This window comes from Butyrivibrio sp. AE2005, assembly GCF_000686965.1.
GTDB lineage: Bacteria > Bacillota > Clostridia > Lachnospirales > Lachnospiraceae > Butyrivibrio > Butyrivibrio hungatei_A.
The window spans coordinates 1-57671 of sequence record NZ_JMMD01000010.1; the positions used below are offsets into that span (position 1 = coordinate 1).

The following is a 57671-nucleotide window of genomic DNA, read 5'->3' on the forward strand; positions in this document are numbered from 1 at the left end:
AGACATTTCTGGTGCAGAGGCTATTACGTAGATACTGTAGGTAAGAATGCAAAGAAAATCGAGGAGTACATAAAGAATCAGTTAAAAGAGGATTTAGAGTACGACCAAATGACACTAAAAGAGTATATTGACCCGTTCACGGGTGAGCCGGTAAAGCAAAACAAATAAAAATGAGCCCAGGGGGCTCTGTAGGAAAATGATGTTGCGGCTGGCGAACCATTCGGCGAGTCTTTAGACTCAGCGCCGGCAACAGGCCCTTATAGGGCCAGAACAAACCACCGGCTAAGCCGGTGGTTCTGATTGTTTTTCAGGTTCATTTCAGGTTGGGAATTTATTATGGCTTCAAGACGATAAGGAAGGGAGAAAAAGGATAGTGGAAAAGCATTACAGACATGAGCTCAAGTACAGTATTTCTTATTCTGAGTACATAGCGATGCGAAAACGTCTCAGAAATATAATGATCTCCGATCCGCATACGGATTCAACAGGCCTTTATCAGATAAGGAGCATTTATTTTGATAACAGCGATGACAAAGCGCTGCGGGAGAAGATAGACGGCATACAGAAACGTGAGAAATTTCGTATCAGGTATTACAATGATGATTTTTCTTTTATAACACTTGAAAAGAAAATGAAGATTAATGACCTGTGCCTTAAATATGATGCAAGGATTACCGAAAGCGAGTGCAGGAAGATACTTGAAGGAAATCCGGAATTTATGAAAGACAGCCCACATGAGCTGGTAAAAGAACTATATGCAAAGATGCGATATCAAAGGCTCGTTCCGAGGGTTCTGGTGACATATGTACGTGAACCGTATATATACAAGGCAGGAAATGTCAGGGTTACATTTGATTCGAAGATAAGAACATCTCTATATAATCGAGAATTTCTTATAAAGGATGTCAAAGACATAAGTGCGACGGATAACCCGGAGGATATGATACTGGAAGTAAAATACGATGCGTTCTTGCCGTCGGTGATACAAGACCTGATACAGGTTAATAACATGACCAGACAGGCATTTTCAAAATACGGCGTATGCCGGAGATTCGGATAAAAAATTGAGATACAATAATCTGTTCATTTGAAGGAGGAAGAAATAATGTCATTTAACGATATTTTTAAATCAAACTTTTTGGAGAGCGTAACACAGTTTTCCGTTGTAGATACATTGATGGGAATGGCCTTTGCACTGGCGATTGGATTGTTCATCTTTTTAATCTATAAAAAGACATTTAGCGGAGTTATGTATTCCACGAGCTTTGCAATGACTCTTGTAGGACTTGCGCTTGTGACCAACCTTGTGATCATGGCGGTTACATCAAATGTTGTTCTTTCACTCGGAATGGTCGGAGCACTTTCAATCGTGCGTTTCCGTACAGCGATAAAAGAGCCTATGGAAATAGTATTTTTGTTCTGGGCGCTTGCGGCAGGTATCGTAGTCGGAGCGGGAATGATCCCTCTTGCAGTGATCGGATCCGCGATAATCGGGATAATCCTTGTTTTGTTTGCAAATAAGAAAGTTTCAAACGTGCCATATATTCTTATTGTTGATTGTTACGATGAGAGAGCAGAGGAGATGGCATGCGGCATTATAAAAAAAGAAGTTGAAAAGTATATCGTTAAATCCAAGACTGTTACTGATGATGGAATCGAGTTTACGGTGGAGATACGTACCAAAAATGCGGCAACAGGTTTTGTTAATCATATAAATGATGTTGATGGTGTTTCAAGTGCTACACTTGTTGCATTTAACGGCGAGTACATGAGCTAAGGTTTAATAGGAGGATCTTGATATGGTTACAAACAAGCATATTAATAAGATTGTGGTGATCATCATGGCCATGGCTGTAATGATATGTGTGCTTGCCGGAATAGTCATGGGACGAAGTGATAAATATACTGCAAATGCAAACATTTTAATGGAATACCCAAGCAAGCTTTTTGATACAAATGAAGTTATAAGCGTAAATATCAAGATGGACGAAGAAGAATGGAATGAGATGTTGGAAAATGCAATGTCCGAGGAATATTACTCCTGTGATGTCGAGATATGCGGCGAGACATTTAAGAATGTTGCTATACGTCCAAAAGGAAATACATCTCTTTCATCGGTAGCAAGGGATCCTGATACCGACAGATACAGTTTTAAGCTGGAATTTGGTCATTTTATGGAAGGGCAGACATGCTTTGGACTTGATAAGCTTATTCTCAATAATAACTACGCTGACGCCACCAATATGAAAGAGGCGATCGTATATGACATGTTCAACTTTATCGGAGCAGCATCACCGCTGTACAATTACGCATTGATATCACTAAACGGTGAGTACAAGGGTGTATATCTTGCATTGGAAGCTGTTGAAGAAAGCTTCTTGCTCCGAAACTACGGAACCCGTAACGGAGAGCTATATAAGCCCGAAAGTATGGGAATGGGCGGCGGAAGCGATAATAAACCCAAATCTGAACAGGGAGCAAAATCGCAGCAAGGTTCGGGAGGCGGAAAGCCACCGTTTGGTGTAGACGGCAAGCCGGATCATGGCGATTTTAATCCGCAGGATAAGCCGGACATGGAGGGCGATACCCCCGGAGCACCTCCACAAATGCCTGACATGGAAGGCTTTGATCCTGCCAATATGCCATCACCTCCCGGTATGGAAGGTGATAATTCCGACAATCATCCAACACCACCTGACGGTATGGAAGGTGGCGGTCCTATGATGGGCAATGGCGGCGCTAATCTGAATTATATTGATGACGATCTTGACAGTTATTCTACAATATGGGACGGCGAGATAACAGATACGGCAGACAACGATCACAGAAGAGTGGTTAAGGCACTTAAGAATATAAGCGAAGGAAATGACATAGAGAAATATCTTGATGTAGACAATATCCTTAAATATATGGCTGTGCACACTTTTGTGGTAAATATGGACAGTCTGTCAGGAAATATGGCGCATAACTATTATCTTTATGAGCATGACGGAAAGCTTAATCTTTTCCCGTGGGATTATAATCTATCATTTGGCGGTATGTCATCCATGGGAAGATACGGAGAAGACAGCGATAAAGGAACTGAGATGGTAAATGATGCGATAGATACTCCATTTTCGGGAACCGACTTTTTTGATACATTATTGGAAAATGAGGAATATCTTGAAAAGTATCACGAGTATCTGAGAAAACTAACAGAAGAATATGTTGACGGAGGAAGATTCGAAGAAACCTATAACAGGATAGGAAGCCAAATAGATGCACTTGTTAAAGAAGATCCGACAGCGTTTTACAGCTATGATGAGTATAAGACGGCATGTGAAACATTGTATAAAGCGGTGAAGCTAAGAGCTGAAAGTATCAATGGACAGCTTGACGGAACGATACCGTCTACCGATGAAGAGCAGAAGCAAGATTCAGCTGCACTTATCGACGGTTCTGAAATTGATGTCAGCGCTATGGGAGCTCATAGCGGGGGTAAAAAAGAAGGCAATTCGGAATTTCAGGATAACAATTCCGTGAAGCATTCAAAGAAAAAAAGTGGATAATAAAAAGGGAAACGTTTCAAAACGGCGTTTCCCTTTTTACAGCATTGAGCCTTTTTTTAATAATAATCGTCTCTGTTAAGATGATATCCGATGATGGCACCGATGACACCACCTATGATATGTGACAAGTTTGATATATCGTCCTGAAGAAACAATCCGTCATGAATCTGTTGCCCGAGGAAAACGACAGTAACCAGTATAAATGTCAGCGGAATGTCTCCTTGTCTGAAATTTGTAAATGACGTAAGGAGGATAAAGGCAAATACAACTCCGCTGGCGCCGCACAAAGCTACATTTTCAAATAGGATGTAGTTTACTATTCCTGTAAAGAGTGCGGTTATTACAATTATCTGAAGTATTGGCTTAGATCCGTATTTTTCCTCAAGCAAGGGACCGAGCAATAATAGATAGGAGGCGTTACTGATGTAATGTTCCCAACCGCTGTGTCCAAGTACGTGTGTAAAAAATCTGATGTAAGTAAGCGGATCGGTAAGTGGTGACCTGTAGGTCATAAACAGGAGCTGGTCAGAAAAGCCGTTTGTAAAGGCGCTCAGCTCCAATACGCCAAAACTTAGCAACATAAATCCCAAAACTACCGGGGAATTAAATGTAATTCTTAATCTTCGCATAGAAACCTCACTTTTTTTCTAATGCCTCTATAATAGCACATTTCCTTAATAACTTTGACCTTTTTAATTTCGCATTTTATTATTGATATATACGTTTTTGGGGGAAGAGCATTCTACAGGTGCATCTTCCGGAGAGGAGCAGAAATGGCAGAACTTAAGTGCCCGCATTGCGGACAGGCTTTTACGGTTGACGATACGGAACTTGGTTCCATTATGAAGCAGATAAGAGATAAAGAATTTGAAAAAGATCTTTCGAGCCGTGTTTCCGAGCTTGAAAGACATTATAGAGAGAAGCATGAGCTTGAGCTTGCGGCAAAAGAGAACGAGATCATCTTAAAGAGCAAAGCTCAGTATGAGAAGGAAAAAGAGGATCATCAAAAGGAACTTGATGACCTTAGAGTGCAGCTTAATAAGGCTCTTGAAGAGAAGAGTCTTCTTTCCATGGAAGTTAAAGGCGCTGAGGACAAGACAAAACTTGCCGTTCTCGAAGCCGTAAGAAAAGTGGAAACAGAGAAGAACGAGCTTGCCAATGCTCTTAACGATGAGAAACATGAACTTGAAAATGCCCTTAATCAGGAAAAAGAAAAGGGCAAGATCCTTCTTGAGCAGAAAGAGAAAGAAGTTGAGTTCTATAAAGATTTAAAGACCAAGATGTCAACAAAGATGGTCGGCGAGACGCTCGAGCAGCACTGCGAGATACAGTTTAACCAGCTTCGTGCGACTGCTTTCAGAAATGCATATTTTGAAAAAGATAATGATGCAAGAAGCGGAAGTAAGGGCGACTATATCTACAGAGAGTGCGATGAGAACGGTGTTGAGATAATCTCAATAATGTTCGAGATGAAAAACGAGATGGATGAGACCGCGACAAAGCACAAGAATGAGGACTTTTTTAAGGAACTTGATAAAGACCGCAAGGAGAAAAACTGTGAATATGCCGTGCTTGTCTCACTTCTTGAGAGCGACAGTGAACTCTACAATGCAGGAATTGTCGATGTTTCCTATAAATTTGATAAGATGTATGTTGTGAGGCCGCAGTGCTTTATTCCTATAATCACGCTTCTTAGGAATGCTGCGTTCACCGCGCTTGAATACAAGCAGGAACTGCAGCTTGTACGCAATCAGGATATTGATATCTCAAACTTTGAAGACAGTCTGATGAAGTTCAAGAATGATTTTTCAAGGAATTATGAGATAGCGCACAATCACTTTGACAAGGCTATCGATGAGATAGACAAGACTATTCAGCACCTTGAGAAGGTGAAAAAAGAACTGCTCGGTTCCGACAATCAGCTCAGGATTGCAAACAGCAAGGTTGATGATGTCAGCGTAAAGAAGCTTACGCGAGGCAATCCGACCATGAAGGCGAAGTTCGAAGAAGCAAAAGGTGTGCTATAATGTTTTTTGCTGCACTTATTGCAGGAAATAATTTATATCGGAGCTAATTTAAATGTCTACTCAAAACAGAAGAGAATACTTTACCACAACACCTATACCGAAGCTTATTATGACATTATCTTTTCCAACCATAATAAGCATGCTGGTTACGGGAATTTATAACACGGCTGATACGTTCTTTGTATCGAGAGTTTCAAGTAATCCGGAAGTAAATACCGCAGCTACCGCGTCTGTAGGACTTGTTTTTACCGTTATGGCGATTATTCAGGCAGCAGGATTCTTTTGCGGACACGGATCGGGAAACTATCTGTCAAGAATGCTTGGCGCCGAGAAGTATGAAGAAGCAGATGAGATGGCATCTACAGGTTTTGCACTGTCGATCATTCTCGGAATTGCTTTTGCTCTTATCGGAAATATTTTTCTGACCGATATTGCCGGTGCGCTTGGTGCAAAGAGTGCGCAGACTTTGACATTTACAAAGCAGTATATGAGGATTATATTGCTTGGCGCTCCGTTTATGATGGCGCAGTTTGTTATAAACAATCAGCTCAGATTCCAGGGAAGCGCATATTACGCAATGATCGGTCTTATGAGCGGTGCTGCGATGAATATGATACTCGATCCGCTTCTTATCATGGTATTTCACATGGAAGTTACGGGAGCTGCGATCGCAACGGTTATGGGACAGATTACAAGCTTTTTTGTCCTTCTAATCGGAACGACCAAGGGTGAAAATATAAAGCTTAATATTAAGAAGGTCAGACTTAACGGGCATTACCTCTTTGAGATAGCAAACGGAGGCGGACCTTCACTTGCAAGACAGGGACTTGCGGCTATAGCAACTCTCGTTCTTAACAGAACTGCGGGAAGCATAGGTGCTGATGCGGCAATTGCCGGAATGTCTGTTGCAACAAGAATCCTCATGCTTATGGTTTCGGCACTTATAGGATTTGGCCAGGGATATCAGCCCGTATGCTCGTTTAACTACGGCGCAGGACTTACGTCAAGGGTAAAAGAGGGATTCTTTTTCTGCCTTAAATATGCATCAATCTTCCTTTTGGGACTCGGAGCGGTATGTTTCTATTTTGCACCGAATCTGATAGCTCTTTTCTCCAAGGACGCAGCTGCCGTGGAGGTTGGTGTAAAGGCGCTCAGATTCCAGTGCGCGACGCTGTTCTTATCAGGCCCTATTGTAATGAGTAATATGATGCTTCAGTCTATAGGAAAGGGAGTTAAGGCTTCAATTACGGCATCTGCGAGAAACGGTATCTGTTTCCTTCCAATGATACTGCTTCTTCCAAGGTTCTTTGGAATCACAGGAGTAGAGATTGCGCAGCCATGTGCCGATGTACTTTCTACGCTTATTGCGGTTCCGTTTGCATATTCGGAACTTAGAAAGTTTAAGTGATATAATATAAGGGTATATAAAGGCAAAAATTCAAAACGCCTATATCATAACAATTTCATAGAAGGAGGTATTTTCATGGGTAAACTGTTACTTACAGGTGTTGATGGAAATCTTGGCGCTGAGGCAGCGAGAGTGCTGCTGACATTGGAAGATAAGAGTAATCTTATATTCTGCGGCTACAGTGAAGATTCACTTAAGGGATTTGCAGCTCAGGGAGTTGAGACACATGTGACGGACTTTAACTATCCGGACGGGCTTGCGGAAGCATTTAAGGGTGCCGATGTTCTTGCTCTTATCTCTATGCCTTTTGTCGGTGAGAAGAGGCAGAGCGCTCATAAAAATGCTGTCGATGCGGCGAAAAAAGCGGGTGTAAAAAAGATTATCTACACATCCCTTGTAAATGCCGGTGATGAGACCAATCCTTCGATTGAAAAGCTTGATCATATCTACACTGAGAACTACATTAAGGGCGAAGGCCTTGATTATATCTTCCTTCGTAATTCCCAGTACGCAGAGGCTATGATCACCAATTACTTTACATATGTGCATGCGAATGCACCTCTTACAAACAGCCAGGGCGACGGACTTATGGCATACATTTCAAGAAAAGACTGTGCTAAAGCCGTTGCATACGCACTTCATCGTGCATCCGAATATGACCACGCAACTCTTAACATCAACGGAAAAGAGCTTATGACTATTACCAAGTTTGTCGAGATCGGTAACAAAGAGACCGGCAACAATATAAGCTACAAGGCGGTTACCGATGAAGAGAATTACAAGATTTTTGATGCTATGGGAGTTCCGAGAACTACAGACGGTCTTTTCAAAAAAGGAAGCGAAGCGCCGTTCTCAAGTGACGGTATGGTAACTTTCGCACAGGCGATAAGAGAAGGCAAGATGGCCGTTCATACCGATGACTTCAAGAAACTTACAGGGGACGATCCCATCACCGTAGATTTCATGTTCGCTCACAGTGATGACTTCCAGATCGGTGAGAGACATTCGAAAGATAAGAAATAATTGAAAAAAGAGAGTACTTCTTGATTATGCGATATATTCAAGAAGTACTCTTTGTTTTTGGGAAACTTAGTTTTCTACTGTCTGATAAACATCTTTCATTTTACTGTCTCTGATGAGGTAAAGTCCAAGCAATACCGATACGATCAGAATCAGAATTGACTTAAGGATGATTCCGTTACCAAGCCATTCTCCGATGAGCACATCCATATCTTCTCTGTTAGCGTAGATCATAGGGTATACCATTAAACTGATGTCGAAGAGGTAGTGCAATACTATATTTCCCCATAGATTTCCTGTTCTTAAATAAAGTGCCGCTAAATAGAAACCGATTCCTACAGCATAAATGATCTGAGCGTATATAGGTGTCGGATTTGTTGCGCCGTCAAGGTTTGAAATATGAATTGCGCCGAAGACAAGTGATGACAATGACATTGCAGCCAGGCATGATGCTTTGCTGTTACCAAATGCTTTTTTAAAGAATGAGAGCAACAATCCTCTGGTAAGTAATTCTTCACGAATACCGGCGCCTAAAAAGACTGAGATTAAAAACAGTACAACAGATTTTGTGTCCATGGCCGGTGTGCCGTAGTCTTTGATTGCCTTATACATATTTGTTATCAAATAGAAAGCAGTAACGGCTGACATGACGCTGCCAATTATAAAAGTATCTTTAAAGCTTTTAAATGAAAAATAAAAAACCTTTTTTTCTCCGAAACCAATTATAACTGCTGCAAGAATAGCAATGATCAATAGTAGATAAATTGCGTCCACAAACGGCAGATTGGAAAGATTTGCATATTGAACGATCATCGCCGGAAGAGTCAGCATCAATGCAAAAGCCAGTACAATACCACCTAAATACTTTATCAATCTTAAACTTGTTTTCATATTATTATTTCTCCGTTAGTATTTTCTTTTTTAAAAATCTAATGAATGCTTCGATTATCAAATAGCTCAGAACACCGCATAGAGCACCTGAAAGAATTCCACCCAGAATATCCGTCGGCCAGTGAACAAAAAGATACATACGGCTGAAAGCACCGAGAGAAGCAAAGACAAGAGCCGGAATTCCCAATTTCTTATTACTTAAGAATACTGTTGTCGCTAATGTAAAGAACCCGGTTGTATGTCCTGACGGAAAAGAATAACTGTTTGGGCTGTCAACTAATAATTTCACGCCCGGTTCCAGCCAGCATGGCCTGCATCTTGTGATAAGATGCTTTAATTCATGGTTTATGAGTATTTGTGAAAGTAAATAAGCAAGAATCAGTTGAATTCCGATTCGTCTTGTTTTTGGATAGACAATCGATATAAGTATCAAAATCATAATTATGTTGCCTGAATTAGTGAAAAATAGCATAATTGAATCTAATATCGGATTATGAATGCTTTGCAAAAAGTGTAGGAACTTAAGTTCCCAATCAAAATAAAAAATTGTACCCAGATCTTGTGGCATATTAGGTCTCCTCTCTATATACTATGACTATCATACTATTATAAACGTACTATGTTAGTCGTAGTTTTGGTTCAGATAACAATATACTATGACAGTCGGAGTATGTCAACAGCTATTTTAATCAGTCGCATCCATAGCGGAGCGTTTTTATATCATAGGAAAGCAATTTGATATAAAAAAAGCAAAGGAGCATGGTTGCAGCCTTTGCTTTCTTTGAGAAAATGGAAATTACAAATTATCTTCTTTTTTTCTTTTTAAATAATCCTGCGAAAGGATTAGTGATCTTATAGCCTATCTTAGCGCTGAGAACACCTGTGATCATTCCGCCGATGACATCTGTCGGCCAGTGAACGAACAGGTATAAGCGGCTGAAAGCTACCAGTGCAGCTATTACAAGAGCCGGAGCTCCGAGTTTCTTATTCTTTAAGTGAACTGCCGTTGCCATTGCAAAAAAAGCATTTGTATGACCGGACGGAAAAGAATAGTCATGTGGAACAGGTATGAGCAGTGGTACGCTTTGATCTAACCAACAAGGTCTGCATCTCATAACAGATGGCTTTATTGCTACATTTACTATCAGTACAGATATAACTACGGCAATTGCCATTGGAATGCCATATTTTCTGGTCTTTGGAATAATGATAAGAGCAAGTAAAAATAATGCGATAAGTATGGCTTTATCACCCAAACCGGTGAAAAAAAGCATTTTTTTGTCCAATTCAGGTGTGTGGATAGTTTGTAAATGGTGCAGGAATTCCAATTCCCAATCCATATAAAAAATTTTGCCTAAATTTTCCGGCATAGTCTGTCTTCCTTTCTAAATGCCATTACAGACATTGTATATAAAACATCTTACTTTAATCGTTAAGTGGGTCAACGGTTATCGGATATTTATAGCATGGTATTTGTTAATAAAAATGTAATAACAGATGTGATGTGTTATCCTCCCATATTTGTGAAAAAGAAATTGAGCAATATGATAAAGAAACAGTATAGTTTTTTCCTTGTCAGTACAAATAACGTGCGCCTATCATTAAGTTAATATATTCTTGTTTTTCCGTCATTTTAAGGGACTATCGAATGTTTGGAAAAGAAAATTATTAAGATGATGAGAGGTATAATTAGGCACTATGGGCATGGCAGAAAAGAGCAAGGAAATTATTCACGACACAAGGATTGAAGGGAAGGAGATTCAGACAGACAGTGGAAATAAGATAACGTTTAACGGCAATTATTTCTGGACAAAGACAAGCGGATTTATTGAACAGCTAAATGTTTACTTTTTTGTGGACATCGATGGACAGAATCAGGTGATAGAGTGGAATAACGGAGATGCCGGAAAAGGCTGGTTTTTGCGTCGCTGGAAGGAAAGAGGAGATGAGACTTTTTCAGCACGTGACGCCTATGTTTACAAGATGATCTTTTCCAAAATGCCGGAGAGAGAAGGGCAGATATCAAAGCCTGAATGGTTATTTTTGGACAGCGAGTCTGAAGAGAGCAGAACCTTCATTGATATGTTGGAAAATTTGAAATAAATTTAAGATAGTTAAAGCCGGAAATCGTGATGATTTCCGGCTTTAATTGGTTTTGGGAACAGATATTTCATAGATATGTTCGCGAAAAGGTATATGTTCTGTATCGCTCTGACTTGGAGTAAGGTATTTAGCCAATGCTTTTGCTTTAAGATTGATTTCATCATAACAAGCGGTGCAAAATCTCGCGGGTAATCCGGCATCTGATCCGATTTTTACGATATCTTTTTTGGATATATCTCGTCCTTTTCCGTTTACAGATGTCGTATGCTCACCCCAATAAGTATCGCTGTATATAAGGTCATATGCTGGGGCTAAATTCCAGCCTTGTAAATCTGTATGTATAAATGAAAAGTTTTTTGTGTGGTCATCTCTATTATGTGTGGCAACATTAAAGCACATAATTCTATATAGTTGTTCTTTATCAAGTTCAGCATCTTTTGTAAGTGCTCTTGCTAATTTGAAATAGGTTTCATAATCGCAAGATGGAGCACGGAAATCCGCTTCCAAGAGGGCTGCAAATGTTATGATGAATACTTTTTCGTTATCTTTTCTATCAAATCTTTCTGTTTTAAAATATCCATCACATACCGAGGAAGGAATAAGATCCGTTTCAGTCATAGATATTCCGCAATCTTTTGCACATAGAGAGTAATCATATTCACATTTGCCGCTTGTGTCGGGATCGTTTTTTGAAGGAAATTTCACTATCCATTCCCTGTTGTCTTCGGAAAGAAGTATTTTTGGGCGGGTTCCTCCGCTTGATCCCCCCATTTTATACAGAATATCTAATTGGTCGGAATTTTTGGACGATAGAATATTTGCACATTCCTTTGCTATTGTATCGAAGTCTAAACCTGCATTCTTGTAATCAAAATCGGCCTCTTTTGACGGCATATATTCAAGGGCGCCCATACCACTTTTTCCGACATATGCAAGTCTTTCCAACGTGGTTATTTCGCCTCTTTTTATGCCAATTGATTCCAGGTACCTATCTAAAAGTAAGTGCCCCCAACTATCGGGGAGACTGTCAGCAAAGACACCGAACAGTCCACCAAAACGATCCAGTGATCTTTCATTGGGTACAAAGACATCATTTCGAAGCGGAAGCGAAAAAGGACTGATGGAAAAGCCATTTTTTTGCCATTCGCTGTCATACTGGAATGCAATTCTTTTATCGGGAGTTTCGGCAAGAGTGCCAACATGTTGACTATGATAATAAACATCCAGAGTCTTATTTACTTGCATTTATTACCTCCTCAATGCTGGTGTAAACAGGTTCGGAAAATAAATTGTTTATTTCTTGTATCAGTCCAAGCTCCATAGTCAGTTTTATAAAAGATTCAAGCGAAATCTGTCCGGTTTTCTCAAACTTGCGCAAAGTGGCATAACTTACATTGCTTCTTCCGGCAAGTTGTTTTTGTGTAATCTTTTTCCTTTTTCTAACGCTTTTGATCTTATTTGCCAATCTAAGGGCAACATCAGACGGCGTATCCCATAAATAATTTGTATAATCCATAATGGTATCCTCGTTTTATATGACCACACTTTTTTGCTATTATTATAGCATTTTATAGCGAAAATCTCAATAAATTGACATTATAGTAGCAATAATAAATCACACACTCATCATACGCCTCATCATACGCATATAATGGCAGAGAAGTAGAATGGAACTGCAGTGAAGATTCTATTGTAGAAACTATGAATGAATCTAAGTCTAAGCCCGGAGTGGGTACGTTTATTGTGGCATGCGTCGGCATACTTTCAACGCTCACAGGCTGCGGTATATATACAATAAAGAAAGTAAGGGAATAAGATTAAAGCCGGAAATCGCGATGATTTCCGGCTTTATAAGCATTACTTATTATTCGTTTACAATATCCTTCAGAGCTTTACCTGCTTTGAATTTAGGTGCTGTAGAAGCAGGGATATCAATCTTTTCACCTGTCTGGGGGTTCTGTCCAACTCTTGCAGCTCTTTCTGTTGTCTCAAATGTTCCAAATCCAACGATCTGAACTTTACCTTTGTTTGCAAGCTCATTTGAAACTACTTCGATAAAAGCTTTAACTGCCTTCTCTGATGCTACTTTTGTAAGATCGGCCTCCGTAGAGATTGCCTCAATAAGTTCTTCTCTGTTCATACTTTTGAACCTCCTTAATGCTTTTTCCATCACTAAAATCACTTAAGAAACGTCGTGACTAAGGAATAATAATACAATTGGCGGGCGTTGTCAATTTTTTTATAACGAGAAACGGCATAAATACTGGGGTTTAAACCATTAAGCCAAGATATGTTAATGAAAAAATAAACATGTATACAAATAGACAAAATGCTCACATCAGTATCCATGCGCATCTTGGCTGTTTTTCAATTAGATTATGTATTGTAATAAGCAAAGTTTATACTCCGCTATAAGTATTCCTTAATTTTCACCTAAGTACCCTTATGCTATGATTCAATCATCAAAACAAACACGAACCAAAATAAAAATGAAATATAAAGGAGAAATGAATCATGGCAGACATCAAAGAAAGCGCATTGGAACTTATCGGAGGAACACCTCTTCTTAAACTTAACGGATATAGCAAGAAGGTTGGAGCAACAAATGCAAATATCCTTGCAAAGCTTGAGTACTTGAATCCCGCAGGATCTGTAAAAGACAGAGTAGCACTTAGCATGATCGAAGATGCTGAGAAGAGCGGAAAGATCAAGCCCGGAGCAACAATCATCGAGCCTACAAGCGGAAATACAGGTATCGGACTTGCAGCAGTAGCAGCAGCTAAGGGATATAAAGCAATCCTTACACTTCCCGACACGATGAGTGTTGAGAGAAGAAATCTTCTTAAGGCATACGGCGCTGAGATCGTTCTTACAGAAGGCGCAAAGGGTATGAAGGGAGCGATTGCCAAGGCAGAAGAACTTGAAAAAGAGATTGAAGGTTCAGTAATTCTCGGACAGTTCGTTAACCCTGCAAACCCTGCAATCCACAAAGCAACAACAGGTCCTGAGATCTGGGATCAGACAGACGGAAAGGTTGACATCTTCATCGCAGGTATCGGTACAGGCGGAACAATTACAGGTGTAGGCGAGTATCTCAAAGAGCAGAATCCTAACGTTAAGGTTATTGCAGTTGAGCCCGCTACAAGCCCCGTTCTTTCAAAGGGTGAAGCAGGACCTCACAAGATTCAAGGAATCGGTGCAGGTTTCGTTCCTGAGACACTTAATACAAAAGTTTATGATGAAGTTATCGCAATTGAGAACGATGATGCATTTGCAGAAGGCAAGAACTTCGCAGTATCAGAGGGTATCCTTGTAGGTATCTCATCAGGTGCAGCTCTTAAGGCAGCTACAATCGTTGCGGCAAGAGAAGAGAACAAGGGAAAGAACATTGTTGTACTTCTTCCCGATTCAGGTGACAGATATCTTTCAACACCTCTTTTTGCGAACTGAATGATATAGGCGTCATAAGTCAATAATGCGTACATGCTTGCATGTTAAGCATTCATTGACTTCGTATATCATTCACATTATAAAAACAACTACACTAGCAGACCGCCGGTGGTCATTTCCACAAAGCGATCAACATACAATTATATTATTGAACTGACTAATATGAGACCGCTTGTCATCATACATGATGAGCGGTCTCAATTTAAAAAGAGGTACTTATCGTGAGTAAATACGATTTTGATAAAGTGACGGACAGGCGCGGAACAAGCAGTCTTAAATATGATTTTGGAATGGAAAGAAGGAGGCGCGACGATCTGCTTCCGCTCTGGGTTGCGGACATGGACTTCAGGCTCCCCGACGAAATTCTTGATGATATAAAGGCGAGAGTAGATCACGGCATATTCGGATATACCGATCCAAAGGAAGACTATCAGAAAGCAGTATCAAGCTGGTACAGCAAAAGACACGGCTTTGAGATAGAAGGAGATTGGAATACTGTAGTGCCGGGAATCGTGTACGCCATCGCGATAGCGGTCAGAGCTTTTACACAGCCCGGTGAGAGCGTGATAATTCAGGAACCCGTATACTATCCGTTCAGAGAGACAATCGATCTTAATAAAAGAAAAGTTGTGAACAACCAGCTTGTATATAAAGACGGACATTACGAGATTGATTTTGAAGATTTTGAGAAAAAAATTGTTGATGAAAACGTAAAGTTGTTCTTACTTTGCAGTCCTCACAATCCCGCGGGGCGTGTTTGGACAAAAGAGGAACTCATAAAACTCGGTGATATCTGCGAAAGGAATAACGTCACGATATTTGCGGATGAGATTCATTCCGATTTTGTATTCAAAGGATATGAACACACATCGTTTATCACACTCGGAGAGAAGTACACGAAGAATCTGATTCTCGGAACTTCACCGAGTAAGACTTTTAATATTGCGGGACTGCAGATCGCAAATATAATAATTCCGAATGAATCTGTAAGATACAAATTCAGAAATGAAAATGATGCCGGAGGATACAGTCAGTGTAATGTCATAGGACTTACGGCAACGAAGTCATGCTATGAAAAAGGCGGCGACTGGGTTGATGAATTAATCGCTTATCTTGAAGGAAATCTTGATTACATCAGGTCTTTTGTAAAAGAGAAACTACCGAAGATAAAGTTGATAGAGCCTGAAGGGACATATCTTATCTGGCTTGATTTTGCAGGTGCTTTTGATAACTACAGAGAACTTAGAAAATTTATAGAAGATGAGGCGAAGCTCTGGCTTGACGGAGGAGTGATATTTGGAAGAGAGACGGTTCTTTTTGAAAGAATTAATATAGCGAGCCCTCGAAGCATTATTGAGCAGGCAATGGAACAGCTCTATGATGCATACAGTAGAAGATTTGGCTGATCTGATCAGTTTTTTCTTAAATATATACATCAGGAGGAGTTTTTGTGAGTACGGAGAATGACTGTAAGAAACAAGAAGAATACAGCGTGGATACAAAGTGTCAGTTAAATGATGCGCGGCTAAAAGATATCTGGGGAGCTGTCAGCTATCCGATTTATCAGACGGCTACATTTGCGCATAAGGGACTTGGTGAGAGCACGGGATTTGATTATACGAGAATGCAGAATCCCACAAGGCAGCAGCTTGAAGCTGTTGTAGCTCTTTTGGAAAACGGAAAAGATGCGATAGCTTTTGCAAGCGGAATGGCTGCGGTTGCGGCTGTGATGGAGCTCTTTTCACCGGGAGATCATTTCATAATCGATTCGGATCTCTACGGAGGAAGCGTAAGACTATTTAACGAGATCAGCAAAAAGAACGGTCTGACATACACGACGGCTGATTTAAGCAGCAAAGATGTGATCCCTCTTATAAAAGAGAACACGAAGGCTGTGTATCTTGAGACACCGACCAATCCTATGATGAATGTCACGGATATAGAGAAGCTGGCGAAAAAAGTCCATGAGAGAGGACTTATCCTGATTGTGGATAATACTTTTTTGTCACCTTATTATCAGAACCCGCTCGACTTGGGCGCGGACATAGTGCTTCATTCGGGAACTAAGTTCCTCGGAGGGCACCACGATACCATAGGCGGTTTCGCAATCGTCAAGGATGATGAAATCGATGAGAGGCTTCGTTTCATTTACAAGACGACAGGCGCGGGACTAAGCCCTTTTGACAGCTGGCTTATCCTAAGAGGAATCAGGACGTTGTCGGTAAGACTTAACAAGGCTCAGGAGAATGCTTTTGCGATCGCGGAGTATCTTAAGAAAAGCAAGCATGTAACGAAAGTAATCTATCCGGGGCTTAAAGAGCATCCGGGGTATGCGATCATGAAGAAGCAGGCAAGAGGCTTTGGCGCGATGCTTACTTTTGAAGTTGATTCTGCCGAGTTTGCAAAAGAGATCCTTGCAAATGTAGATCTTATCTATTTTGCGGAGAGCCTTGGCGGAACGGAGACACTTATAACGTATCCGATCACGCAGACACATGCGGATGTTCCCGCAGACGTGCTTGAAAAAAACGGCATCAACGATCGAATTCTCAGGCTTTCTGTAGGAATAGAAGGAACGGAAGATCTTATAAGTGAATTTGAAAGAGTATTTGAAGTGTCAGAAAAGAATACTCAAAAATAGAGGGTTAAGAATTTTTTATACCCTGCTATAAATTTTTAGTGTTTTACAACGACGCTATGCTAAAGCATAATGCTAGTAACATCAATGTGTAAGGCAAAACACATAGTATTAAATAATCTGTTAAACAGCGAGGAGATAAACTTATGGCAAAGGTAGAAGTACCCCTGACAAAAGAAGTTGATGAGGCTGTTTTGGAAGGGATAATTGATAGCATCAAAAGTTTACAATATGGCACGGTCACGATCACGGTTCATGATGGCAAAGTAACTCAGATTGAGACCAGTCGTAAACAGAGATTCAGTTAAGAGAAACTACTGCAGTTTTGTCGAGGTCGGTTTGAATGTCTTTTGGCGAACGAGGTGATAGCGGAAGTTTCGCGTTTTATATTTTTGTAGGAGAAAAAGAGAATGGCTAGAACGTATGAAGAACTTGAGAAAAACCATCCGTGCTTTGGTGGTTGCAAGTTCAACGCAGGCAGGATTCATCTTCCGGTAAGTCCCGGATGCAACATTGCGTGCAGATTCTGTGACAGAACGATAAACGACGTTGAACAGCGCCCCGGAGTAACGTCTAAGATAATAACCCCGGATGAAGCGAATACATTTATTGATAAAGCACTTGGTTTTGTTCCAAATATCAAGGTCGCGGGAATTGCAGGCCCCGGAGATACTTTGGCAACGGACTATGCGTTTGAGACTTTCAAAAAGATCGGCGAGAGTCATCCTGAGCTTCTTAAGTGCATGAGCACTAACGGACTTCTTCTTTACGAGAGGGCCGATGAGCTTATAAACATTGGAATAGACACTCTTACAGTTACTGTTAATGCGGTAGATCCTAAGATTGAAGCAAAACTCAATGAGTATGTTATCTGGCACGGCGAGAAGATATACGGAGAAGAGGGAGCTAAGATCCTTATCGAAAACCAGCTTAAGGGAATCAAGAAGGTTGCCGATGCAGGTGTTACGGTCAAGATAAATACGGTTCTCGTACCCGGAATAAACGATGAGCACATAGCTACAATCGCTAAGACGGTCAGAGAATTGGGAGCGATAATCTACAACATAATCCCGCTCATACCGCAGCATCAGCTTAAAGATATACCAAAGCCCACTTGTGAGCAGATTGAAAATGCAAGAAGCGACGCGGAACAGTATATCAAGGTATTCAGACACTGCGCACACTGCAGAGCCGACGCAGTAGGAGTACCGGGTGTTTCGGAGTACAGTAAGCTCGTATATCAGAGCAGATTAAATGTAAGGAATACTTTTTCACATGGATAAAGCAGTTTACAGAGTCGCGCTCGCATCTACGGACAACAGGTTTGTGGATCAGCACTTTGGAAGAGCTGAGAGCTTCCTTATAGTGGATGTGGATGATAACGGCGAATACGAAGAGATTGAACAGCGATTTGTTGACCCTGTGTGTAACGGAGGGCATCATGACGCTGCTAAATTAAAAAGAGGAGTAGACGGAGTTTCCGATTGTAATTTTGTTTTGGCAGCCAGAATTGGAGACGGAGCAAGAGGAGAGCTTGAAGAACGAGGTATTGCGGCATTTGAAATGCCGGGGCCTGTTTCGGAAGCGATAAGGAAACTTGACGGATATCTGAAACTACTTCAGGAAATGAATAGTGTAAATGGACAGTAATGAAGCTGACCGGACAACCGGAGGTTTTGTGAATTTGATCGTTTGGATCATTTTTCGCATGCCTTTTTTATTTGCGCTTTTTTGCGCAAGCGAAATTTTAAAAAATAAATCAATAGTTAAGAGGAGAAAGAAAAAATGGCAGAACTTAGGCAGATTGCAATTTACGGAAAGGGAGGAATCGGAAAGTCAACAACAACCCAGAACCTTACGGCAGGACTTGTTGAACACGGCAAGAAAGTAATGGTTGTTGGTTGCGATCCCAAGGCGGATTCAACAAGACTTCTTCTTGGCGGACTTGCTCAGAAGACGGTTCTTGACACTATCAGAGAAGAAGGTGAGGACATCTCACTTGATCGTATCATGAAGGAAGGCTTTGGCGGTACAAAGTGCGTTGAGTCAGGCGGACCTGAGCCCGGCGTAGGATGTGCCGGAAGAGGTATCATCACTTCAATCAACATGCTTGAGAACCTCGGCGCATATACAGAGGACCTTGACTATGTATTCTATGATGTACTCGGTGACGTTGTCTGCGGTGGTTTCGCAATGCCCATCCGTGAAGGTAAGGCAAAAGAAATCTATATCGTAGCCAGCGGTGAGATGATGGCTCTTTACGCCGCAAACAACATCTCAAAGGGTATTCAGAGATATGCAAGAACAGGTGGAGTAAGACTTGGCGGTATCATCTGTAACTCAAGAAACGTTGACAGAGAGCTTGACCTCTTAAGAGCATTTTCAAAAGAGCTCGGAACTAAGCTTCTTTACTTCGTCCCCAGAGATAACGTAGTTCAGCACGCTGAGATCAACAAGAAGACGGTTATCGAGTACAAGCCCGATTCAAACCAGGCTCAGGAGTACAGAAACCTGGCACAGGCAGTTATTGAGAATAAAGATTTCGTAATTCCCACACCCATGACTCAGGAAAGACTTGAGGAAATCCTCATGGAGTACGGAATGATGGAACTTTCAGACGATTACAAGATCTGATTGTATTAAGAAGATGCATGACTAAGGAGGAACACGTATGTCAAACGTATATAAGTCAATTACAGAGCTCGTTGGAAGAACACCTCTTCTTGAGCTTTCAGGATTCGAAAAACATCACGATTTAAAGGCAACCGTTATCGGAAAACTTGAGTATTTTAACCCTAATCAGAGCGTAAAGGACAGAATTGCCCTTTCAATGATAGAAGATGCTGAGAAGAGCGGAAAACTTAAGCCCGGCGACACTGTTGTTGAGACAACAAGCGGAAATACAGGTATCGGACTTGCAGCAATAGCGGCTGCAAAGGGATATCCTTTCAGAGTTTATATTCAGGATCAGGTTAGTAAGGAGAGATTCCAGGTAATCCAGGCATTTGGCGGAAAAACAATTAAGCTCGGCGATGAACCTGTTATCGCAAAAGTTCTTGATGAGACAGGCGGCGACTTCGTTGCTGCTATCAAGGCGCTTAAGGAAGATGTTCTTGATAAGGAAGAGAATGTCGTATTCCTCGATCAGTGTTCGAATCCCGCAAACCCTGCGGTACACAAGAGAACAACAGGCCCCGAGATCTGGGAGGATACAGACGGTGAGGTAGATATTCTTGTTGCCTGCGTAGGAACAGGCGGAACAATCTCAGGAACAGGTGCTTATCTCAAGGAAAAGAATCCTAACGTAAAGGTAGTCGGTGTTCAGCCGGGACCTAATTCACTTCCTGACAAGGATAAGAATCAGCCTGAAGAAGAGATCACTGGAGTACATCCTTTTGAAGGTGTTGCTGAAAATCTCATTCCTTCAACACTCGACAGAAAGATTTATGACGAATATATCGAAGTTGAGGCTCTTGAAGCATTTGAGGCAGCAAGAGAGGTTGCGGCAAACGACGGTATCCTTATCGGTACATCATCGGGAGCGGCTCTTTATGCAGCAAAGAAGCTTGCGCAGAGACCTGAGAATGCAGGAAAGAAGATAGTTGCTATATTCCCTGATACAGGACTCAGATATCTTTCAACCAATCTTTTTGCAACACAAGAATAAGAAAAAAGTAGGAGATAAAAGATAATATGGCAACAAATTTAAATAACTCCAATGTAGCTACAAGAGAGAACCGAATCGGATCTATCACAGGCTACATCGGTTCACTCAAAGATCTTGCAAGTCAGAGTGAGTGCGGTACTTTGAAAGGCTGTTCAAGATGTTTTTCACAGTCAAGTTCATGCCTTTCAAGCTGTGCACTCGGTCAGCTCTCTGCTATAAGAGATATTGCTATTATTCACCACGGCCCTGCGGGATGTTCCGTTGCGGCAGCAGGCACATATTACCTTGATAAGGTTATGGCCAAAAAACGTGGTGTAACGAATAACACTGTTTATGTCGGAACCGATATGAACGAGAATGATACGATATTTGGCTCTACATCTACGCTTCGAAACATCATCGTTGAAGTAAACAAAAGATATAGCCCAAAGGCAATTTTTGTTTCAAGTTCCTGTGCAACGGGTATCATCGGTGAAGATATCGACAGCATCGTCGATGAGTTAAAAGAAGAGATTGATGTGCCTATCGTTGCGGTTCACTGCGAAGGATTCAAGTCAAGAATCTGGGCAACAGGTTTTGATATCGCAGATCACGCGGTACTTCAGTCAATCGTTCAGCCTCCGAGAGAAGGCGTAAAGAGCAACAAGATCAACTTCAAGAATTTCTATGAGAGTGCAAGACCTGAGATCATCGAGATGTTCAAGAACTTTGATCTCGAGCCTACATTCCTTTACTGTAACTCAACTGTTGAAGAGCTTTCACATATTTCGGAAGCTGTTGCCACAACATGTATCTGCGGAACACTCGGAAACTACTTAGGAAACGTTCTTGAAGAAAAGTATGGCGTTCCTTACGTAAGAAGTATCAACCAGTGTGGCATCGTCGGTTTTGAGGCATGGCTTCGCGAGATTGGTAAGGTTACGGGAAGAAGCGACAAGATTGAGAAGTATATTGAAGAGCAGCGTGCAATCTACCTTCCGAAGATTGAAGAAGTTAAAAAAGAGCTCAAAGGACTCAGAGCAGTACTCGGCATGGGACCCGGTTATACTTTCGAAGTATCACGTGTCCTGAATGAACTCGGAATTGAGGTTGTTTGGGCACTTGCATGGCACTATGACAAGAAATACGAAAATGGTGACGTTCCGCCTTCAATGAAATATCTTTTGGATAATAACATTGATTTCGAAGCAAGTGTTGCCGATCAGCAGAATTTCGAGGTTATGAATATCCTCAACAAATATCAGCCCGATCTGTATCTTTCAAGACATCCGGGTTCGACCGTTTGGGCTATCAAGAACGGAACACCTTCTGTGTATGTTGCCGATGAGTATATGATCTTCGGTTACAAGCATACTCTGGAATTTGCATATTCCATACTCGATAGCATCAAGAACAGAAGCTTTGAGAAGAATCTCGCAAAGAGAACAAAGCTTCCTTACACGGATTGGTGGTACAAGCAGAACGTAGGAGAATTCCTTGTTAATGATAACAAATGATTCACGGAGGCTGATATAAATGGCAAAGTTACTTGATAAACAAAGATATAAGTGTGCACTGGGTGCGATGCAGACAGTGCAGGCAATAGAGAGAGCCATTCCGATCCTTCACTCGGGACCGGGATGTGCGCAGAAGCTTTCCGACGGAAACGGAAGCAGCGGATATTTTTCACCAAATATTTTCCCCTGTACCAGTATCAACGAAAAAGACGTTGTATTCGGCGGTGTAAAAAAGCTTCATTCAACAATCGAGAATTCGCTCAAGGTCATCGACGCAGACCTCTATGTGGTTCTCACAGGCTGTATTCCTGAGATTGTAGGCGATGATTCGGGTGAAGTCGTATCTGAATTTGCAGATGCGGATAAGCCTGTAATCTATGCTCCCACAGCGGGATTTAAGGGAAATAACTACAGAGGACACGAGCAGATAATCGATGCGATCATAGATCAGTATGTAAAAAAGACTGACAAGAAGGAAAAGGGGCTTGTGAATATCTGGGCCGACGTTCCTTATCAGGATCTTTACTGGCTCGGAAACTTAAGAGAGCTTGAGAAGCTGTTAAAAGAGATCGGGCTTACACCCAACACTATCTTCGGATATCAAAGAGGAATCAAGAATATAGACAAGATTGCTTCGGCTGAGTTTAACCTTCTTATTTCTCCTTGGGTTTCTGTTAAGAACGTAAAGAAGATGGAGAAAAAGCTCGGTATTCCTTATCTTCATTACAGCACACTTCCTATCGGAGCTTTCGAGACAAGTAAGTTCTTAAGGGAAGTCGGAAAGTTTGCGGGAGTGGATGAAAAGAAGGTCGAAGACGTAATAACAGAGCATGAGAATTATTACTACTACCTCATCGAGAGATTTGCGGATCTTTTCCTTGAGAACCGTGTAATCAACAAGCAGTTCTCTGTTGTAGCGGATGCACAGTACGCTCTCGGAATTACCAAGTTCCTTACAAACGATCTCGGACTTGTTCCAGCAAAGCAGTTTATCACCGATGATACGCCGAAGGAATACAGGGAAGCTATTACCGAAGAATTCAAGAAGCTCAACTACGGACTTGAAGCTGAAGTTGTATTTGAGACAGATAGCTACAAGGTTCATGAGCAGATAAAGAGTCATGACTATCACGGATATCCGCTGGTTCTCGGTGGTTACTATGACAAAGAAGTGACGGAAGACTTAAAGGGTAACTTCCTCAATATCTCATGGCCCGTTAAGGACAAGATTGTTCTTAATGATGCAATTGTTGGATACGATGGCGGTATCAGACTTATTGAGGATATCTACACGGTAGCTTCACAGAGGTTCAACTAAAGAAATATTGATCCGGTCAGTGTTTCTCCAATAAATAATCACAGCGACAACACAGCTTTTGATCTAACTAATCTGCCTAAAGTTCGTGTTTATAAATAATAAGAGGAAAAAAGCGATGTCATATTTGATTGCTGTCGCAACATCAGATGCCAAGGTCGTTGACCTTGGCTTTGGTGCTGCTAAGGGGTTCCATATCTACGAGGTGGAAGGAACCGAATATAAAGAAAAAGAATACAGAGAGTTTGCGGAAGAAGAGATAAGTTCCGATGTGCAAAGCGGTTGTGGCGGACAGACTTCCGGATGCGGTGACACGAGCAATTGTGGAAGTCCGAGTGGAGGTTGCGGCGGAACCGGGGGTCACGACGGCTGCGGCGCCGGTTCACGGAGTGGCTGCGGCGGAAGCGACGGAGCTCTCAGAAAAGTCAATCTCATCGCAGATTGCCGAAGCCTTGTCTGCAAGAAAATCGGTTTTCAGGCTCAGAAACAACTTGAAAAGAAAGCTATCGCAGGTTTTGATGTAGAGTGCAGTGTCGATGAAGCTCTCACCAAGATCGCAACTTATTTTGATAAGATCGATAATCACGTGAGCCTTAGAAGAGGATGATTGACGGATAAGTGAGTTTAGGAGTCGCTTTCCGAAAGTGAAGATTACTTCTTTCCCATTCGATTTGCGATATCGTGAACATATTCAGAAAATTCCTCGGATCTTGATTCAAGAAGTCCGTGTGTGGCATTTTTCATAACGTACATTTTCTTATCGGGAGCATTTACCTTTTCAAAATACTCACAAGCCATATCGTAATTAGTCTGGTAATCCATGTCGCCGTTTATATTGTAATACGGCACTTTGTAGTCATATTTTCCGCTAAGCGAGCACTCATAAAGACCATGTGCAAAAAAAGGTATATATGGATCCATCGAGATTGCAATATTTTTTACATAGCCGATATAGTCTTTTACCATGTAATTTGGATTAAAAAGAATCGTCGCAACTATATTGTAATCTCGACCATCTTTCATCATCCCATAACCGTACCTGTCCATTATTTTACTTCTGGCGGCCATGGCTTCAAGGCTATCAGCGTTATCAGGCGACCATTTTTCAAGAAGAGCCTCTCCTTGCGCATCACCATTCGTCCACTCTTTTGCTGCCGCATAGAGTCTTAATTCATTCTCATAAATGTCTATACATTGTCCTGTTCCGATAAAAGCGTCGTAGTACTGCGGGTATTCCAATGACAGATTTGCGCCGAACATAGATCCCCATGAATGCCCAAGCAAAGTTATTTTTTCTTTTCTCATATAGGATAAAAGAAACTCAGTCATTGCCTTGCCGTCAGCCATCATAATATCCTTGGTTATCTTATCCGAAATGTTTTTCTTATCAAAGCTCTTTCCAACATTCCTCTGATCCCACGTAACGACAGTATATACGTCACTCCACTTTCGGGTAAAAGAATAATCTACGGGACTTGTCGCAGATCCCGGCCCTCCGTGCAGATACAAAAGAACGGGATTGTTTATGTTTTGTCCATAAATGTTTATCCATTGCCTGCTTCCGTTTATATCAACGTAAAAAGATTCATTTATCCCGCCTTTCGGTGTTCTCTTATTTATTCCCATTCCGACAGATCTGACAACAGCTAAGATTATTATCATTGTTGCCAGAACTATCAAAATTTTTTTTGCTGTTTTTAGCGTTGCTTTCATGCTTTGTTCTCCCAATAATCGATTATTTTAAAAAATGCTTTTTATCTGCATTGGTTATATTTTATTGGGAATCCAAAAGAATTATAATATATCATTTGCACAATCCGGACACTATATTTTTTCCGTATTGGAAAATTCATATAATAAAGAACCTATGGGACAGCAGTGCTTGGGAATAAGCAAAGTTTATACTTCACTATAAGTGTTTCTTAATTTTCACTTATATTTGCGTGTGATATTATTCAATATAATAAAATTACCTATTGACCTAGTGGGTGAAAAGACATTATAGTGGAGGATAGTTATTATGAAAAAACAATTATTACTGACAATACTGATTGGAGCAGTGCTGACGCTGGCAGGATGCGGAAGTTCCAATGGCGCAAGTGCCAAAGCAGCAGGCAGTGCCAATGCCGGAGAAACCGTGAAGATAGCATATCTTCCCATAACACATTCACTCGCTGTATTGGAGGAGGCTGAGGAGCTTGCAAATAATGAAAAAGTGAATGTTGAGCTTGTTAAGTACGGTTCCTGGCCGGAACTGCTGGATGCTCTTAATTCGGGAAATGTAGACGGAGCATCGGTTCTTATAGAGCTTGCAATGAAGTCAAAAGCTGAGGGCGTAGGAATAAAAGCTGTTGCACTGGGACATAAGGACGGAAATGTTCTCATCGTTTCAAATGATGTTAAAGACGGCGCCGATCTTAAAGGAAGAACAATAGCTATTCCTCATCGTCAGTCATCGCATAACATCCTGGTAAATGATGCACTTGCAAAGAATGGACTTACGATCGATGACATAAATGTCGTGGAACTCGCACCTACAGAGATGCCTTCGGCACTTGTCACAGGAACAATAGACGGTTATTGCGTTGCAGAGCCTTTCGGTGCGGTAGGTGTTTCTACGGGAAAAGGAAAAGTTCTGTATACCTCCGAAGAATTGTGGGAGGATTCGGTTTGCTGCGCACTTGTTTTGACAGATGATTTTATAGACAAGCATGCGGACACAGCCAAGGCATTTGTCGAGGGATACAAAACAGCGGGAAATAATCTTGATGCTGAAACAGCCCAAACTGTTGCAGAAAAGTACCTGAAGCAGAAAGATGATGTACTTGAAACATCTTTGAAATGGATTTCTTATGATGATCTGGATATCACAGAGGAGCAATATAACAAGCTGACCGAGAAGGTTAAAGAATATGGGCTTTCAGACAATCCACCCGCATATGCTGATTTTGTAAAGACTGATTTTTGATCTAATTACTTATTATTTTCTACATTTGATGACAGTAATAAATTAAGGGGACATGATGAAAAAAATACTCTCTCTAAAATACGTTATCGTATCAATACTTATCTTACTTGGAATCTGGCAGTTGGCATTTATGATAAGCGACTATAGCCCGGCGTTGTTTCCGTCTCCTTTAATGGCAATCGAAGCTCTTTTTGAGATGATTGCAGACGGCACGCTATTTGCGTCAATAGGCGCAAGTATGTACAGATTTGTAATTGGATACGGATTATCGGTTCTGATAGCAGTCTTTCTGGGGCTTATCCTCGGAAGTCTTCCTAAGGTGTTTAAATATGTGAATCCTTCACTGCAGCTGCTAAGACCGATATCACCGACAGCGTGGATGCCTTTTGTTGTGCTCCTGTTTGGAATAGGGGATCTTCCTGCCATTGTCATCATTTTTATAGCAGCTTTTTTCCCCGTACTGCTGTCTACAGTATCAGCGGTAAGTAAGATCGATGATATGTATTTCAGAGTTGCAGATAATTTCGGAATAAAGCAGCCTCAGCTTATGTGGAAAGTTATCCTTCCTGCGGCGTTCCCTCAGATCGCCAATGCCGTTCATCTTGCTCTCGGAAGCGCATGGATATTCCTTGTTGCGGGTGAGATGGTAGGAGCACAGTCGGGACTTGGCTTCCAGATTATTGATGCGAGAAACAATATCAGAGCGGATATTCTTTTGGCAACAATACTTGTGATCGGACTTATAGGACTATTGCTTGATTTCCTTATCGGATTGTTGGAAAAAAGAATTCTTAAGGCCTGGGGAGGAGAGCAGTAATGTCATATATTCATATAGAAAATGCAGGAAAAACCTTCATACAAAATGGCACGCAGTTCACAGCTTTGTCGGATGTAAATCTCGATATTGAAAAAGGTGAGTTTATCTGCCTCCTGGGACCGTCGGGATGCGGAAAAAGTACTCTTTTAAATGCTATTGCAGGCTTTGATCCGGTAAATCTAGGAAGCGTTAAGATTGACGGAAACGAGGTAAAGGCGCCAAGCACAAAGAATGTAACTATCTTCCAGAACTATGGTCTTCTTCCGTGGCGCACTGTTATCAAGAACGTAGAGCTTGGTCTCGAATCAAAAGGTATTGAGAAAGATAAGAGAAAAGAGATTGCAAAAGAGTATCTTAAACTGGTTAAGCTTGAGAATTTTGCAAATAGCTTTCCGGGGCAGCTTTCAGGCGGAATGAAACAGAGAGTTGCAATAGCAAGGGCGCTTGCGGTAGAACCCGATATTATTTTTATGGATGAGCCTTTCGGAGCACTTGATGCGATTACCAGAATGAAGCTTCAGGATGATATTTTGGATATCTGCAAAAAGCAAAAGAAAACAATAATCTTTGTAACTCATGACATAGAAGAAGCTGTTTATCTGGCGGACAGGATTGTTGTAATGACACCCAACCCCGGCAAAGTAAAAGGTGTTATAACAGTTCCGATTCACCATTTCAGAGATAGGACAAGCGGAGACTTTTTGCTTATAAGAGACAAGATCTTCGATCTGCTTCAGATGAAGATAGAGGAAGATATTGAATATACGATTTAAGGTAGGGGAAAAATGAGTCACACACATTCACATGAACATCATTACCATCATGGCAAAAACGGATTAGAGAATATTCATTCACACAGAAATCTGATCGGTTTTGATGAGCACGGTATTCCGACAGTTACACTTAAGGCAAGCGACCACGGCGGAGAGAGCAGTCCCGAGGACTTTACTAAAGATTATATGAACGCTGTTGCGGAATACAGAAAGACATTTCCGTCAAAGCAGGACGTAATCGATAATACACCCGATCCGGCCGTAAGAGAGATGATCCTTAGAATGGAGCAGATTGGAATAGATACGGCTTTTGACAGGTTTGATGCTCAGAAGCCTCAGTGTGCGTTCGGACTTAGCGGAACATGTTGTAAGATCTGCAACATGGGACCTTGTCATATTACAGCGAAGGCGCAGAGAGGTGTCTGCGGTGCGGATGCGGATCTGATAGTTGCAAGAAATCTTTTGCGTTCGGCAGCTTCAGGTGCGGCTCAGCACGGTATGCATGCTCGTGAGGTAATGCTTACACTCAAGAAAGTGGCTGAGGGCGAACTTGATATCCCTATCCTTGGCGAGCAAAAGATAAGGAGCACGGCGGAAGCTTTTGGAATAAAGCAAAAGAACAGACAGCTTAAGAATGTTGCAAAAGATCTTGCGGATGCTTTGCTTGAAGATATGTCCAGAAGTGTCCCCGATGATTATAAGACAATCAAAGCCTGCGCGCTTCCCGAGAGGCAAAAGGTATGGGAAGAGTTAGATATTCTTCCTATCAGTGCATATCACGAGGTCTTTGAAGCATACCATAAGTCGGGATGCGCAACGGACGGCGACTGGAAGAGCATCATGCAGCAGTTCCTTCGCTGCGGTCTTGCATTTACTTTTTCCGGCGTTGTCGGAGCGGGAATTGCGACCGACGCACTGTTTGGTGTCGGCGACAGAGTTACGTCCAAGGTCAATATCGGTGCGCTTGAGAAAGGCTATGTGAATGTTGCGGTACACGGACATCTGCCAACACTTGTAAGCCAGATTGTTGCGGCAGGAAAAAGAGAAGATTTGATAGAGCTTGCCAAATCCAAAGGCGCAAAGGGTATTCGCTTCTATGGTATCTGCTGTTCGGGACTTTCCGCGATGTACAGAGACAGTGGTGTTATTCCGCTTTCAAATGCGGTTTCGGCGGAACTTGTACTTGCTACCGGAGCGCTTGATCTGTGGGTTGCGGATGTTCAGGACGTATTTCCTTCAATCATGGATGTTGCAAAGTGCTTTAAGACTGTTGTGGTTACAACGAGCGATTCTGCGCGCCTTCCCGGTGCCGAGAGATATGAATACGATCATCATCACAGCAATATAGGTCAGACCAAGGAACTTGCAGAGAAGATAGTACGGCGCGCGATCGAGAGTTTTGAGATCAGAAAGGGAATGCCTGTCTACATTCCTCCGTATGAGGTTGAGGCAGAAGTCGGATTCTCTGTTGAGTATGTTCACAAGAGATTCGGAAGCATGAAGCCTCTTGCTGAAGCAATTAAATCGGGACAGATTCTCGGTGTTGTAAATATGGTCGGATGTAATAATCCTAAGGTCCTTTATGAGAAGTGCATTATTGATGTGGCCGATGAACTTCTTAAGAACAACGTTCTTATTATCACCAACGGATGCGCATCGTTCCCTCTTATGAAACTAGGATATTGTGCGGTTTCGGGAAAAGAAAAGGCAGGAGAATCCTTAAGAGAATTCCTTGAACCCGACCTTCCGCCCGTATGGCATGTCGGAGAGTGTATCGATAATACACGTTCTACAGGTATATTTGCGGGAATTGCAGGTGTGCTTGGAAAGAACCTCTATGAGCTTCCGTTTGCATTCTCATCTCCCGAGTGGGGCAATGAAAAGGGAATCGACGCAGCGTTAGGTTTCAGACTAAACGGTATAAGTTCGTATCATTGCGTTGAAGCACCTATTTTCGGATCCAAAAATGTAATTGAGTTCTTGAAACATGGTACAAAGGAACTCCTTGGTTCAACAATGAACGTAAACACAGATCCAGTCGCACTTGCAAAACAGATCGTGCAGGATATGAAAGACAAGAGAGCAGCCCTTGGTTGGGATAAATAAAGAAGTAACATTCCGATAATAACTTTTAGTTATAGCCTCCCTAAAGTTTAGCGTAATTGTGCTAATAGGGAGGCTATTGTATATTAAGTTCAACAAAAGCGAATACATAAAGCAAACTCATTTGTTTACTGACCGGACAACCGGAGGTTAGTGGTTCGTCACCATTAGGCGGACCAGTAATCTCCGGTTTTCTCATGTGAACTTTTGATTTCAGGTTAGCTAGAGGAGACGATTATGAAAAAAAGAACAATTAAAAATATTCTGTTATCGGGAGTGCTTGTAGGCGCAATGATGTTATCTGCAGTAGGATGCGGAAAGGCATCACAGGGAGCTGATACTGAAGTAAAGGCAGCAGAAGATAATATAGAAGGCGAAGCACAGAGCGAAGGAAGCGGGCAGGTGCAGAAGATAGTTATAGGATCGGGAACCAATTACAATCCTTACTGCTATATAGATGAAAACGGAGATGCTGTTGGTTATGAGTATGACGTACTAAAGGAAATCGACGAGCTACTTCCTCAGTATGAATTTGAGTATCAGTCAATGGCATTCGATCAGCTGGTTCTTTCACTTGAATCAGGAAAGATTGATCTTGCAGCACATCAGTATGAGTACACACCTGAGAGGGAAGAGAAATATCTTTTCTCAGGAGAGTCTTACACATCATATATCACTTACCTTGCAGTTCTTATAGATGATAACGCTAAAAGCCTTGAAGACCTTGCAGGTGAGAAGATCAGAACCGGTGGTTCAACAAGTGCCACAACTCAGATCCTTACAAAGTGGAACGAGGAGCATCCGAGGCAGGAAGTTGTTCTTGTAACCTCAGAGGGTAGCTCAGATGAAGAAGCAGCTGCTGCACTTAAGTCAGGAGCAGCAAGAGCATCCGTACTTAAGAAGAGCGATGTTATCAAGATGAATACTAACTTCAGCGATGACGGAAAAGAATGGCTTAAGTCTGTAGGCGAACCCATCAACAATTCAAAGACTTATTATCTGTATCGCAAGGATGAGACAGAACTTAGAGATGCGGTAGACGGAGCTCTTAAGACACTTAAGGAAAACGGAAAGCTTTCTGAGCTTGCAATTAAGTGGGTTGGATACGACGTTACAGAAGAGGAATAAATAGATATGGGAAATTATTTTAGTATTGAAAGATTTATACATGTCTTTCCTAAAGTGATTTCAAGTTTACCTGTTAATCTTCACATTGTTTTTTGGTCAATGCTTCTTGGCACTTTACTGGCCGTATTTGTAGCAGTGCTTAGATTACATAGAGTACCTGTGGTAAGCGGTTTACTGGGATTGTATATATCCTTTATGAGGGGTACGCCGCTCCTGGTGCAGATGATGATCGCGTTTTACGGAATCCCAATAGTACTCGGCACAGTATTTTTAAATCTTTTCGGGATCAATCTAAACAGACTTGAACCCGTGATATTTGTAGAAATAGCGATTATTCTGAATGAGGGGGCTTTCCTTGGAGAGATATTTAGAGGAGCCATAACATCTGTACCTGCGGTTCAGTCGGAAGCAGGATATTCTATAGGAATGACGGGGGCACAAACCTTTGTAAGGATTGTGCTCCCGCAAGCTTTTAAGGTGGCAATTCCGCATTATGGCGTTGACCTCATAGGAGTTTTTCAGAATACATCACTTGTATTTATGCTTGGAGTCGTAGATCTTTTGGGAAGAGCTAAGACAATTGGTGCGGCGTCCGGCCACACTATTGAAGGGTATGTTGCGGCAGCACTTATATATATTGCGTTTAGCTTACTGTTAAAAGGAGCTTTTCTTCTAATAGAAAAGAAACTGAGCGGTGGAGAGGTTAAACTTGTTTAAGGAGTTGGGATATGAGTTTTAGTGTATCAAGTTTTTGGGAGTCTCTTGTGTCAGCACTAGCCTATGCTCCGGTAACCATCAAACTTACTGCGATCACCTTTGTTGTAAGTCTGGTTCTTGGAACAATCATAGCGACGATAAGGTATTACAAGGTACCTGTTCTTTCACAGATCTTTGCGGTGTTTGTGACTGTATATCTGGGACTACCCACTATGGTGGCAATTCTTTTGTATAACATCATATTTATGACATGTTATGCAGATGTGGCAAATGTACTTCACGTTACAGTGCCCATCAGCGAAGTTGATCCGATCATAATAGGTTATTTTGTACTTATCCTTGGGACAAGCTGTTCTGTAAGTGAGAGCGTAAGAGGTGCTTTCAGAGGAATAGACAAGGTGCAATTTGAAGCGGGCTACAGTATAGGTCTTGGCAAGTTCAAGACACTTACAAGAGTTATCTATCCTCAAATGGTGCCAATATTACTTCCGGGTTTACAGAATTCTCTGATAGGACTATTGAAGGCATCCAATCTTGTGAGCGCTATCTCAGTCATTGAGATCATGACAGGAGCTCTTTTGCCAAGCCTTTTGTACTACAGTTATCTTGAAGGATATGTGGCAGCAGCGCTTGTATACTGGCTTATAGGAATCGGTATAGAGGTGATAGGATACTTGTCTGAGAAAAACAGCGGAAAATATTTAAAGCAAGTGGCGACAGGCTGAAAACATAGGAAATATGAGCATATTAATGCACACAATGACATTGTGTTTGGAACAGAGGAGGCGCGGCGATGATAGAACTTACAGGTGTAAAAAAATCCTTTGGGAAACAGGAAGTTCTTAAGGATGTTTCGATAAAAGTAGATGACGGAGAAGTGGTAGTAATACTGGGGCCAAGCGGCTCCGGAAAGACTACGCTTCTTCGGAGTATAAATTTTCTTGAGAAGGCCGACAGCGGAACCATGAAGTTTTCCGATAAGATCATAAATTTTAAGAACCCCAAGAAAAAAGATATTCTGTACATGAGAAGACATACAGGCTTTGTGTTCCAGAACTACGGACTGTTTGCTCACAAGACGGTTCTTCAGAATGTAATGGAAGGACTTGTTCAGGTTCAGAAAAAGAGTAAGCACGAAGCGCAGCAGATTGCAGAGGAAGTCCTTCAAAATGTTGGGATGCTTGAAAAGAAAGATTCTTATCCATCACAGCTATCCGGCGGACAGCAGCAGAGAGTAGGAATAGCAAGGGCTGTGGCTCTAAAGCCTGAAGTGATCCTTTTTGATGAGCCCACATCTGCCCTTGATCCTGAGCTTGTGGGAGAAACCTTGGAAGTAATAAAGAAGGTTGCAAAGACGGGAATTACCATGATCGTAGTGACCCATGAGATGTCTTTTGCCGAGGATGTGGCTGACAGGGTTATCTTTATGGATGGCGGAGTTGTAGTGGAAGAAGGAAAGCCCGGAGAAATATTCTATAAACCAAAGGAAGAGCGTACAAGGCAGTTCCTTTCAAGGATCATCCCTCAGGATGCATATGTGATCTGACAGGGACAGAGTATAAAATATGTACTAAATATATGGCAATGTGTTATTATGTATAAAAATTTATTTGGAGATTATACATATGACAATTTTGCAGCTTAAATATGTGATTGCGATTGATGAGGAATGCTCAATGAGAAAGGCGGCTGACAGGCTTTATGTGTCACAGCCGGGGCTTTCGAGTGCGGTCAGAGATCTTGAAAACGAGCTCGGAATCCAGATATTCCAGCGAGTACATAACGGCGTTGTGACAACTGTTGCAGGCGGCGCGTTTATTGCTTATGCAAGAAGCGCGGTTGAGCAGTTTGAGAAGATTGAGGACAAGTACATCAATGCCAAGGTTGATAAGCCCACATTCTCAGTATCGATGCAACATTATACAGTGGCTGTAAATGCATTTATTGATACAGTTAAAGAATATGATCTTGAAGAGTACCAGTTCTCAATCAGAGAGACTCAGACAAGTGAAGTCATAGACGACCTTAAGAGCCTTAGAAGTGAAGTCGGAGTTATTGCGCTCAGCGAATTTAACAGAAACATGTTCAAAAAGATTTTTGCGGACGCTTCTCTTGAGTTCCATGAGCTCTTTACAAGAGAGACTTACGTATATCTTAGAAAGGATCACCCTCTTGCAGACAGAGAAGAAATTTCGCTTGAAGATCTGCAGGATTATCCGTGCATGGTATTCGATCAGGGCGACAACACATCCTTCTATTACAGAGAGGAAGCGCTTGCAACCTATGATTATAAAAAGGTCATAAGCACAAACGAAAGAGCAACATCCGTAGAGCTTATGCTCGGTCTTAACGGCTACGCTGTAGGTGCGGCAATGCTCGGCGAGAGTCTTAGCACTTCCGAGATTCATAACATCAAACTCAAGGAAGAAGAGACATTAACGCTTGGCTATATCATTCGAAAAGGCAGTGACCTCAGCGATATGGCTCAGACCTTTATTGAGAAACTTAAACAATATAATTAAAACAAGAGAAGGCGGTACATGTTGATGATTCATCATGTGTCGCCTTTTTCTCGAATAAGAAGCGTATTTAACCCATCAATATCTTTAGCTGAATTTAATCTGTGATTTAGCTCATTTTTTTGTACATGTAATTACCAAGCATCTGAATGAACTGAACAAATGCTATAAGTACAACTGAACAAACGACAAGATATTCTGTCTTGTACTGCTGGTAGCCGTAGCGGATTGCGATGTCGCCGATACCGCCGCCTCCGACAGTTCCTGCCATTGCGGAGTAGCCGATAAGTGAGATGACAAGAAGTATCACACCGTTTAGCATTCTCGGAATAGATTCTTTTACATAGACACGCATCAGAATCTGGAAGTTTGAAGCTCCGAAAGATCTTGCGGCTTCAATGACTCCGGGATTGGTCTCACGAAGGCTTGTCTCAAACACTCTTGCGATATAGGGAATTGCCGATACCGTAAGAGGCACGATAGAAGCTGTTGTTCCGATAGATTTTCCGACAACCGCTCTTGTAAAAGGGATAAGTATTACAAGAAGGATGATGAACGGAAAGCTTCTGAATACGTTTACCAGAAAGCTAAGAATCTCATAAACGATTTTGTTTGGCTTAAGTCCGTCAGGAGCTGTAAGCGTCAGTATTATGGCGGGAATAAATCCTATTATCACTGAAAAAAGTGTTGACCAGAATACCATGTATAAAGTTTGTTTAAAGGCAGTCATTATAACAGAGCTCATGCCTGCATCAGATAAGATTCCCGACATTATTTGATTACCTCCCAGGTTACGTTTTTGCTGTCAAGAAAAGCGCATGCTTTCTCAAGATCTTTTTCATCCATATTAAGGACGAGGCTTCCGTAGACGTCCTCTCTGAAGTCTTCAAGCTTGGCCCAACAAATGTTGAAGTTTGTTTGAAGCTCCCTTGCCATCTCGGTTACGATAGGGCGCTGATTGCCTTCGCCGAAGAAAAAGAGCTTCAAATTGACTCCCGTTGAGGGAAGCTTGTCACTTTCTTCGCGGAGGAACTCACGCATTTCCTGTTCCTTGGGCCATACAAAGAGCTGTTCAGGTTTACCTATTGCAATCACTTTGCCGCCGCTAAGAAATGCAACCTTCTGGCAGATCTGCTTAACGACTTCCATCTGATGAGTGACGATTATGATGGTAATGCCCATTTCTTTATTGATCTTTTGTAAAAGAGCTAAGATACCCTTTGTAATCTCGGGATCGAGTGCGCTTGTTGCTTCATCGCACAAAAGAAAATCGGGATCGAGCGCAAGTGCCCTTGCTATTGCGACACGCTGCTTCTGACCGCCTGAGAGTTCCTTTGGCTTTGAATGTACTTTTTCTTCAAGGCCGACGAGTTTTATAAGATTAAGGATTTTTTCTTTTGCTTCCGGAGTGTTTGTGGGAATTCCCCAGAATTTCATGGGAAGAGCAATGTTGTGATATACGTCGAGCCTTTCAAGTAGGTTAAAGCCCTGAAATATCATGCCCATTCTCTTTTGAAGATTTCGAAGAACTTTTTTGTTCTTGATGTCGACGGTTACATCGTCAACAACGATCGCACCTTCATCATAAGATTCAAGGCCGTTTATGCAACGAAGAAGAGTGGATTTACCGGCACCGCTTTGTCCGATGATTCCGAATATCTCACCTTTTTCGATGTCGATATTTACTCCTTTAAGTACCTCGGTTTTGTTGAAAGTTTTTTTGACATTTTTAATTTGTATCATAGATAGTAAGACCACCTGTCTTATTATATTAGGAAAATTATATAAGCGTTCCCGGCGCTAATCTATTATTACATTACTGCTTTTAAATATCAAATATGACACGTCACTGGCAAGGAGACGTGTCATATTTTTTGTAGTATGTAATATGAAAGGTAGGATTTGTATGATATGGGGGCGGAAAGTCAAAAAGCGTACATGCTTGCATGTTAAGCTTTTTGACCTAACGGCCCTAACAAACATGAGGAATTAGCAATTTACGTAGTAAATTAGCGTTTTCCGAATGTTTGTAGAAGTGCGAGAGTTTCGAAGAAACGGAGCACTTCGTATATCATTTACGTTATTGGCTTTTAAAATGGTTTACTGTGGATCAATAAATGAAGGAATTACTGCTCCCTTGTATGTCTCTTCAATATATGATTTAACTTCGTCGGACTTAAGTGCTGCAACAAGAGCTTTAATCTTCTCTGACTCCTGATTTCCGTCCTTAACTACAAGGAAGTTAGTTCTCTTTACTGTTGTCTCATCGTCAAATTCCTCGATATCAAGTGCGGGATGCTTAGCCGGAAGGTCTGCTTCAAGTGCATAGTTTCCGTTGATCGCTGCTGCATCAAGATCGGGAAGTGAAAGAGGAAGGTTAGCTGCCTCAAGAGGAGTGATCTTATATCCGTGAGGGTTAGCGTCCTTATCTTTTGAAAGAGAATCCTCTGTGTAGCTTGCATCTTCACCAAAAGCACCCTTTGATGTAAGAAGTCCCTTCTGAACAAGAAGGTCAAGTGCTCTTGCACCGTTGTCGGGATCGTTTGGAATACCGATCTCTGCACCGTCGGGAATCTCATCAATCTTAGTATATTTCTCTGAGTAGATACCCATCGGCTCGATGTGGATGCCTGCTACTGCTGTAAGGTGAAGACCTGCGTCTTTGTTCTGCTGGTCAAGATATCCAAGTGTCTGGAAGTAGTTGGCGTCAATCTCGCCTGCTTCAAGTGATGTGTTGGGAAGTACATAATCCTGGAAGACAACTGTCTCAAGTGTCCATCCGTCTTTTGCAAGAACTTCCTTTACGATATTATCAAGAATCTCAGCGTGAGGAACGGGTGTTGCTCCTACAGTGATCTTCTTGTCTGTGTCAGATGCTGAATCAGCTTTTGCTTCAGCCTGTGTAGCTTCTTCTGTTGCAGGAGCCTCTGTAGTCTGTGACTCTGCTTTTGATCCGCAGCCAGTAAGTGCTCCGAAAGCAAGTGCTGCTGACAATACCAAACTTGTAATTACTCTCTTTTTCATAATGCTTCATTTCCTCCTCGATACCATTTTAAACAATGGCTTAATTCATACCGATGCTGCAAGACACTAGTACGCTATACAGTGTGCTGTATGATCAAGATTCAAGTCTGCAGCAATTTCCTTGAGCGGTATGAATGCATTATACAAGATAAAAACTCGATTTGGGAAATAAATAAAATTTATCAGCAGTGAAAAGGGAAAATTATATGAGGATTATTGCCTTTATTGCTTCATATGTGCTGCGGGTAATATGGTTAAAATTTAACTTTACGTGCAGGTAAGATGTTGATTGTATGACCTAAATGAAGAATTATGCTGTTTTGGGTCATACAATTCATGAAGAAAAGTAGTGAACAGAGGGTAAGAGTATGACCTAAATGAAGGATTATGCTGTTTTGGGTCATACAATTCGTGAATAGAAGTAGCGAACAGAGGGTAAGATTATGACCTAAACAAAAGTTTTTTCAGCTTTAGGCCATAAAATCCATGGAAGGCGTTTGGCAAGGTTTCCGCTACCGCGCACAATGACAGTTTATTTTGCGGATAATGTTGATTGAAAGTTATCGCTACGGTATTTGAATTTGACTGAGATGACAAGATTATTTATGATGTTAACACTAAGCAAGAATAATCATAAGAATGGTCGGAAGGATGAGATTGAATACAACAAAGAAAATGATCGTAAAAACTGTAGCGACAGTCTGTGCGGCTTCGCTTTTTATTGTGGGGTGCGGCGCAAAGAATAAAGAAAATACATCAACGATCTTTGCGATGGATACCGTGATGCAGCTTGAGATAGAGGGAGACGACAAGCTCCTTGCGGAAGCGGAGAAAAAAATCAGAGATATAGAAGGTACACTTTCCGTGACGGATGAGGACAGTGAAATAGGGAAGATTAACAGTGATAAAAACGGAAAGCTGTCTGAAGACGGAACTAAGATCCTTCAGGAAGCGCTTAAGATATGTGAAGCTACAGAAGGAAGTCTTGATATATCGGTTTATCCGGTTCTTAAGACATGGGGATTTACTACGGGCGAGTTCAGGGTGCCTTCGGATGATGAACTGAAAGCCCTTGTTTCAAATGTAGGTTATGACAGGATTGATGTGGAATACGCAGGCGATAAAGAGTGCAATGTAAAATTAGAAGACAACATGCAGATTGATCTTGGAAGTGTGGTTAAGGGCTATACGGGATCATATCTTGCGGAATTTTTCAGGGAAAAAGGAGTGACATCGGGGCTTATAAATCTTGGAGGCAATGTTGAGTGCATTGGGACAAAGCCTGACGGAGGGCTGTGGCGTGTTGCGATCAAGAGCCCGTTTGAAGACAGCAAGAGCGGAGTGCTTGGTGTTATAGAGACAAGCGATATGGCCGTTATAACTTCCGGAGGATATGAGAGATTTTTTGAAGAAAACGGAGAGAAATACTGGCATATTCTTGATCCCAAGACAGGGAAGCCTGCAAAGAGCGGTCTTGCTTCGGTTACTGTTGTGGGAAGGAACGGAACTGTATGCGACGGCCTTTCAACAGCTCTTTTTGTAATGGGAGAAGAAAGAGCCGAGAAATTTTATAAGGAGTATTCGACAGGCGATAAGGGCATAGCGGCATTTGACCTTATCATGGTTACGGATGACAGAAAAGTATATGTCACAGAAGGCGTAAATACAATCTTTTCTCTGAGCCCCGAATACTCGGATATGGATATAAACGTTATAAGGTAAAATGTTATTGTTGACGCGCCTCTGCTATCATATTATGTTTATTTGGATGAAGAAAACAAAAAAATGGAGGGGCAACATGGAGAAGTTTAAGGCGTTATTCTATAAGATTCACAATGATTACTACAGATGGTATGATTTTCTGCTTATTCTGCCGGTGATATTCTTTGTTCTTTTGCTTGCGGGCGAGATTGCAGGACAATTATTATTCAACTTATTGATCATTCCCAATATGGGACTTGACGATCTGGCGTTTAATACAGCGGTTACGAGATATGGTCAGACTATCGGATCATGGATCGTACTTATTGTTTTTCTTTTGATAATAAAACCCGACAGACCTGTTCTTAAAACATTTTGGAAAAAATATAAAGGAAATACGGTACTGTTTTTTCTACTGGGACTTCTTGTAGGCGGCGGAATGAATGTCTTTTGTGCGATAGTAGCTATGCTCAACAAAGATATAGCCGTTTATTTCAACAGATTTCAGTTTTTCAAAGTATTTGTTGTGTTTGTGATGGTTTTTTTCCAATCAGGAAGCGAAGAAATTCTGTGCAGAGGATTTCTGTATCAGAGGCTTCGAAGGTCGTTTAGATCACCTTGGGTTGCCATTATAGGAAATGCGCTGGTTTTCGGTTCTCTGCATCTTCTTAATCCGGACGTATCGTTCCTTGGATTTTTGAATATTGTTTTGTTCGGTGTATTCATGGCTCTTATGATCTATTATTACGAGAGTATGTGGATGGCGATCGCGGTTCATACCGGATGGAACTACATGCAGAGTATAGTTTTGGGGCTTCCCAACAGCGGACTTGTCTTTGATTTTTCAATCTTTAAACTGGACGTAGCTTCCGCAACAAACAGCTTTGCATATAATGTTGGATTCGGAATTGAGGGAACAGTTCTTTCATCGGTTGTTCTCGCTGTCGGAATAGTTGTGATCGTTTTGCTTGGAAAAAAGAGAAAAGGCGATAACCTCTGGGTTGTCGGAGAGACTGTTTTTTCCAAGGTGAAAGAACAGATTGCCGAATGATAATATAATAAGATGCAGTGCCATAGCCTTGATAAAGGTTATGGCACTTTTTTCAGTGCGTCAATAAGCGCAATGTTTTCGGCATGATTTCTTACTGCGATGCGGAAATAGGAGTTGTCGAGGCCGCTGAAGTTTGCACAGTTACGTAAAAGGATTCCGTGCTCTATGGCAAGGCGGTCTGTAAGAGAACTTCCGACAAGATGTGATTTCGATGTGGTGAGCAATGTTAGCGGGAGTCTTGCCAGGATGAAGTTTGTATCGCTGCCGAAAACGGTAAAGCCAAGAGAACGGAGCTCTTTTGTGAGAAAAGCTCTTTCTTTTGCAACTAGTTCTATTGTTTCTTGTACGTATTTTTTTTCCGGTATGGACTCTTCCCCTGCAAGAAGTGCAAGGCTTGATATATTCCATTCCGGTTTAAGTGCGTTCAGCTCCGATAATATGCGCTGGTTTGAGCATATGCAGTAACCAAGCCTAAGTCCCGGGAGGCAATAAAGCTTGGTGAAAGCATCTATTATTATAAGATGAGGGTGGTCTTTTATAAGCGAGACCGCGCTTGTCTTTTTTTCATCGGGAACAAAGCCCATAAAGCATTCGTCAATAACAAGGTAGATGCCGAAGCTTTCACAGAAATCGGCGATCTTTTTTACAAAATCGCGGGAGATGAGTGCTCCGGTGGGATTGTTCGGATTGCAGATAAAGATTGCATCTACGGTACTTGCTCTTTTTACATCTGTAAAAAAATCTTCCGTGAGTCTGAAATCGTTATCGCTTCTTAGAATGTGTTCGGTTACACGGCAGTTTCTTGCTGTGAGAGCTTTTTTATACCCTGAAAAAGTTGGAGCGGGAATCATGGCACCACGCGGAATGATAGCCTGTGTAAGAAGCGTTATTATCTCAGAAGCACCGTTTCCAAGGACAAAGTATTCTTCCGGAAGGTTGTGATATGCGGACAACTTGGCAAGAAGTGCGCAGTCATTCATGTTGGGATATTTTTCCAAAAGGGATATGTTTTCAGCGATGTCGCGTCTGACTTTCTCAGGCATTCCGAGTGGATTGACGTTTACGCTGAAATCATATTTTATCTTATAGCTCTTATCATAAATTCCGCCGTGTTCATATGTGGTGTAGGTCATTTTCATTCCTCCAAGATTAAGTATAAAGGTTCTTTTGATACTTTTACAACATTACTTATGTGTGTAAAATAAACGTATGACAGGGAATACTGAGAAAATAATAAAAAAATACATAGAAGGTGTCGGAAGAGCTGACGCTGATGCGAAGATCAGGGCAAAAGAGTATGACGATGCGCTGATAAAGCCGCCTCGCAGCTTGGGAAAGCTTGAAGATATTGCGGTTAAGCTCGCAGGAATAACAGGACATGTTAAGAACAGGATCGGATGCAAAAAGATTCTGGTTTTTTGTGCCGACAACGGTGTAACGGCTGAAGGAGTCGCTTCTGCGCCCGTTTCCGTAACGGCAAGCCAGGCTGTCAACATGACTTCGGGAATAACGGGAATGTCTGCGCTTGCAAAGAATTTCGGCGCGGAAGTTGTGGTTGTTGACGTTGGGGTTGCGACTGAGTTTCCGCTTACATTTGATGGGAAAAAGGCACCTATAATAGATAAAAAGATCAGAAAAGGTACCGGAAATATCGTATGCGAGCCTGCTATGAGCATGGACGAGTGTTTGTGCGCCATATTGACGGGAATTGAGATCGCGGTTGGGAATGATGATGGCGCGGAGCCGGGCTATATCGATCTTGTCGGAATCGGTGAGATGGGAATAGGAAATACCACAACTTCGGCAGCAGTTCTTTCTGCAATCACGGGAGTTTGCAGCGACGGTCTTACGGGGCGAGGAGCGGGAATCTCCGATGAGGCATATGACAATAAAAAGAAAGTTATAAACAAGGCTCTTTCTTTGCATGGGCTTACGGATGCGGTCGATAAGTATGTCGATGATTTTGGGGCGGTTACGGATATTTTGTCCAAAGTAGGAGGACTTGATATCGCGGCTATGTGCGGAGCGTTTATCGGAGCAGCGTACTCGGGAAAAGGAGCCGTGATAGACGGATATATTTCGGCAGTGGCGGCTCTTCTTGCGGTAAAGCTGTGTCCTGCGGTGTCGGATTATCTTTTTCCCTCACATGTATCTACGGAACCTGGCTATATGCTTGCGATTAAAGAGCTGGGACTTAGGCCGTACCTTGACCTTAATATGGGGCTCGGAGAGGGAAGCGGATGCGTTCTTGCGTTTGGTGTTATCGAAGGCGCGTGCGCAATGATGAATGATATGGCCACATTTGAAGGCGGCGGAATTGACGATTCGTATCTGGAAGGAATCAGGTAAAGATGATAGTTCTCTTGACGGGAGGCTGTAAAAACGGCAAATCGAATACTGCTCAGGACATTGCCTGCGGTCTCAGGAAAAAGACCGGTGGAGGGCTTTACTACGTTGCGACTATGGAATCCACAGGTATAGAGGACGATGAGCGTATCAGAAAGCATGTGGAAAACAGAGCAGGGCTTGGCTTTGAGACTATAGAGATCGCAAGGGATATTAAGAGACTCAGCACGGAAAAAGAGAAGTTTCTTAAAATGGCGGATGAATGCAAAACAAATACATTTCTTGTGGACAGCCTGACAGCGCTTCTTGCAAATGAGATGTTTCGTGTGGACAAAGACGGAAATTTCACGGAGGATTCCTTTTCGGCAAAGAGGGTTTGCGATGATCTCAGTATCTTATGCAGGGAGAAGGATTATAATCTTATCTTTGTAAGTGACGGAATTTACAGCGATGCTGCGGTTTACGATATGAGCACAGAGGCATATCGTGAGGGACTGGCTCTTATTGAGAGAGAAGTTGCGGGATATGCGGATGAAGTTATTGAGATGTGCGCGGGAGAAGCTGTTTTGCATAAGTTTTTGCATAAGAAGGGAATTGTTGAAATGAGCAACAAGGATAATTGCGGAATTCTTGTAGTGGGCGGTGCAGGTCAGGGAAAGCTTGAATTTGCAAAGCTGCTTATCAGAGAAAGTGAAGATATCAGCGATAAAGATATTTATACCTTTGAACATAAAGAATGTGGCATGAATAAGAGCTTTGATGATATAGCCGAGGTTGTTCCCGGTGGCTGCAAGATCTATTACCATGCAGAGCGTCTTGTGCGCGGAACGGATGTAAGCATAGAGGAGCTTTCGGAGCTTTTTTCCAAAGATGCGATAGTTATATGTGAAGATATCACCTGCGGGATTGTTCCTGTGGATGACACAGACAGGAAATGGCGCGAAGATGCGGGAAGATTTATGCAGGCGCTTGCGAAGAACAGGGATGTTTACAGAGTAATCTGTGGAATAGGGGAAAAAATAGGATGAAAAGTTTATTCAGGTCTTTTGCCATAGCGTTTTCAATGTACTCCAAGATTCCGATGCCTCAGTTTACTTGGGAAAAAGAGGATATGAAGTACAGCATTGTCTTCTTTCCGTTTATCGGCGCTGTTTTGTTTGCGGTTATAGGCGGGATAAGGTGCCTTGGGGCGATCTTTGACATGGGAAGTATTCCCACGGGGCTTTTTATGATGGCGGCAATCGTGCTTGTCACAGGCGGAATTCACGTTGACGGGTACATGGATTGCAGCGATGCTTTCTCTTCCTATGCAGACAGGGAGAAAAAACTTGAGATCTTAAAGGATCCTCATATAGGTGCGTTTGCGGTTATCAGGGTGCTTGCGCTTTCAGCGGTTTATCTTGCAAGCATTGCTATTATTCTGGATAAAGAGATTCTTTCGGATGTGTCATTGTTTTTTTCGGGAGAAGCTTCGATTATCCTTGGGTTTGGATTTATCTTATCGAGGGCGCTAAGCGGAATATCTGTTGTGAGTTTTCCATGTGCAAAGAGTGAAGGAACTCTCTACAGCTTTGCTGAAGGTGCAGACAAGAAGAGATGTCTTTCCATATTGGTAAAAGAAGCGCTGGTGGTTTCGATAGCGATGATACTGGTAGGGGGTATTTGCGGAGTTTGCGCGGTCTGCGCGGCGCTTTTGGTATTTGCGTATTACAAATATAAGACCGGCAGAGAACTTGGCGGAATTACCGGTGATGCGGCGGGATGGTTTTTGTGTCTTGCCGAAACTGCAATTGCGGTAGCGATATGTGCATACGTGCTTTTGGGAGGATTTTTGGGAGTATAGAGTGATATTTGTATTTGATAAACGTAATTTTGTGAAAATATTTAATCTTTTTTTATATAAAACAGCAGAATAATTGCTTATAATATAGGCATACACCGAATATATGTGTCGTTTTTGTAAGTTGTGGAAATGAAAGCCTTTGAAGAGGACTTTGGAGGAGTGAGGCAGAATGATAAGAAGCGTATTTATCGTTATATTTGTCTTACTTATTGCCATATTAATGCTATGTGGTATTGCTTCATGGCGCTCTGAAAAGACTATAGGCAGATCTGTAGGTTTGTTCTGTTTTTCTCTTATTCCTCCGGTTCTCGGAAACATGATAATTGTCGGTGCAACCACTGAAAATATGGCTTCTGTCGGTTGCTATATTTACTACATCGGCATGAATCTTGTGATGTACACTTTGATAAATTTCACAAATGAATATTGTATCAGGCAAAATGATACGGACAAAAAAGCCGGAATTGTGCCTGATTGGATTAAATACATACTTGTAATAGATGCGGTACAGGTCTTTATGAACATAGTGTTTAAACACGCTTTTGTCTTGCAGGAAATTGAAGCGTACGGAAAGCCTTATTTTATTATGGAGGCATTACCAGGTCAGATTGTTCATAGAGTTGTTTGCTACGGCGCTATGGCTATGATAATGATAGTTTTTATCATCAGGAGCATACAGGCTTCAAGGCTCCACAGAGAGCGCTATATTGTTATACTCATCAGCATGATGATCGGAACTTTTTGGCAGACATACTATATCTTTTCCCGGACTCCGATCGACAGATCTATGATAGGATTTGCTGTATTAGGATTTCTGATATTCTATTTTTCAATCCACTACAGACCGCTTCGCTTGCTGGACAGCATGCTTGCGGATATTGTAAATGATACGACGGTAGCGGTTTTTTTGTATGAACCTGAGGGAAAATGTATCTGGATAAATGAGTCTGCGAAAAAGCTTACAGGTATAAAAGGTAATGATCTTGAAGGTGCATCAATGGCGCTAAGAGATCTTATTGGTGAAACGGCCAATATTTTGGAGATGAATGAGACTGAGACTGAGATAATCCGGCAAATAAATGAAGACGAGTTGAGTTTTATGATAGCCAGAAACAGCTTTTTTGACGGAAGTGGGAAAAAACTGGGATCATATGTGAGGGTCAGAGATATAACGGAAGAGAAACAACGCATCGAGGCAGAGATGTTCGCTTCCAATCATGATGAGCTTACCGGCCTGTACAACAAGGAATATACATACAAGAAGATTTCAGATCAGCTTAAACAACATGCACTTAATGATTACTATATTGTACGAATTAATGTGTGCGATTTTAAGGTGTTCAATGATGTTTTTGGAAAAGCATTCGGTGATGCGGCTCTTAAGCAGGTTGCTGACTGGATAAGGAAGTATTCGGATGAAAGATGTATATACGGTCGTATAAGTGGAGACAGCTTTGGATCTTGTCTTCCAAAGAGTGAGTTTATAGAGGAAGTGCTTGAGAGTGATCTGGCGCGTTTTACCGTACGTCTTGGGGATATTGAACAGAATCTTATGGTACATCTGGGATTTTGCGAGATAGGCGATGACGATCAGGATGTATCTGTTTTGTTTGACAGAGCAAGTGTGGCTCTTGATTCAATAAAGGATGATTATAAAAAACATGTTGTATTTTTTGACAGGAAGATCAGGGATAGGATGGTCTGGAATCAGGAAATATCTGCCCAGCTTGATGATGCCATAGCGCAGGAACAGATAGTTCCTTATCTGCAGCCTATAGCAGACAATACAGGCAAAATTGTCGGAGCGGAAGCGCTTGCCAGATGGATCCATCCGCTTCATGGATTTATGTCCCCTGCAGATTTTATTCCTCTGTTCGAAGAAAACGGTATCATCGTGGATCTGGACAAACATATCTGGAAATTGGCTTGTCGGATATTGAAGGGATGGAAAGAAAAATATCCCGATCTTTTTATTTCCGTTAATGTATCTCCGAAAGACTTCTATCTGACGGATGTTCTTTCGGATATAGTAGGTTTCGTCAAGGAATATGAGATAGAGCCCAAGAGTCTTCGCATTGAGGTCACAGAGAGCAGTATGATGAGAGATACCGACGACAGGATGAGGACTCTTGAAGAATTCAGAAAACAGGGATTCATTGTTGAGATGGATGATTTCGGAAGCGGTTATTCATCACTTAATATGCTCAAGGATATGCCTGTGGATGTGCTTAAGATTGACATGAAGTTCCTTGGAAAATCAAGCGATGAACAACGTGCGGATATAGTTATAAAGAATGTTATCAGACTTTCGGAAGATCTTAGTATTGTTTCACTTGCCGAAGGCGTGGAAACTAAGGAAGTATTTAATCAGCTGAACAATCTTGGGTGCAATCTTTTCCAAGGGTATTATTTCTCAAAACCTGTGCCGCTTAATGAATTTGAGGCTATGCTGAGTGAAAAGAAGATGATATGATGCAGATATGATGGAATTTTGGGCGGAGTATCGTAAGTACATATCTGTTGCAATTTTAGCAGGGGTCATAATCGACATTATTGTCGGAGACCCTGCTTTTTTGCTGCATCCTGTGCAGATTATTGGAAAGCTGATAGAAATCTTGGAGAAACTTTTGCGCGGGAAAAAAGTGACCGAAACAGGCGAAGATGCCGGGGAAAGCGGTAAAGTAGGTAGCGGTTTAAAAGATTTTGTGCTTGGCGTGATAGAGGTTATGGTTGTTGTAGCGGTTACGGGCGGTGTTTCTTTTGGAATCTGCTACCTTGCATACAGGATAAATACATATCTTTTGCTTGCGGTAATGAGTGTGATGTGCTGGCAGTGCATCGCGGCAAGGAGTCTTCGCGATGCGGCAATTGCGGTATATGTTCCGCTTTCAAAGGGGGATGTCGAAGGCGCAAGAAAAGCGGTATCGATGATTGTCGGAAGAGATACGCAGAGCCTTGATGATAAAGGGATTGCAAAGGCTGCGGTTGAGACTGTTGCGGAGAATACGAATGACGGCGTTATCTGTCCTCTTTTTTACCAGATGCTTGGAGGACCTGTACTTTCTTATGTGTATAAAGCGGTAAGTACGATGGATTCAATGATTGGGTACAAGAATGACAGATATATGTATTTCGGAAGAGCTGCGGCTAAGACAGATGACGTGTTTGCTTATGTACCTGCAAGACTCAGCGCTGTCTTTATGATTGCGGGAACCGCTCTTTTGGAAGTGTGCGGAGCATTGTTTGGAAAAAATAATTCATTTAATTACAGTACAAAGAATGCAGCCGGGATTTTTGTAAGAGACAGGTATAATCATGCCAGTCCCAATTCGGCGCAGTGTGAGAGCGTATGCGCGGGTGCTCTTGGGCTTAAACTTGCGGGACCTGCGAGTTATTTCGGTAAACTTCATGACAAGAAGTTTATAGGAGATGAGCACAGACCGATTGAGTCTGAAGACATAAAACGCAGCATACTTCTTATGAATATGACGACAGCTCTTTTTGTAATAATTTATGTTGTCATATATATTTTCGTGAAGCTGCGATAATGGTATACTCCAATACGGATGATAATTTACGAAAATGACGTATTTTATACAAAACAGAAAAATGGATGTAAGAAAATGGATAAAAAATCAATCTTAAACAACAAAATGTTTTTGTACATGACAGAGTTTTTTGCGGGAATGTCTGTTATGGCGGTCGAGCTTGGAGCCAGCAGACTTCTTGCTCCTTATTTTAGTTCTTCACAGATTGTGTGGACTATCATAATCGGAACCATAATGATAGCCATGGCGCTTGGAAATATCTACGGCGGCAAGGCAGCAGACAAAGACCCCGATCCGGGAAAACTTTATAAGAGAATTCTTATTGCAGCTATCTGGATCGCTGCGATTCCCGTTCTCGGTAAATACATAATAATTGCAATTTCTGCGGCGGTTATATTTGCGGTTAACAGTAATTTCCTTGTAATAGCGGCATTCGCGACATGTATGATCGTGTTCGTGTTCCCTCTTTTTCTTCTGGGAACAGTAACACCTTCACTTGCCAAGTATACGACGGAGTCACTTGATGACAACGGCAAGATAATCGGAACTCTCGGGGCATTTAACACAGTCGGAAGCATTATAGGCACTTTTGTACCAACATTCGTTACGATCCCTGCGGTAGGAACGACCATAACATTTCTTATCTTTGCGGGAATATTGATTGCGCTTTGCATCGCTTTTTTTGTCAGTACGGGTAAAAAAGTGACTGTAAAAGCGGTGTCGGGACTTATCATTTTTATAGTATGCTGTTTTTTCGGGCACAGCACCTCATTTGCTTTTTGGGAAAATGACCTGACTTATGAGGGTGAGTCTGTTTATAACTATCTTCAGGTAAAAGAAGATCCGTACAGCGTGATCTTGTCGACAAACGTTTTGTTCGGAGTTCAGTCTATCCGCATCAAGAGCGGCGAGCTTACCGGAATGTACTATGATTATGCGATGGCTGCGCCATATATGAGCGGTATAAAAGAAAAAGCCGAAGCAGGAGAAAATGCTGAAGTTCTGATTCTCGGAATGGGAACGGGAACATATGCGACTCAGGTACTTAAATACTTTGATAACGTGAATGTTGAAGGCGTTGAGATTGATGATAAGATCACGGATCTTGCGCATAAATATTTTGAACTTCCTGAAAAAGCCAAAGTTACGACATATGACGGAAGAGCTTATCTTGCGGCAATCGACAAGAAGTACGATGTCATTATGGTTGATGCATATCAGGATATTACTATTCCTTTTCAGATGTCATCGACTGAGTTTTTTAACATGGTAAAAGAGCACCTTAATCCGGGCGGAGTTATGGTCGTTAATATGAATATGTACAGCGATGATAACGAGTCTACAATTAACAGATATCTCGCAGATACCATTTCATCTGTGTTTGATAATGTTGTTACCGTAAAGGTTCAGAATTCTACAAATAAAGAGCTCTTTGCTACGGATAATGCGGAGTTTATGAATAGATTTGCCGAAAACAGTAAGCGTGAAGGCGATGAAAGGCTTCGTGAGATGATGGATATTGTTGAAGCAAACTGTGTTCCTTACGATGCGGGCAACAACATAATGACAGATGACAAGGCGCCTGTGGAGCTTCTAGGAATGAGGCAGATTGACTCGATAATTAAGGATGAAGTCAAGTATTATAAGGAAATATACAAGACTCAGGGACTTGATGGTCTGTTTTAAAAAAAGGTATGGCAAAAAATATGTGTTATCATTATAATGTTATTAATAACTTGAAAAGGTGATAACACAAATGCCTGTTTATACAAAATTATTTGTCGCTTTTTTTCTGGCAATATTCTTTATTAATTATATAAAACACTTATCGATAAGGCTTTCCAATGTATTGTTATTATTGGCAAGTCTTATTTTTTATGCGTGGAGCGGAGTTGTATTTGTTCCTGTGATAATAGGCTTTGGGCTTGTGACATACGCTTCAGGTTTTATAATAGAAAAACTTGGAGCGGATTCAAAATATGATTCTATAAGAAAAGCGGTCATGATTGTCTTTGTGGCTGTTGAACTGTTACCTATCTGCATTGTAAGAGTGTTTGGGGTAATATTTAGATATTCAAATCACAAAGAAATGCTGATTCCTCTTGGCCTTTCATTTTTTTCTCTACAGATCGTGACTTATACGGTGGGAGTTTATAAAAAGAAAATTCCCGCAGAAAAAGATATTTTGAATATTCTCTTGTTTGTCTGTTTTTTTCCATGTGTTTCCAGCGGCCCGATTCAAAGGGCAGAGAATCTTATTCCTCAGATAAAAAAAGAAAAAGCTTTTGATTATGAAAGAGCGGTTAGAGGTCTGATATTGATGGCCTGGGGCTTTATGAAAAAGCTGGTGCTTGCGGATAATCTGGCATTGTATATCGATTCCGTGAGGGGAGCCGAGGGCGAAAAATATGGAACGGCTCTTTTACTTACGGTAGTTCTATATTCATTCAGACTTTACTTTGATTTTTCGGGATACTCAGATATTGTTACAGGTTGTGCAAAGGCTATTGGATACGATCTTGGCAAAAACTTCGATCATCCTTATCTTTCGCATTCTGTTGGAGAGTTTTGGCGAAGATGGCATATATCACTTAGCAGCTGGCTAAGAGACTATGTTTACATACCGCTTGGAGGCAGCAGAACACAGGAGTGGAAGATTTACAGAAATCTCATTATAACTTTTGCGATAAGCGGAATTTGGCACGGAGCTGGAATTACATGGATCTTGTGGGGATTGTTTCATGGAATATGTCTATGCTTCGAGAGGGCATTTGGAAGTAAAAACAAAGAAAAGTCTGCATTTTCTGTAGTTACGACATTTATACTTGTGACTTTCGGATGGATTATTTTTTCCGTCGATACGCTTGGTGAGGCTGTAAGTATTATTGCATCATTTTCGCGTATTCCCAATGAGCTGTTCGGTGTTATGCCAAAGCTCTTGGGAAGCGGACTTACGATAGGCATGGCGTTAAGAGAACTGTTAATGGTTCCCGCGAGTTTTAGTATGTCGGTTATGCTTGCCGGAATCGTTATATATATGGTGATAAGCGTGATCACATATAAGAGACCGGGAATAGACATTCTCAGGGAAAAGAAATCCGTGGTGAGGTGGAGTGCATATTTTGCCCTGATCCTGATAATTCTTTTCCTTGGGCAGGCAGGTGTAGAAGAGTTTGTATATAACAGGTTTTAGGTGATGAGAATGAAAAAGTTGGTGATTCGTCTTTGCTTTTTTATAATTCCGGTGATGATATATGCCGGCGCATGTGTATTTGTCGATGCGTACAATGTCTTTCATGTGGATAATGTGAGACTGACAGATATTACGCCGAACCAGAATTTTATTAAGACAAAGTATCTTTTGCAAAATAAAGGGAAATTTAATGCGCTTTTGCTTGGCTCATCAAGAGTGGCAAATCTTCCGAAAGAAGGACTTCCGGAAAAGACGGATGATGGCAGGGAGCTTAACTGGTACAACATGACTTATGCCATGGGGAGCGCTTCAGAAAACTATGATACTGTTAAAACGCTGATTGACGGCGGAGTGAAACTCGATGAATTGATCATTCTTATCGACGATGTATCTATGTGGAAGGGAGTTACCAAAGGCTTAGACAATCCGATCTTTACAACATATCAGACGTATGAAGAGTCACCGATAAGGTTTTACTATTCGTATCTTAAACTAAAACCTGTATGGAGAATTGTACCGCAGATATTTTTTGAGTACAGGCTAGGAGAGAACAACGAGGGAAAAAAGCTTTTTTACAGCTATGGCGTGGATGTTAACAATACAAATATGGAGATCGGAAGTGCAGGAGATATGCCTGAACCTGAGAATTCTCTTGAATATGATGGTGGTTCGGGAGCGGTCGGGGCAATCAAAGACCTTTCTGAGTTGTGCAAAGAGCAGAACATCAGGCTTATTGTGGTAACATCCCCGATTTTGGAGTCTACATATGAAATGGCGATCTCAAACGGATATCTGGATTTTCTTTATGATGCGGCACAGGTTACGGATTATTATCTGTTTTCGGGAATAAATACATACACAGTAGGACCTGAATATTATTTTGATGCTTCTCATTTCAGACCCGTTGTCGGTCTTGAGATGGAAAAGGTCATGTTTGGCGACGAGGATGTAAGGAATATGGCAGTTGAAAAAGCAAAGAATGATATGAGCCTAGTGGAGTTTGGGCACCTTGTTACCAAGGAAAATTCGGTAGATGTGATTGAAAATCTGGAACAGGAAATAAACGAATTGAATAGAAAATAAAATGTTACATCAGTATTTACGTTTTATGGGTTGAATTATAGTCGAAATAGCGAGTTGTGCACAATTAACAGCACTTAGTGATAAATAATTAGCAATTTTTGGATACCTCTTTGTAAAATAATATGTTACAATATTTTTACCCAATGGGGAATGGGCTTAACATATTATTAACGGGAGGATGCTATGAAGGTAAAAAGTATTAATGGCGTAGTTGCCAAAGTTATGGCGTTTATGTGTGCATTTTCAATGTGTGTATCTGCATCAACAGTAGATGCACAGGCTGCAGATGCAACACTTCTGAATACATATGGCAGTACATATGGACGTTCAGGAACATGTATTAATTTGTATCAGTTAAGAGATTCAAATCAGTTAAACATTCTAAAGAAACATTATAATTCTATCACACTTGAAAACGAGATGAAGCCGGATGCTTTGCTTGGAGGTTCACCTAAACTGATCTCAGTATCAGAGGCAAAGAACAGAGGATACTATATCCCCGACGGTTATCGTGAATCAAATGTACCCCAGATTAATTTCGGAACAGTAGATGAAGTAATGAAGATCTGTAGCCAGAACGGTCTTGGCATGAGAGCGCACACTCTTGTATGGCATTCTCAGACACCGTCATGGTTCTTCAGAAGCAATTACTCAGGAAATAGCGGATTCGTAAATCAGCAGACAATGGATGCCCGTCTTGAGATGTATGTAAAGACAGTTATGAATCACGTATATTCAAGCCAGTATGGCGGATGCGTTTACGCTTGGGACGTTGCAAATGAAGTAATTCATGCGAACAACTCAGGTTGGGAAGCTGTTTATGGAAATAACAGAACCAATGCTTCTTATGTAAAGAAGGCATTTAACTATGCTTATGAAACTCTTGAAAAATATAAGCTTACAAATTCAGTTAAGCTTTTCTACAACGATTTCAACACTTATCAGGAAGTACAGAAGGTTACTACTCTTGTTAATTATATAAATCAGGGCAAAAAGGTTTGCGCAGGTGTTGGTATGCAGTCTCACCTCGGAACAAATTACCCTTCGGTTGATACATATATCAATGCTATGAATTCATTCCTTAAGTCAGGATTTGAAGTACAGGTAACAGAGCTTGATATTACAAATAAGGGTGATGGCGATATGGCCAACTACTCTTACGATCTCTTCAAGAAGATCAACCAGATAAAGAAGAACGGCGGAAACGTTACAGGTATTACATGGTGGGGATTGTCAGATCAGACAACATGGATCAACAACTCAAAGCCTTTGTTGTTCTCTTCACCCGGACAGCCTAAGCAGGCTTACAACAAGGTTATTCAGGCATATACGGATGTTATCGGTCAGCCCGGCAGCGGACAGATCAATCCACAGCCACAGCCACAGCCTCAACCACAGCCTCAGCCTCAGCCGGATAACAAAAACAATAATGGCAATAACAACAATAACGGACAGACAAATCCGCAGCCGCAGCCCACACCTCAGCCGAGCGGCAATCAGACAAACAACAATGCGGCATCAGGTGTTCAGGATGGATGGTATTATCTGAAGGATGTTAATTCTCAGAAGTATCTCACGGTAAAGAATGACAAGGCAAAGAAGACTACTAATGTACAGATTGAAAAGGGTACAGGAGCCAAGGGCCAGAAGTGGTACGTTCAGAATAAGGGTGACGGTTATATCACACTTAAGTCAGGACTTGGTGAGTTCATGCTTGATGTTGTATACGGAGAAGATAAGAACGGTACAAATGTTCAGATTTATGATGCGGTAGGACATGATGCGCAGCAGTTTATGCTTAAGCCTACAAAGAAGAGTGGCGTTTATATAGTCGCTACAAAAGCATCAAAGGGAACAAAGAATCTTGATGTATATCAGCATAAGACATCCGATGGCACAAATGTATGCCAGTGGAAGCATAACGGCAATGCAAACCAGCAGTGGGCTTTTGAACCTGCACAGTAATGATTATAGATTTTTTCAAAAAGGTATTGAGAGGTTTTATGGTTAAGTCAATTAAAAGAATGCTTGGCGTAGCAATGGCGTGCACGCTGGTTGCAGGCTCTGTTGTGACGACAGAAGCTGCAGGTGTTGAGAAAGGAAGCTATGTCAAAGGCGATAATGAAAATAACCCGCTTGTAACACAGAGTTACGGTGCGGATCCCGGCGTACTCGTTTATAACGATACGGTATATATATATACAACCAATGACTCACAGGAGTTTGCGGGAAACAATAAGAATACATATCAGAAGATAAATCAGCTCAACTGCTATTCTTCTAAGGATCTCGTAAACTGGACAGATCACGGAGCATTTAACATCGCAGGAGGAAACGGTGCAGCCAGATGGGCAAGCAATTCATGGGCACCGACGATCTGTTCAAAGAAGATCAACGGAAAAGATAAGTTCTTTTTATATTTTGCAAATAATGCAAGCGGAATCGGTGTTCTTACAGCGGACAGCCCTACAGGCCCCTGGAAAGATCCTATCGGACACGCTCTTATAACTAAATCAACTCCCAACTGTAACGTGGAGTGGTTATTCGATCCCGCTGTACTTGTAGACAGCGACGGAACAGGATATCTGTATTTTGGTGGCGGAGTACCTCAGGGACAGGACGCTCATCCAAAGACTGCAAGAGTAATAAAACTCGGCGCAGATATGGTAAGTACATCCGGAACTGCAGCTACAATTGATGCTCCTTATCTTTTCGAAGATTCAGGTATCAACAAGATCGGTAATACATATTATTATTCATATTGCTCTAACTGGAATTGCGGAAACGGATTCAGAAATGCGACAATTCAGGTTATGACAAGTAATAACCCTATGGGACCTTTTAACCATCAGGGCGAGATCATGGCAAATCCTGCATCAACATTCAGAGGATCTGACGGAAATAACCATCATCAGATTTTTGAGTTCAGAGGCAACTACTATATGGCATATCATACTCATACGGTAGAATCCAAAGTAGTAGGCAATAACCTCGGATACAGAACAACTCACATTGATAAGGTTAATGTATCAAACGGCAGGATCAACGCTGTTCAGCAGTCACTTAACGGCGTTCAGATGAAGCCAAATGTTGATCCGTATAACTGGGTTGAAGCAGAGACAATGTTCACTCAGGCAGGAATTTCCGTAAAGGGTAATTCAAACGGAACAGCTTTTGTTTCTAATATAGATAACGGCGATTATACAAAGATCAAGGGTGTAAACTTCTCTAATGGTGTATCTTCAATTACAGCAACTGTTCAGAGTAACGGAAACGGAAGTATTGAAGTAAGAGAAGGATCTCCTTCGGGCAATCTGCTTGGAACAATCAATGTTTCGGGTACAGGCGGATCGTTTAAGGATTTCACAGGTGATGTGAAGAGCGTATCAGGTTCAAAAGATATCTGTCTTGTATTTAAAGGCTCATTCTCTTTTGACCGTTGGAAGGCAAATAACGGAAATGCCGGTGGAAATACCAATCCTCAGCCACAGCCTGTGAACGGAGATAACAGCAAGAAGGATAATAAAGACAATAAGGATAACAAGAATAACAACGGACAGAATAATTCTCAGCCACAGCCTCAGCCTACACCACAGCCACAGCCACAGCCGACTCCTCAGCCTCAGCCGAGCAACGATCAGTCAAAGAACAATACTGTAACGGGAGAGGTTCAGGATGGATGGTATTATCTGAAGGATATTAATTCACAGAAATACCTTACTGTAAAGGATGATAATGCAAAGAAGGTTACAAATGTTATTGTCAGCAAGGGTACAGGCGTAAAGGGACAGAAGTGGTATGTTCAGAACAAGGGCGACGGTTATGTAACTCTTAAGTCTGCACTCGGAGAGTTCATGCTCGATGTAGCTTACGGAGAAAATAAAGACGGCACAAATGTTCAGATTTATGATGCAGTTGGTCACGATGCTCAGCAGTTTATTATAAAGCCTACAAAGGCAAGTGGTGTTTATACGGTAGGAACAAAGTCATCAGGCGGTACAAAAGTGCTTGATGTGTATCAGCATAAGACCAATGACGGCGCGAATGTATGTCAATGGAAAGCTAACGGAAAGAAGAACCAGCAGTGGAAATTTGAGCCTGTCAATTCTTCAGGTCAGCAGGATAACAGAAAGCAGGCTGACAATAATAAGCAGACAAACGATCAGAAGCAGAATGATAATAATAAACAGGCCGACAACAATAAGCAGTCAGATAATCAGAAACAGGCAGATAACAAGCAGAACAACCAGACAGGTAACTCACATGCCAATCCTACTGCAACGATAGCAAACAGCATTCCTTCAAAGTATTCGGCAATAAGAAACGGTGAAGGTTCGGGAACTGTTAAGAACATTTCTTATACAGCCCATGATGCTTCGAACGGACATACATATACAAAGAAGGCAAATATCTACCTTCCCGCTAATTACAGCTCTGACAAGAAGTATAGTGTACTTTATCTTCTTCACGGAATCGGCGGAAATGAAAATGAGTGGGGAATGACAGGAAATAATTCCCAGGTAAAGGCTATTATGGATAACCTTTCATACTATGGTGACATTGATTCATTCATCGTGGTAACTCCTAACGGAAAAGCTTCACAGAGCGGATCGACAGATTCTTTCTATTCTTTCGGAAAAGAGCTTAGAAACGATCTGATTCCGTATATTGATTCTAACTACAGCACATACGCTGACAGAGATCACAGAGCTATCGCCGGCCTTTCAATGGGCGGAATGCAGACTATTAACATTGGTCTTGGAGAGTGTGTTGACTTATTTGGATATTTCGGAGCATTCTCAGCTGCACCTACGAGTAATACTGCGGATAAGACAGCATCTCTTTTGAAGGATAACAAGTATCCGATCCACTATTTCTACAATATCTGTGGACTTCAGGACGGAACAGCTTATCAAAGTGCATCTGCTGCTGCAAAGAATCTTCCGGCAGCATGCAATCAGTTTGCGGCAGGAAAGAACTTTACATGGCAGGAACTCAACGGTTCACATGATTTCAATATCTGGTACCTTGGATTCTACAATTTTGCACAGATTGCTTTTAAGTAATAACTTTAAGTGAAAAATAAAAAAAATCTAATAATTTATGAAATTTTGTCTAAAATATGATATTATTTAGTAGAAGATGTACTTAGCGTATTCAACCGTGTTTTTTGACGAGAAAGGAGCGACTTCCTATGGAAAACAGCCGGCTTCAATATTCTCCGTTCAAACCGAATTTGAAGACAGCCGAAGTATTTGCGTGGGGCGATCCGGAGTATAATCTTTTTGACCAGC

The 57671-nt window shown here is 41.6% G+C and carries 53 protein-coding genes (1 of these 53 running past the window's edge); 41 read left to right on the forward strand and 12 right to left on the reverse strand.

Going from position 1 to position 57671, the window contains the following annotated elements; translation table 11 throughout:
- The 4 genes from DL92_RS18755 to DL92_RS18760 form a co-directional block, all read left to right on the forward strand.
- Nucleotides 1–168: transposase (locus DL92_RS18755; RefSeq protein ID WP_034468823.1), on the forward strand; the 168-nt coding region annotated here is incomplete at its 5' end.
- Between the two features lie 205 nt (nucleotides 169–373).
- The gene (locus tag DL92_RS0108615; protein ID WP_330371053.1) at nucleotides 374–1060 is read left to right on the forward strand and encodes a polyphosphate polymerase domain-containing protein; all 687 of its coding nucleotides are present in this window, start codon (nucleotides 374–376) and stop codon (nucleotides 1058–1060) included.
- A gap of 45 nt (nucleotides 1061–1105) precedes the next feature.
- Entirely contained in the window at nucleotides 1106–1777 is a 672-nt protein-coding gene (locus tag DL92_RS0108620; RefSeq protein ID WP_026667420.1) for a DUF4956 domain-containing protein, read from the forward strand.
- A 22-nt stretch (nucleotides 1778–1799) separates the two neighbouring features.
- A complete protein-coding gene (locus DL92_RS18760; RefSeq protein ID WP_051625275.1) occupies nucleotides 1800–3548 on the forward strand; it encodes a CotH kinase family protein in 1749 nt (582 codons plus the stop codon).
- 56 nt (nucleotides 3549–3604) lie between these two features.
- Here the strand turns inward: DL92_RS18760 and DL92_RS0108630 are convergent, their stop codons facing one another.
- Nucleotides 3605–4177, reverse strand: a complete 573-nt coding sequence (locus DL92_RS0108630) for a rhomboid family intramembrane serine protease (protein ID WP_026655934.1) — start codon at nucleotides 4175–4177, stop codon at nucleotides 3605–3607.
- Nucleotides 4178–4321: 144 nt separating this feature from the next.
- Between DL92_RS0108630 and DL92_RS0108635 the strand changes: the two genes are divergently transcribed.
- From DL92_RS0108635 to DL92_RS0108645, 3 genes are all read left to right on the forward strand, one after another.
- Nucleotides 4322–5575, forward strand: coding sequence for a DUF2130 domain-containing protein (locus DL92_RS0108635; protein WP_026667421.1), 1254 nt, complete (start codon nucleotides 4322–4324; stop codon nucleotides 5573–5575).
- A 52-nt stretch (nucleotides 5576–5627) separates the two neighbouring features.
- On the forward strand, nucleotides 5628–6983 hold the full coding sequence (locus tag DL92_RS0108640) for an MATE family efflux transporter (RefSeq protein ID WP_026667422.1): 1356 nt from the start codon (nucleotides 5628–5630) through the stop codon (nucleotides 6981–6983).
- 75 nt (nucleotides 6984–7058) lie between these two features.
- Nucleotides 7059–8006 (forward strand): NmrA family NAD(P)-binding protein, encoded by a 948-nt coding sequence (locus DL92_RS0108645; RefSeq protein WP_026655931.1) that lies wholly within the window; start codon nucleotides 7059–7061, stop codon nucleotides 8004–8006.
- Between the two features lie 66 nt (nucleotides 8007–8072).
- Here DL92_RS0108645 and DL92_RS20210 read toward each other — a convergent pair whose 3' ends face one another.
- The 3 genes from DL92_RS20210 to DL92_RS0108660 all read right to left on the reverse strand — a co-directional run bounded on the left by DL92_RS20210 (nucleotide 8073) and on the right by DL92_RS0108660 (nucleotide 10264).
- Nucleotides 8073–8894, reverse strand: coding sequence for a CPBP family intramembrane glutamic endopeptidase (locus tag DL92_RS20210; RefSeq protein WP_026667423.1), 822 nt, complete (start codon nucleotides 8892–8894; stop codon nucleotides 8073–8075).
- 4 nt (nucleotides 8895–8898) lie between these two features.
- Nucleotides 8899–9462 (reverse strand): phosphatase PAP2 family protein, encoded by a 564-nt coding sequence (locus DL92_RS0108655; RefSeq protein ID WP_051199008.1) that lies wholly within the window; start codon nucleotides 9460–9462, stop codon nucleotides 8899–8901.
- A 235-nt stretch (nucleotides 9463–9697) separates the two neighbouring features.
- Nucleotides 9698–10264, reverse strand: a complete 567-nt coding sequence (locus tag DL92_RS0108660; RefSeq protein ID WP_242845843.1) for a phosphatase PAP2 family protein — start codon at nucleotides 10262–10264, stop codon at nucleotides 9698–9700.
- 328 nt (nucleotides 10265–10592) lie between these two features.
- On the opposite strand from DL92_RS0108660, the gene DL92_RS0108665 reads away from it, so the two are divergent.
- Nucleotides 10593–10997: a hypothetical protein gene (locus DL92_RS0108665; protein ID WP_026667426.1), complete on the forward strand. Its 405-nt coding sequence runs from the start codon at nucleotides 10593–10595 to the stop codon at nucleotides 10995–10997.
- 42 nt (nucleotides 10998–11039) lie between these two features.
- On the opposite strand, the gene DL92_RS18770 is transcribed toward DL92_RS0108665, so the two are convergent.
- The 3 genes from DL92_RS18770 to DL92_RS0108680 form a co-directional block, all read right to left on the reverse strand.
- Nucleotides 11040–12242, reverse strand: a complete 1203-nt coding sequence (locus DL92_RS18770) for a type II toxin-antitoxin system HipA family toxin (protein ID WP_051199009.1) — start codon at nucleotides 12240–12242, stop codon at nucleotides 11040–11042.
- Nucleotides 12229–12513, reverse strand: coding sequence for a helix-turn-helix domain-containing protein (locus tag DL92_RS0108675; RefSeq protein ID WP_026655919.1), 285 nt, complete (start codon nucleotides 12511–12513; stop codon nucleotides 12229–12231). Before DL92_RS0108675 ends, DL92_RS18770 begins: the two co-directional genes overlap by 14 nt.
- Nucleotides 12514–12861: 348 nt before the next feature.
- Entirely contained in the window at nucleotides 12862–13137 is a 276-nt protein-coding gene (locus DL92_RS0108680) for an HU family DNA-binding protein (RefSeq protein WP_026655918.1), read from the reverse strand.
- A 374-nt stretch (nucleotides 13138–13511) separates the two neighbouring features.
- Between DL92_RS0108680 and cysK the strand changes: the two genes are divergently transcribed.
- From cysK to DL92_RS0108735, 11 genes are all read left to right on the forward strand, one after another.
- Nucleotides 13512–14447 (forward strand): cysteine synthase A, encoded by a 936-nt coding sequence (gene cysK / locus DL92_RS0108685; protein ID WP_026655917.1) that lies wholly within the window; start codon nucleotides 13512–13514, stop codon nucleotides 14445–14447.
- A 221-nt stretch (nucleotides 14448–14668) separates the two neighbouring features.
- Nucleotides 14669–15853 (forward strand): MalY/PatB family protein, encoded by a 1185-nt coding sequence (locus tag DL92_RS0108690; protein ID WP_026667427.1) that lies wholly within the window; start codon nucleotides 14669–14671, stop codon nucleotides 15851–15853.
- Between the two features lie 44 nt (nucleotides 15854–15897).
- Nucleotides 15898–17088 carry a trans-sulfuration enzyme family protein gene (locus DL92_RS0108695; protein WP_081816864.1) on the forward strand — a complete coding sequence of 397 codons (1191 nt, stop codon included), beginning with the start codon at nucleotides 15898–15900 and terminating at the stop codon, nucleotides 17086–17088.
- A gap of 143 nt (nucleotides 17089–17231) precedes the next feature.
- Complete coding sequence (locus DL92_RS20705) at nucleotides 17232–17393, forward strand: YezD family protein (RefSeq protein WP_081816865.1); 162 nt, start codon at nucleotides 17232–17234, stop codon at nucleotides 17391–17393.
- A gap of 102 nt (nucleotides 17394–17495) precedes the next feature.
- Nucleotides 17496–18368, forward strand: coding sequence for a radical SAM protein (locus tag DL92_RS0108705; protein ID WP_026667429.1), 873 nt, complete (start codon nucleotides 17496–17498; stop codon nucleotides 18366–18368).
- Nucleotides 18361–18735: a NifB/NifX family molybdenum-iron cluster-binding protein gene (locus DL92_RS0108710; RefSeq protein ID WP_034468826.1), complete on the forward strand. Its 375-nt coding sequence runs from the start codon at nucleotides 18361–18363 to the stop codon at nucleotides 18733–18735. The genes DL92_RS0108705 and DL92_RS0108710 overlap by 8 nt, the downstream gene beginning before the upstream one ends.
- A gap of 135 nt (nucleotides 18736–18870) precedes the next feature.
- On the forward strand, nucleotides 18871–19719 hold the full coding sequence (gene nifH / locus DL92_RS0108715) for a nitrogenase iron protein (protein WP_026655912.1): 849 nt from the start codon (nucleotides 18871–18873) through the stop codon (nucleotides 19717–19719).
- Nucleotides 19720–19756: 37 nt separating this feature from the next.
- Nucleotides 19757–20752, forward strand: a complete 996-nt coding sequence (locus tag DL92_RS0108720; protein ID WP_026667431.1) for a PLP-dependent cysteine synthase family protein — start codon at nucleotides 19757–19759, stop codon at nucleotides 20750–20752.
- Nucleotides 20753–20778: 26 nt separating this feature from the next.
- Nucleotides 20779–22248, forward strand: a complete 1470-nt coding sequence (locus tag DL92_RS0108725) for a nitrogenase component 1 (RefSeq protein ID WP_026667432.1) — start codon at nucleotides 20779–20781, stop codon at nucleotides 22246–22248.
- Between the two features lie 19 nt (nucleotides 22249–22267).
- Nucleotides 22268–23566, forward strand: a complete 1299-nt coding sequence (locus DL92_RS0108730; protein ID WP_026667433.1) for a nitrogenase component 1 — start codon at nucleotides 22268–22270, stop codon at nucleotides 23564–23566.
- A 115-nt stretch (nucleotides 23567–23681) separates the two neighbouring features.
- A complete protein-coding gene (locus DL92_RS0108735) occupies nucleotides 23682–24170 on the forward strand; it encodes a NifB/NifX family molybdenum-iron cluster-binding protein (protein WP_026655909.1) in 489 nt (162 codons plus the stop codon).
- A gap of 44 nt (nucleotides 24171–24214) precedes the next feature.
- On the opposite strand, the gene DL92_RS0108740 is transcribed toward DL92_RS0108735, so the two are convergent.
- Nucleotides 24215–25276, reverse strand: a complete 1062-nt coding sequence (locus tag DL92_RS0108740) for an alpha/beta hydrolase (RefSeq protein WP_026667434.1) — start codon at nucleotides 25274–25276, stop codon at nucleotides 24215–24217.
- A gap of 307 nt (nucleotides 25277–25583) precedes the next feature.
- On the opposite strand from DL92_RS0108740, the gene DL92_RS0108745 reads away from it, so the two are divergent.
- The 9 genes from DL92_RS0108745 (at nucleotide 25584) to DL92_RS0108785 (ending at nucleotide 34591) form a co-directional block, all read left to right on the forward strand.
- Nucleotides 25584–26531 (forward strand): ABC transporter substrate-binding protein, encoded by a 948-nt coding sequence (locus DL92_RS0108745; protein ID WP_026655908.1) that lies wholly within the window; start codon nucleotides 25584–25586, stop codon nucleotides 26529–26531.
- Nucleotides 26532–26586: 55 nt separating this feature from the next.
- Complete coding sequence (locus DL92_RS0108750) at nucleotides 26587–27348, forward strand: ABC transporter permease (RefSeq protein ID WP_026655907.1); 762 nt, start codon at nucleotides 26587–26589, stop codon at nucleotides 27346–27348.
- Nucleotides 27348–28121 carry an ABC transporter ATP-binding protein gene (locus tag DL92_RS0108755; protein WP_026655906.1) on the forward strand — a complete coding sequence of 258 codons (774 nt, stop codon included), beginning with the start codon at nucleotides 27348–27350 and terminating at the stop codon, nucleotides 28119–28121. The genes DL92_RS0108750 and DL92_RS0108755 overlap by 1 nt, the downstream gene beginning before the upstream one ends.
- A 12-nt stretch (nucleotides 28122–28133) precedes the next feature.
- Complete coding sequence (cooS, locus tag DL92_RS0108760) at nucleotides 28134–30227, forward strand: anaerobic carbon-monoxide dehydrogenase catalytic subunit (RefSeq protein ID WP_026667435.1); 2094 nt, start codon at nucleotides 28134–28136, stop codon at nucleotides 30225–30227.
- Between the two features lie 234 nt (nucleotides 30228–30461).
- Nucleotides 30462–31352 carry a transporter substrate-binding domain-containing protein gene (locus DL92_RS0108765; RefSeq protein WP_026667436.1) on the forward strand — a complete coding sequence of 297 codons (891 nt, stop codon included), beginning with the start codon at nucleotides 30462–30464 and terminating at the stop codon, nucleotides 31350–31352.
- A gap of 6 nt (nucleotides 31353–31358) precedes the next feature.
- The gene (locus tag DL92_RS0108770; RefSeq protein ID WP_026655904.1) at nucleotides 31359–32069 is read left to right on the forward strand and encodes an amino acid ABC transporter permease; all 711 of its coding nucleotides are present in this window, start codon (nucleotides 31359–31361) and stop codon (nucleotides 32067–32069) included.
- 11 nt (nucleotides 32070–32080) lie between these two features.
- Nucleotides 32081–32794 (forward strand): ABC transporter permease subunit, encoded by a 714-nt coding sequence (locus tag DL92_RS0108775; RefSeq protein WP_026667437.1) that lies wholly within the window; start codon nucleotides 32081–32083, stop codon nucleotides 32792–32794.
- A 68-nt stretch (nucleotides 32795–32862) separates the two neighbouring features.
- Nucleotides 32863–33615, forward strand: coding sequence for an amino acid ABC transporter ATP-binding protein (locus DL92_RS0108780; protein ID WP_026655902.1), 753 nt, complete (start codon nucleotides 32863–32865; stop codon nucleotides 33613–33615).
- 79 nt (nucleotides 33616–33694) lie between these two features.
- Entirely contained in the window at nucleotides 33695–34591 is an 897-nt protein-coding gene (locus tag DL92_RS0108785; protein WP_026667438.1) for a LysR family transcriptional regulator, read from the forward strand.
- A 106-nt stretch (nucleotides 34592–34697) separates the two neighbouring features.
- On the opposite strand, the gene DL92_RS0108790 is transcribed toward DL92_RS0108785, so the two are convergent.
- The 3 genes from DL92_RS0108790 to DL92_RS0108800 all read right to left on the reverse strand — a co-directional run bounded on the left by DL92_RS0108790 (nucleotide 34698) and on the right by DL92_RS0108800 (nucleotide 37612).
- On the reverse strand, nucleotides 34698–35360 hold the full coding sequence (locus DL92_RS0108790; RefSeq protein ID WP_330365417.1) for a methionine ABC transporter permease: 663 nt from the start codon (nucleotides 35358–35360) through the stop codon (nucleotides 34698–34700).
- Nucleotides 35360–36331: a methionine ABC transporter ATP-binding protein gene (locus tag DL92_RS0108795; protein WP_026667440.1), complete on the reverse strand. Its 972-nt coding sequence runs from the start codon at nucleotides 36329–36331 to the stop codon at nucleotides 35360–35362. The genes DL92_RS0108790 and DL92_RS0108795 overlap by 1 nt, the downstream gene beginning before the upstream one ends.
- A 357-nt stretch (nucleotides 36332–36688) precedes the next feature.
- The gene (locus DL92_RS0108800; RefSeq protein ID WP_026667441.1) at nucleotides 36689–37612 is read right to left on the reverse strand and encodes a MetQ/NlpA family ABC transporter substrate-binding protein; all 924 of its coding nucleotides are present in this window, start codon (nucleotides 37610–37612) and stop codon (nucleotides 36689–36691) included.
- Between the two features lie 657 nt (nucleotides 37613–38269).
- Here DL92_RS0108800 and DL92_RS0108805 point away from each other — a divergent pair.
- Together DL92_RS0108805 and DL92_RS20215 are read left to right on the forward strand one after the other, a co-directional pair.
- Nucleotides 38270–39334, forward strand: a complete 1065-nt coding sequence (locus tag DL92_RS0108805) for an FAD:protein FMN transferase (protein WP_242845844.1) — start codon at nucleotides 38270–38272, stop codon at nucleotides 39332–39334.
- A gap of 76 nt (nucleotides 39335–39410) precedes the next feature.
- Entirely contained in the window at nucleotides 39411–40364 is a 954-nt protein-coding gene (locus tag DL92_RS20215) for a CPBP family intramembrane glutamic endopeptidase (RefSeq protein WP_051625276.1), read from the forward strand.
- 38 nt (nucleotides 40365–40402) lie between these two features.
- On the opposite strand, the gene DL92_RS0108815 is transcribed toward DL92_RS20215, so the two are convergent.
- Nucleotides 40403–41497, reverse strand: a complete 1095-nt coding sequence (locus DL92_RS0108815; RefSeq protein ID WP_034468830.1) for a pyridoxal phosphate-dependent aminotransferase — start codon at nucleotides 41495–41497, stop codon at nucleotides 40403–40405.
- A 76-nt stretch (nucleotides 41498–41573) separates the two neighbouring features.
- Between DL92_RS0108815 and cobT the strand changes: the two genes are divergently transcribed.
- The 11 genes from cobT to DL92_RS0108870 form a co-directional block, all read left to right on the forward strand.
- Nucleotides 41574–42713 (forward strand): nicotinate-nucleotide--dimethylbenzimidazole phosphoribosyltransferase, encoded by a 1140-nt coding sequence (cobT, locus tag DL92_RS0108820; protein WP_034468831.1) that lies wholly within the window; start codon nucleotides 41574–41576, stop codon nucleotides 42711–42713.
- 2 nt (nucleotides 42714–42715) lie between these two features.
- Nucleotides 42716–43738: a bifunctional adenosylcobinamide kinase/adenosylcobinamide-phosphate guanylyltransferase gene (locus DL92_RS20220; protein ID WP_051625277.1), complete on the forward strand. Its 1023-nt coding sequence runs from the start codon at nucleotides 42716–42718 to the stop codon at nucleotides 43736–43738.
- Entirely contained in the window at nucleotides 43735–44553 is an 819-nt protein-coding gene (locus DL92_RS0108830) for an adenosylcobinamide-GDP ribazoletransferase (protein ID WP_026667444.1), read from the forward strand. Before DL92_RS20220 ends, DL92_RS0108830 begins: the two co-directional genes overlap by 4 nt.
- Before the next feature lie 169 nt (nucleotides 44554–44722).
- Nucleotides 44723–47026, forward strand: a complete 2304-nt coding sequence (locus tag DL92_RS0108835; RefSeq protein WP_026667445.1) for a putative bifunctional diguanylate cyclase/phosphodiesterase — start codon at nucleotides 44723–44725, stop codon at nucleotides 47024–47026.
- Nucleotides 47027–47033: 7 nt separating this feature from the next.
- The gene (cbiB, locus tag DL92_RS0108840; RefSeq protein WP_242845845.1) at nucleotides 47034–48101 is read left to right on the forward strand and encodes an adenosylcobinamide-phosphate synthase CbiB; all 1068 of its coding nucleotides are present in this window, start codon (nucleotides 47034–47036) and stop codon (nucleotides 48099–48101) included.
- 75 nt (nucleotides 48102–48176) lie between these two features.
- Nucleotides 48177–49787: a spermidine synthase gene (locus DL92_RS0108845; RefSeq protein WP_026667447.1), complete on the forward strand. Its 1611-nt coding sequence runs from the start codon at nucleotides 48177–48179 to the stop codon at nucleotides 49785–49787.
- Nucleotides 49788–49857: 70 nt separating this feature from the next.
- Nucleotides 49858–51294 carry an MBOAT family O-acyltransferase gene (locus DL92_RS18785; RefSeq protein ID WP_026667448.1) on the forward strand — a complete coding sequence of 479 codons (1437 nt, stop codon included), beginning with the start codon at nucleotides 49858–49860 and terminating at the stop codon, nucleotides 51292–51294.
- Between the two features lie 9 nt (nucleotides 51295–51303).
- A complete protein-coding gene (locus DL92_RS0108855; protein WP_026667449.1) occupies nucleotides 51304–52377 on the forward strand; it encodes a hypothetical protein in 1074 nt (357 codons plus the stop codon).
- 183 nt (nucleotides 52378–52560) lie between these two features.
- Nucleotides 52561–54342 (forward strand): endo-1,4-beta-xylanase, encoded by a 1782-nt coding sequence (locus DL92_RS20225; protein ID WP_081816867.1) that lies wholly within the window; start codon nucleotides 52561–52563, stop codon nucleotides 54340–54342.
- Nucleotides 54343–54380: 38 nt separating this feature from the next.
- Complete coding sequence (locus DL92_RS20230) at nucleotides 54381–57443, forward strand: family 43 glycosylhydrolase (protein ID WP_051625279.1); 3063 nt, start codon at nucleotides 54381–54383, stop codon at nucleotides 57441–57443.
- A 128-nt stretch (nucleotides 57444–57571) separates the two neighbouring features.
- A protein-coding gene (locus DL92_RS0108870; RefSeq protein WP_026655889.1) for a hypothetical protein crosses the window boundary here: on the forward strand, nucleotides 57572–57671 show its beginning. It continues 173 nt past the right edge of the window; only the first 100 of its 273 coding nucleotides appear in the window; the start codon lies at nucleotides 57572–57574; its stop codon lies beyond the right edge, outside the window.

What these genes read in the sequence shown, in the direction of transcription:
- DL92_RS0108620 (WP_026667420.1), top strand. Translation starts at nt 1,106, where the DNA reads ATGTCATTTAACGATATTTTTAAATCAAACTTTTTGGAGAGCGTAACA.
- DL92_RS18760 (WP_051625275.1), top strand. Translation starts at nt 1,800, where the DNA reads ATGGTTACAAACAAGCATATTAATAAGATTGTGGTGATCATCATGGCC.
- DL92_RS0108630 (WP_026655934.1), bottom strand. Translation starts at nt 4,177, where the DNA reads ATGCGAAGATTAAGAATTACATTTAATTCCCCGGTAGTTTTGGGATTT.
- DL92_RS0108635 (WP_026667421.1), top strand. Translation starts at nt 4,322, where the DNA reads ATGGCAGAACTTAAGTGCCCGCATTGCGGACAGGCTTTTACGGTTGAC.
- DL92_RS0108640 (WP_026667422.1), top strand. Translation starts at nt 5,628, where the DNA reads ATGTCTACTCAAAACAGAAGAGAATACTTTACCACAACACCTATACCG.
- DL92_RS0108645 (WP_026655931.1), top strand. Translation starts at nt 7,059, where the DNA reads ATGGGTAAACTGTTACTTACAGGTGTTGATGGAAATCTTGGCGCTGAG.
- DL92_RS20210 (WP_026667423.1), bottom strand. Translation starts at nt 8,894, where the DNA reads ATGAAAACAAGTTTAAGATTGATAAAGTATTTAGGTGGTATTGTACTG.
- DL92_RS0108655 (WP_051199008.1), bottom strand. Translation starts at nt 9,462, where the DNA reads ATGCCACAAGATCTGGGTACAATTTTTTATTTTGATTGGGAACTTAAG.
- DL92_RS0108660 (WP_242845843.1), bottom strand. Translation starts at nt 10,264, where the DNA reads ATGCCGGAAAATTTAGGCAAAATTTTTTATATGGATTGGGAATTGGAA.
- DL92_RS0108665 (WP_026667426.1), top strand. Translation starts at nt 10,593, where the DNA reads ATGGGCATGGCAGAAAAGAGCAAGGAAATTATTCACGACACAAGGATT.
- DL92_RS18770 (WP_051199009.1), bottom strand. Translation starts at nt 12,242, where the DNA reads ATGCAAGTAAATAAGACTCTGGATGTTTATTATCATAGTCAACATGTT.
- DL92_RS0108675 (WP_026655919.1), bottom strand. Translation starts at nt 12,513, where the DNA reads ATGGATTATACAAATTATTTATGGGATACGCCGTCTGATGTTGCCCTT.
- DL92_RS0108680 (WP_026655918.1), bottom strand. Translation starts at nt 13,137, where the DNA reads ATGAACAGAGAAGAACTTATTGAGGCAATCTCTACGGAGGCCGATCTT.
- cysK (WP_026655917.1), top strand. Translation starts at nt 13,512, where the DNA reads ATGGCAGACATCAAAGAAAGCGCATTGGAACTTATCGGAGGAACACCT.
- DL92_RS20705 (WP_081816865.1), top strand. Translation starts at nt 17,232, where the DNA reads ATGGCAAAGGTAGAAGTACCCCTGACAAAAGAAGTTGATGAGGCTGTT.
- DL92_RS0108705 (WP_026667429.1), top strand. Translation starts at nt 17,496, where the DNA reads ATGGCTAGAACGTATGAAGAACTTGAGAAAAACCATCCGTGCTTTGGT.
- DL92_RS0108710 (WP_034468826.1), top strand. Translation starts at nt 18,361, where the DNA reads ATGGATAAAGCAGTTTACAGAGTCGCGCTCGCATCTACGGACAACAGG.
- nifH (WP_026655912.1), top strand. Translation starts at nt 18,871, where the DNA reads ATGGCAGAACTTAGGCAGATTGCAATTTACGGAAAGGGAGGAATCGGA.
- DL92_RS0108720 (WP_026667431.1), top strand. Translation starts at nt 19,757, where the DNA reads ATGTCAAACGTATATAAGTCAATTACAGAGCTCGTTGGAAGAACACCT.
- DL92_RS0108725 (WP_026667432.1), top strand. Translation starts at nt 20,779, where the DNA reads ATGGCAACAAATTTAAATAACTCCAATGTAGCTACAAGAGAGAACCGA.
- DL92_RS0108730 (WP_026667433.1), top strand. Translation starts at nt 22,268, where the DNA reads ATGGCAAAGTTACTTGATAAACAAAGATATAAGTGTGCACTGGGTGCG.
- DL92_RS0108735 (WP_026655909.1), top strand. Translation starts at nt 23,682, where the DNA reads ATGTCATATTTGATTGCTGTCGCAACATCAGATGCCAAGGTCGTTGAC.
- DL92_RS0108740 (WP_026667434.1), bottom strand. Translation starts at nt 25,276, where the DNA reads ATGAAAGCAACGCTAAAAACAGCAAAAAAAATTTTGATAGTTCTGGCA.
- DL92_RS0108745 (WP_026655908.1), top strand. Translation starts at nt 25,584, where the DNA reads ATGAAAAAACAATTATTACTGACAATACTGATTGGAGCAGTGCTGACG.
- DL92_RS0108750 (WP_026655907.1), top strand. Translation starts at nt 26,587, where the DNA reads ATGAAAAAAATACTCTCTCTAAAATACGTTATCGTATCAATACTTATC.
- DL92_RS0108755 (WP_026655906.1), top strand. Translation starts at nt 27,348, where the DNA reads ATGTCATATATTCATATAGAAAATGCAGGAAAAACCTTCATACAAAAT.
- cooS (WP_026667435.1), top strand. Translation starts at nt 28,134, where the DNA reads ATGAGTCACACACATTCACATGAACATCATTACCATCATGGCAAAAAC.
- DL92_RS0108765 (WP_026667436.1), top strand. Translation starts at nt 30,462, where the DNA reads ATGAAAAAAAGAACAATTAAAAATATTCTGTTATCGGGAGTGCTTGTA.
- DL92_RS0108770 (WP_026655904.1), top strand. Translation starts at nt 31,359, where the DNA reads ATGGGAAATTATTTTAGTATTGAAAGATTTATACATGTCTTTCCTAAA.
- DL92_RS0108775 (WP_026667437.1), top strand. Translation starts at nt 32,081, where the DNA reads ATGAGTTTTAGTGTATCAAGTTTTTGGGAGTCTCTTGTGTCAGCACTA.
- DL92_RS0108780 (WP_026655902.1), top strand. Translation starts at nt 32,863, where the DNA reads ATGATAGAACTTACAGGTGTAAAAAAATCCTTTGGGAAACAGGAAGTT.
- DL92_RS0108785 (WP_026667438.1), top strand. Translation starts at nt 33,695, where the DNA reads ATGACAATTTTGCAGCTTAAATATGTGATTGCGATTGATGAGGAATGC.
- DL92_RS0108790 (WP_330365417.1), bottom strand. Translation starts at nt 35,360, where the DNA reads ATGTCGGGAATCTTATCTGATGCAGGCATGAGCTCTGTTATAATGACT.
- DL92_RS0108795 (WP_026667440.1), bottom strand. Translation starts at nt 36,331, where the DNA reads ATGATACAAATTAAAAATGTCAAAAAAACTTTCAACAAAACCGAGGTA.
- DL92_RS0108800 (WP_026667441.1), bottom strand. Translation starts at nt 37,612, where the DNA reads ATGAAAAAGAGAGTAATTACAAGTTTGGTATTGTCAGCAGCACTTGCT.
- DL92_RS20215 (WP_051625276.1), top strand. Translation starts at nt 39,411, where the DNA reads ATGGAGAAGTTTAAGGCGTTATTCTATAAGATTCACAATGATTACTAC.
- DL92_RS0108815 (WP_034468830.1), bottom strand. Translation starts at nt 41,497, where the DNA reads ATGACCTACACCACATATGAACACGGCGGAATTTATGATAAGAGCTAT.
- cobT (WP_034468831.1), top strand. Translation starts at nt 41,574, where the DNA reads ATGACAGGGAATACTGAGAAAATAATAAAAAAATACATAGAAGGTGTC.
- DL92_RS20220 (WP_051625277.1), top strand. Translation starts at nt 42,716, where the DNA reads ATGATAGTTCTCTTGACGGGAGGCTGTAAAAACGGCAAATCGAATACT.
- DL92_RS0108830 (WP_026667444.1), top strand. Translation starts at nt 43,735, where the DNA reads ATGAAAAGTTTATTCAGGTCTTTTGCCATAGCGTTTTCAATGTACTCC.
- DL92_RS0108835 (WP_026667445.1), top strand. Translation starts at nt 44,723, where the DNA reads ATGATAAGAAGCGTATTTATCGTTATATTTGTCTTACTTATTGCCATA.
- cbiB (WP_242845845.1), top strand. Translation starts at nt 47,034, where the DNA reads ATGATGGAATTTTGGGCGGAGTATCGTAAGTACATATCTGTTGCAATT.
- DL92_RS0108845 (WP_026667447.1), top strand. Translation starts at nt 48,177, where the DNA reads ATGGATAAAAAATCAATCTTAAACAACAAAATGTTTTTGTACATGACA.
- DL92_RS18785 (WP_026667448.1), top strand. Translation starts at nt 49,858, where the DNA reads ATGCCTGTTTATACAAAATTATTTGTCGCTTTTTTTCTGGCAATATTC.
- DL92_RS0108855 (WP_026667449.1), top strand. Translation starts at nt 51,304, where the DNA reads ATGAAAAAGTTGGTGATTCGTCTTTGCTTTTTTATAATTCCGGTGATG.
- DL92_RS20225 (WP_081816867.1), top strand. Translation starts at nt 52,561, where the DNA reads ATGAAGGTAAAAAGTATTAATGGCGTAGTTGCCAAAGTTATGGCGTTT.
- DL92_RS20230 (WP_051625279.1), top strand. Translation starts at nt 54,381, where the DNA reads ATGGTTAAGTCAATTAAAAGAATGCTTGGCGTAGCAATGGCGTGCACG.